The following is a 57671-nucleotide window of genomic DNA, read 5'->3' on the forward strand; positions in this document are numbered from 1 at the left end:
GCTCACGCGTCTGCCGACGCAGCGGGCAAGTGAGATTGCGGAGCTGCTGCCGCATAGGTGGCGACTGGTTTAGTTGCGCAAGACGGGATGCCCAGACGCATACCTCGAAGAAGAACGCCTCGGCGTTGTATCGGAAGATGCGCGAGATCATCAAAAGTAGTGGGGCACTGACGCAGGAAGCGTTGATCGGCCAACTGAACCCGGTATTGAAGGGGGTGGGCACAATACCACTCCCCGGTCGTGGCAAAACAAACCTTCAGCAGGCTGGATCATCTGATCTTTTGGCGAATCTGGATGTGGGCGAAACGTAGGCATCCAAGGAAGTCGGCTGATTGGATCAGGAATAAATACTTCCGATCCATAGGCGGGCAGAGCTGGGTGTTCGCGTCCCCCTACAAGAATGGTAAGGAAGAAAAGCAGTACCGCCGGCTATACCTGTTGGCGGGAACCGCAATCGTGCGTCACAAGCGTCTACCCGGGGCTTACAACCCCTATGATGTGAGGCGCTGAGAGTTCAACGGATGCAGCACAAGCTGCGTTATCGGGGACAAATACTCAGCATCTTCCGCAGACAAAAAGGGCTTTGTGCCCTTTGCGGGCAAGCGGTGAGTAAGGAAACGGGCTGGCACGATCACCACGTCATACGGCGTGTGGACGGCGGCTCGGATACTTTACGTAATCGCACCCTGCTTCATCCCAACTGCCATGCGCTGGCACATAGTCGGCAAAAAGATACACCTCTACGGTTTAGTGGTTTATAGCTGTAGAATCCGACGCAACACTTCGTACGTTGCCGGCCAAGCTACTTGGTTTTTCGTAAGCTTGAGCCGTATGCGGTGAAAGCCGCACGTACGGTTCTTAGGGGGGGATGGGCCAGCAATGGCCTATCCCTACCCGACTTATCCCCTAAGCCTCAAGGTAACCCCACGATGTCCTTCGCTGAGCAACTGTCCCGCCTGCAAGCCTTTCTCGATGCCGATGAGCTGCACGAAGAGGCGTTGGACTACGTGGCCGCCCACGGTTACCTGACCGCCCTGGCCATCTGCCCGGATCAGGTACCGGAGCGTGAGTGGATCGACGCGCTGTTCGCCGAACCGCCGCACTATCGCAGCGATGCCGAACGCGAAGAGATCGAGAGCACGCTGATTCATCTGAAAGCCCATATCGCGCGTCAACTGGCCGGTGAGGAAGAGCCGGAGCTGCCGTGCGATCTGGATCTCGGTGACGAACCGGATGACTCCGACCTGCGCGGCTGGTGCATCGGCTTCATGGAAGGCGTGTTCCTGCGTGAAGCCGTGTGGTTCGAGGATGCCGAAGACGAAGTCAGCGAGTTGCTGCTGCCGATCATGGTCGGCTCCGGTCTGTTCGACGAACAGACCGAGTTCGCCGAGATCGCTCGCGACCGCGACCTGGTGGACAGCATGATCGACCAGATTCCCGAGCTACTGACCGCTCTCTTCCTGCTGTGCCAGGCTCCGGAAGAAAAACCCGCACTGCTCAAGCCTCGCCACTGACCCCATGAGCCGGGGCTCGCCCCCGGCTGCCGCCAAGACCCGCCCATGCCGCGTGACATCCAGCCAAGCCGCCATCGCAGTGTCCGTTACATGCTGCTAGCGATTGGCTGGTTAAGCGTGGCACTCGGGGTCATCGGCATCTTCCTGCCCGTACTGCCGACCACGCCATTCCTGCTCCTGGCGGCGGCCTGTTTCGTGCGCAGCTCACGGCGCTTCTACCTCTGGCTGGTCACCCACCCGCGCCTGGGGCCATGGATTCGCGACTACCTCGAAGGCCAGGGCATCCCGCTCAAGGGCAAGGTCTATGCCCTGGTGCTGATGTGGGTCAGCATAAGCTTCTCCTGCTATCTGGTGCCCATGCCCTGGGCGCGCGCGTTCATGCTCAGCAGTGCGGTGCTGGTCAGCCTGTATATCCTCAAGCAGAAGACCCTGCCCAATCCCTGAGCGCTAAACGCATTCCGGATTGCATTCGGCTACGGCTACCAGCCACCTCTTCAACAAGCTTTTGACGCTGCCTTCTTACTCTGACGATGCGGCCGGCAAAAAGCCGATACTTCACCTAGACTCTGCCAATCGAGCCAGGAGACCACGACCCCATGCGACGGCTGCGCGTTCAGGGATGGCGGTGGCGGCTGCTGATCCTGTGGATCGGCGGCTGACCGACAGGCCGCTACTGGCGGTGGCCAGCCACTGCCACTTCGACCATATCGCCGGGCATCACGAATTCGATGAGCGCCTGGTACATCCGGCCGAGGCCGATATCCTCGCCGCACCGAACGGCGCCAATACTCTGGCCACCGACTTCGTCGGCGACGACATGTTCGAGGCGCACCCGGATTGCCCGCTGTGCTACGCCGAATACCGCGTACGGGCAGCGCCAGCCACACGCCTGGTCGAAGATGGTGACGTGCTGGATCTGGGTAATCGGGTATTGCAGGTGCTGCACACGCCCTGGCATTCACCCGGCGGCATCAGTCTATGGGAAGCGCAGACGCACACACTGTTTTGCGGCGACATTCTCTACGATGGCCCGCTGATCGAAGATGCCTACCACTCGAACCTGGAAGATTACGCGCGCAGCCTTGCGCGCCTGCGCGAGCTGCCCGTACGCACCGTGCATGGCGGACATTTCGCGAGTTTCTCGGGGCAGCGGATGCGCGAGCTGATAGACGCCTGGTTCGACGCCCATCGGCTCAACTGACGAGTTTCAGCGACGCTGACGCTCACGGCGCAGGCGTTGCTGCTCGGCTTCACTGATGCGAATCGGCTGAGGTTGCAGGGCGAGGCCAAGAGCCTGCAGCAGGGCTTGCAGTTGTTCTTGCAGCTTGGCGAGCATGGGTACGACCTCCTGCCAAGTAAAGGGAAGAGCCAGCGGCTCACCTGTAAGATTAGGCCGGGCAAGGCGGATTTCAACCAGCCTCCGTCAAATCACCGGACTCTTGCGTCGATACGGGAATACGTCGATCACCTTGCCCGCCCGAATCGCCTCCTGCAATTGTTTCCAGTAATCGGCGTCATAGAGATTGCCATGCAACTGGCTGAACAGCCGGCGCTGCTTGATATCGGCGAACAGGAACGGCGGAAACTCCTCGGGGAACACGTCCATCGGCCCCACCGAATACCAGGGCTCGGAACTCATCTCGTCCTCGGGGAAACGCGGCGGCGGGATGCGCCGGAAGTTCACTTCGGTGAGAAAGCAGATCTCGTCGTAGTCGTAGAACACCACGCGGCCATGGCGGGTGACACCGAAGTTCTTCAGCAGCATGTCACCAGGGAAGATATTGGCCGCCGCCAGTTGCTTGATGGCCAGGCCGTAGTCATCCAGCGCCTCGCGCACCTGCGCCTCGTTGGCACTTTCCAGATAGAGGTTGAGCGGCGTCATGCGCCGCTCGGTCCAGCAGTGTCGTACCAGCACGGTGTCACCCTCCACCACCACGGTCGACGGTGCCACCTCCAGCAACTCGGCGAGGCACTCGGGCTCGAACTTGGCCTTGGGGAAACGGAAATCGGCGAACTCCTGGGTATCGGCCATGCGCCCTACGCGGTCGACACTTTTCACCAGGCGGTACTTCTCGATCACCGTCTTGCGGTCCACCGTCTTGGCGTGAGCGAAGCGGTCCTTGATGATCTTGAACACGGTATTGAAGCCCGGCAGGGTGAACACGCTCATGACCATGCCACGCACGCCGGGCGCCATGATGAAGCGATCATCGGTGCTGGCCAGATGGCCGATCAGGGCGCGGTAGAACTCGGACTTGCCGTGCTTGTAGAAACCGATCGAGGTGTACAGCTCGGCGACGTGCTTGCCCGGCAGGATGCGCTTGAGAAAGCCGACGAACTCGGCCGGAATGGCCACGTCCACCATGAAATAGCTGCGGGTGAAGGAGAAGATGATCGACACCTCCGCCTCGTCGGTGATCGCCGCATCGGCCTGGATGCCCTGCCCTTCGCGGTGCAGCAGCGGGATCGCCAGCGGCCACTGTTCCTCGCGGTTATAGATGCGTCCGATCAGATAGGCGCCCTTGTTGCGGTACAGCACCGAGGAAAACAGCTCGATGCACAGCTCCGGGTCCTTGCACACCCAGTCCGGCAGGCTGGCGCGCAGTTGCTCTTCCAGGCGCAGCAGATCACGCGGCAGATCCTCGTAGGGGGCGTCGAAACGGTAATCGTCGAAGATCGCCTGCAGCGCCAGGTGCAGCTCGCCAGCCGGCCGATAGCTGCGCGTCTGGGCGGCACCGGGCTGGTTGCGTAGCGATGGCCGGGTGGTATGGATGAACATGCAGCCATCGCTGATCTGGTCATGACTGAACAGGCTGCAGAAGATCGAGTTGAACCAGGTTTCCGCCAGCTCATCGTCGAAACGCAGATCGATCAGGGCGATATAGGCGCTCTTGACCAGCGGCCACTGGCCGACTTCCAGCAGCGAAGCATCGAACCCTTGCAGCAGATGCTCACGGGTTTCTGCGACCTTCTCCTCATACAGGTTGATGCGCGCCGCCGAAGCCTGCTGCGCCTCCTGCCATTGCGCCTGCTCGAAGCGCACGCGCGCGCCATCGGTGATCTGGCGAAAATGCTCGCGGTAATCATCGAACCCCTCGAGGATCAGGCGAGCGATCTCGCCAGCCGGCCATTGCTGTCTCATACACCTGCCTCATGAGTGCACAGAATGAGCCGAGCTTAGCCGACAAAGCAGGCCAGGTGCCGTTCGGGAATGCTCGAAAGTGGGCCGAACCGCACCTGTAGCCAAGGGCCGAGTGCATACGCCTACCCAGCGATCGCCTTGTGCTGCTGGGCAATACGCTTGACCAGATACTCGGCATCGCGAGCAATCCCTGAAAAACGCCCCGACCCCCAGGTGTGCAGCCATGGCAAACCGAGGAAATACAGTCCGGAAACCGAGGTGACACCACGGCTATGCACCGGATGACCGCGGCCATTGAATACCCCGGCATCGATCCAGGAAAAATCCGGGCTGAAACCGATGCACCAGATGATGCTGGTGATGCCAGCCTGCCGCAGATTCAACTCGGTTGGCACCTGATGCGGGCGCCACACCGGCTGGTAGATCTCACCGGGCGGCGCATCGATGCCCTTCTCGGCAATGTAGGCATCAATGCTGGCGTTGATTCGGTTATACACCGCATCGGCAGCATCCAGCCTGGCTTGCAGATCCTCAGTGAAGGTCAGCGTCTCGCCGTCGAGACGCTGCAGCAGGCCGAACAACTGCATGCCTTCGAGGGCAAACTTGCGCAGGTCGATATCACGCCCGCCGTCGCGACCGGTCACATAGTGGTTGGTGTTGTCGCGCACGCCTTCGCGTAGCGGATGCTGGTCGACCCCAATGTCGTAGTAGCCCATATCCGCCAGCCAGTCGACCACGTCGCGGCCACGGTGAAAGCGCGCACAACGCGGGGCATCACCAACAGCCAGATACACCTTGCGCCCAGCCAGGTGCAAATCCTCGGCGATCTGCGCGCCGGATTGCCCCGAGCCAACCACCAGCACGTTGCCCTCGGGCAGCGCCTGTGGGCTGCGATACTGCTCGGAATGCAACTGAAGGATGTTGGCCGGCAAGCGCTCGGCCAGGCGCGGAATGATCGGCACGTGATAACCGCCAGAGGCGACGATGACTTGATCGGCGGTAAATTCGCCAGCGCTGGTCTGCACCGCATAACCACCTTGCGGGCGTGGCGTCACACGCTGCACCGCAACCCCCTCGCGAACCGGCGCATTGACGCTGCGAATGAAACCGTCGAGGTAATCGATAATTTCCTCACGCTTCATGAAACCGTGCGGGTCGTCCCCGGCATAGGGGTAGCCCGGCAGCGCACACTGCCAATTCGGCGTGACCAGGCAGAAGGCATCCCAGCGCTGGGTACGCCAGCTATGGGTGAGGCTGTGCTTTTCCAGCAGCAGATGATCGATACCCTGCTGCTGCAGGTAGTAACTGGCCGACAGACCGGCCTGCCCCCCACCGACAATGATGACCTGATGATGGGGAACCTGTACGGATTTGAGATGACTGGGCATTGCACGCTCCTCGGGTAACTGGTGCGATGGAAATGACAGCTAGAAAGAGCTCCAGCCGCTGTTGACCTGACCGGCATGGGCCGTTTGCATATCGAGAATCTGCACCTGGCCACCTTCGAAGCCACGCGCGTGGTATCGCAGGGCGCTCAGGGTGTCCATGGCCGAACTGCAGTAGAAGCCTTTGACATCCTTGACCCGCTCGGAAGCCGCATTGAGGGCGTTCTCGGCACGCAGGATGAAATCCTCGAGTGCGTAGCTGGAGCCCGCGCAGAGGTGCTCGTAGATGATGGTGGACGGTGAATAACCGGACATTTCCTGGCCATCGGGCCAGCGCAGTTTGAAGTTGACGGCAGGCATCTCAGCATTCCTCACTCATAGGGGTGGATTGGGTGAAACCGGTGAATGGGCGTTGCCCAAGATTCCAGAACTCCATGACCTCGCCGCCCACCCCGACCTGCAGACTGGCGCTGTCGTCGATCTGACCAATGCGCGCACAGGTCAGCCCCTCCAGGGCGAAGGTGGTGTGCACGTCGGCCCAGGCGCTTTCCTCCAGGGTCAGCAAAAAGCCGTAGCTGGGAAACGCCTGCAGCCAGCGCAGCAGGTCGCCGTCGTCCGGGCACGGCAATCCATCGAGTTCAAGCCTCGCGCCACAGCCGGTCGGCTCCAGCAGCATCAGCAGAGTGCCCAATAGCCCGGCGTTGCTGATGTCCTTGGCGGCGGCAAGCAAGCCGCCCTCGGCCAGACGCGGTAGCACATCGAGCTGGCTGCGCAGGCGCTCGCCGGAACGTTTCTCGAAGGCTTTCCAATAGGGCACGCCGGGGTGCCAGCGGCCATCCAGATCCACGGCCATCGCCAGTACCTGACCAGGTGCGACATGCAGGGTGGAGAGCAGCCGGTGAGCGATGCCGGTGATGGCCACCGCCAAGCCAGCACGGGCATCGGCGCCCTGGTGGGTATGCCCGCCGGCCAGTAGCAGGCCATAGGCCTGGCAGGCCTCGCGAATGCCCTGAAGCAACTGCTCGGCCTTGTCCTCGTCATGGTGCCAGTAGGCATTGACCACTGCCGTGGGACGCCCGCCCATGGCGGCGATATCGCTGACGTTGGCCATCACCGCCGACCAGCCGGCGAACCAGGGGCTGGATTCGACGAAGGCCGGCAACATGCCTTCGATGGCCAACAACTGGTAATGCTCGCCGCAACGTATGGCCGCCGTGTCATCGCCGGGCAGTGCATAACGGGCATCACCCTGCGGCAGCGAGCCGGACAACCCCTGGGCCGGTCGCTGAATGGCCTGCTTGGCGCGCATCGCCGGGGTGTCGTGCAGTGCCGCGAGCAGTTCGCTCAGGCCAGTGGCTGGGGTCTTGCGCAATGCCTCAGCCATGACGCCGCTCCTTGAGGGGCAGCAACGACACCTCGCGTGGCATGAAGGGATAGCGCGCCAGGTTCGCCTGCATCAGCACGTGCTCGCGCTCGAGCAATTGCAACGACCGCAAACTCTGCCAGTGCAGGCCGTGGAACCAGGCTTCGTTATGCGCCTGCACGGTGGCCAGAAAGGTGTGACAGCCCAGCTCGATAGCTCGTGACACCGCCTCGTTGACCAGCGCCTTGCCGATCATGCCGTGGCGGCGATAGTCGCGCTCCACGCACAGACGGCCGCCATACCACAGCCCCGGCGCCTGCTCGTAGATGCGTACCGCACCGACCACCCGGTCGGCCACGCCACAGTTGTAGGCGACGGCAACGATCGGCAGGGCCTGGAAGTCGTGCGTATCACGATCCTGGGCGAACAGCCCCTGCTCGTCGGCGAAGACCGCACGGCGCAAGCGGTAGTAGTCTTCCCGCTCCCAGCGCTCGGTGGCAGGCTTGACCAGCAGATCGCCGGTGAGGAAGTCGCGAAAGGTGTCGTCATTCAAGGCGAAGGCATGCTCGGCCATGGTCGTTTCCCTCACTCGTGGCGTTTCAAGGCCGAACAGGCGCCACACTTGGCGCAGCCAGCCTTGATCTGTTCGGAATGCAGCCCGTGCCGCTGCAGGCTGGCACCAATGCGCGGATACAGGCGCTGCATGAAGGCGCTGTCGGGCTTGGGGTGCTGAGCCAGTGGCGTGCCGTCGATGGGAACGAAAGGCACTACGAAGGGGTAGACGCCCATTGCCGCCAGGCGCTCGGCCATGGCCACGATGGCCTCTTCGCTATCGCCCAGCCCGGCCAGGATGTAGGTGCTGACCTGGCCACGCCCGAAGACCTCGACGGCCGCCGCGAAAGCCGAGAAATAACGCGCCAGCGGCACCTGCGCCTTGCCCGGCATGATCCGCTGGCGCACCTCGTCGGTGACCGCCTCCAAGTGCATGCCCAGCGAGACCACGCCGCAGTCTTGCAAGCGGCGAAACCAGGCGTCCTCGTCCGGCGGCTCGCACTGCGCCTGGATCGGCAGAGCCACTGCCGCGGTAACGGCAGCGGCCGATTCGCAAAGGATGGCAGCACCACGGTCAGAGGTTTGCGGCGTGCCAGTGGTCATCACCATGTGCTTGACGCCATCGAGCTCCACCGCCGCTTTGGCCACCTCAGCGAGGTGGGCCGGGCGCTTGCGTGCGATGGTCTTGCCACTTTCCAGGGACTGGCCGATGGCGCAGAACTGGCAGGCACTGGCAGCATCGTTCATGCGGATGCAGTGCTGCAGCAACGTAGTGGCCAGCACGTCATCGCTGTGCAGGGTGGCGATCTTCCAGTAAGGGATGTCGTCGGCGGTGCTGCGTGCGTAGAAGCTCGGCACGCCTGGCACCTGCACCTGGCCCACCTGCTGGCCGTCGCGGTAGATCAGCGCCAGCTCGCCCGCACCCTGCGGACGCACTTCGTAGGGCGATAGCAACGAGGCCTGATTGAGCATCGGCACCATCGCTGTATGCCCGCCCAACGACAGCGCCTTGTGATCGGAAGGCCCGGCGCCGCCCTTGCGCGACAGGCCGTGGCCGTCGTCCTGCCAGCGCGCGCCATGGCACTGCAGCTCGCTGAGCAGGTCCAGCGCGGCGATGCGTTCAGAGGCTGACATGCTCGACCTCCTCGGCTTCATGCCGCCCCGGCAGCGCCGTGACGCGCTCATGCAGGTGGGCGGTAGGCGTGCGGTCGATCAGCAGGCTGAGCAGTTCCGGCCGGCTGTAGTGGCCGACCGAATCCATCATGCGCTTGCGCTTGTCGATCAGCGTCAGGTCGAGATCGGCGATCACCTCACCCTCGCCACTGCGCAGCGGCTCCCCCAGCAGCTTGCCTTCGGGGCTGACGATGGCGGTGAAGCAACCGCCGGAAATCGGCCCCAGCCCACAGCCGGTATCGACCATGATGCGCTGCTGCTGTTCCGGCTCCAGCCAGGCGGTGGCGTTGACCACGAAGCAGCCGGACTCCAGCGCATGGTGGCGGATGCTGACCTCGATCTGCTCGGCGAAGATCTCCCCCACCAGCGAACCGGGAAACATCGCCGCATGAATCTGCTCGCCATCGGCCATCAGGGCATAGCGCGCCAGCGGGTTATAGTGCTCCCAGCAGGCCAGCGAGCCGATACGCCCGACCTGGCTGGCCACAGCACGCAGGCCAGAGCCATCGCCCTGCCCCCAGACCATACGCTCATGGTAGGTCGGAGTGATCTTGCGCCGATGCTGAATGAGGCTGCCATCGGCATCGAACAACAGTTGAGCGTTGTAGATCGTGCCACCGTCACGCTCGTTGATGCCCAGCGACACCACCATCCGAGCTTCGCGACAGGCCTCGGCAATCGCGGCGGTCGCCGCCGACGGCACCTGCACCGACTCCTCGAGCAGGCGCAGATGCTCCTTGCCCATCATGAACGGAGGCTGCACGAAGGAGAAATAGGGGTAGTAGGGCACCACGGTTTCCGGGAAGACGGCAAACTGCACGCCCTCGCGGCCGAGGCGCAGGATGGTCTGGACGATCTTCTCGACGGTACCCTCGCGACTGTAGAGCACGGGCGAGAGCTGCACGGCAGCGGCACGGACGATGGCCATGGCGAATTCCTTGTACGAACGTGGCCCCTCCCGCAGGAGGGGCGGGAAGGATCAGGCAGTCCAGGTGTCGATGATCAGCGCGCCTTCGCGACGCATCAGCAAACGCAGATCCATCACGTCCAGCGGGTTGATGGCGCGGATGCCTTCGATCAGCGCTTTCTCGGTCTGCCCGTACAGGGCCTGCAGGGCGAAACGGCAGGCATAGACCTCACCGCCTTCCTCGATGAACGCCTTGATCTGGTTGTTGACCGCCAGGTGGCCGGGGAAGGCTTCATTGCCCAGGGTGGGGAAGCCACGCTGCACGCCAAGCTGCACGCCCGGCCCGTAGAGCAGCACCTTGGTCTCGAAGCCTTTGCGCAGCAGGCGTTTGGCCTGCAGCATGTTGACCAGGCCAATGGAACCCTCGAAAGCGATGGTGTGGAAGGTGATGAGGGCTTTCTCGCCTGGCTCGGCCTTGACGTCCTCGAAAACCTTCTCTTCGTAGTTGACCAGGAAGTCGCCGTCCTTGTAATGGGCGATATCGACGCTCGGCATGGGTGCTCTCCTCTTCTGCTTTTCTTCACGGTGGAAGTCACCGTGCTTGCAAGAGCTAGAGCGAAGGCTGTGCCAGGTTTTCAGCTATTTATTTTTATTATTTCAAATCAAACAGTTAGTTATCTGATCCGGTTTTCCAGGCACGATCTGCACCTAGGCATCGACTACGAAGTCTCGTATAAAAACGAAAGTTCGTAGCAGCAATTACGAGGTTTCGTAGCATGAGCACAAGCGAGCCGGACTATCTCGCAGGCTGGGCCGACATGACCTACGCCTCCAGGCACATGGTGTTCGAGCATTGCAGCGAGGCCATCGTGCAGTTCGATCCGGTGGCCAACCGCTTCGTCGACATGAACATTGCCGCCAGCAAGCTGTTCGGTTATGCCCGGCACGAGTTGCTGAACATGACGGTCACCCGCCTGCTCGGCCACCAGCTACCCGAATTGATCGTGTTCACCCAGGCGGTACTGGAAGCCGGCAAGGGCTGGAGTGACGAGCTCAGCTGCACGCGTAAGGATGGCGAACGCGTGATGCTGGAAATCTCCGCCACCACGCTGCGCCTCAAGGGCGTGCTCTACCTGATCCTGGTGCTGCGCGAACGCAGCGAGCAGCGCTATCTGCTCGACCAGGCACAAACCGAGCGCACCATGCGCGGCGGTCTGCTGGAATGGCGCAACATCCTCAACCTGTTCCAGGAAACCGAACGCGACAACCACCTGCTGCTCAGCGCCGTCGGCGATGGCATCTACAGCATCGACAGCGAGGGCCTGGCCACCTACGTCAACCCGGCGGCGGCGCGCATGCTCGGCTGGGAGACGGACGAGATGATCGGCAAGAACATCCACCGCATTCACCACCACAGCCACGCCGATGGCAGCCACTATCCGGTGGAGGACTGCCCGATCTACAAGGCCGTGCATGACGGCCTGGTGCATGAAGGTCGCCAGGAGGTGTTCTGGCGCCGTGACGGCAGCATGTTCCCGGTGGAATTCACCAGCACGCCGGTGATCTCCGATGGCCGCATCGTCGGCTCGGTGGTGGTGTTTCGCGATATCACCGAACGTATGAGCACTCAGCAGCGCCTGCATGATGCCCTTGAGGAACTCAGGGAGCTCAAGCAGCGCCTGGAACAACAGAACGAATACCTGCAGGAAGAAATCCGTATCGAGCACAGCTACCGCGAGATCGTCGGGCAGAGCGACTCCATCCTGAAGATCGTGCGTCAGATCGATGTGGTCGGCCCCACCGACGCCAGCGTGCTGATCCACGGCGAATCCGGAACTGGCAAGGAGCTGATAGCCCGCGCTATCCACCAATCCAGCCGGCGTGCCGCGCACCCGCTGATCCGGGTCAACTGCGCGGCCATCCCCGCCGACCTGTTCGAGAGCGAATTCTTCGGCCACGTACGCGGGGCTTTCACCGGTGCGCTGCGCGACAGAATTGGGCGTTTCGAGCTCGCCGACGGCGGCACGCTGTTTCTCGACGAGGTCGGCGAAATCCCCCTGGAGCTGCAGAGCAAGCTGCTGCGCGTACTCCAGGAAGGGCAGTTCGAGCGCGTCGGCGAGGAACGCACGCGACGCGTCGATGTACGCATCATCGCAGCCACCAACCGCGACCTGCGTAGCGAGGTGGAGTCCAAGCGCTTTCGTGAGGATCTCTACTTCCGCCTCAATGTCTTCCCGCTACAGTCACCAGCACTGCGCGCACGTCGCGAAGACATCCCCATGCTGGCCAGCCACTTCATCAAACAAATCGGCAAACGTCTGAATCTACCCGACCGCCGACTGAGCAACGGCGACATTGCACGCCTGCAAAGCTACAACTGGCCAGGCAACATCCGTGAACTGCAGAACGTCATCGAGCGCGCGCTGATTACCTCCAACGGCCCCCTGCTACGCATCGATCTGCCGTCACCGGACAGCATGACAGAGGACGAGCCCCACCAAGAGAGCAGGCCTCACGACACCAAAGGCGTCATGACCGAACAACAGATCCGTCAACTGGAAATCGATAACCTGCACGCGGCGCTTGCGACTGCCAATGGCCGATTGTTCGGCCCGGGAGGCGCAGCGGAGCTACTAGGCATCAAACCCACCACCCTAGCCTCCAGACTGAAGAAACTCGGCATAACTCAAGGTAAGTAAAGGTGAGCGGACCTACCCGGTGGGTGAACAGCTCGGAGCACTCTGCCTCAAGTTCATCACGAGTGCCACGGCGGTCTCGGCGGCTCTGTTGCACATTGGATTAACATTGCTTGCGGCAGCATTCCCCCATACGGCATGAAGGCAAGAGCACAATGCGGATTGCCAGCGCCTCACCCAGCAGCAACACTCTCGGCCCCACCCTGCCGGATACTTCGCCTTGCGTACCGCCGACCTGCTCCGCCTGCTGCTGCTCGCCGCCATCTGGGGCGCCAGCTTCCTGTTCATGCGCGTTGCCGCACCGGTGCTGGGCAGCATGCCGACCGCGTTCTTTCGCGCCAGCTTCGGCGCGCTGGGGCTGCTCGCACTGCTTTTGCTGCTGCGCACGGACTGGGACTTTCGCGGCAAACTGCGCATCTGCCTGGTTTTGGGCGTGATCAATGCAGGCCTGCCGTCGGCCATGTATTGCCTGGCAGCACTGATTTTGCCGGCTGGTTATTCGGCGATTTTCAACGCCAGCACCCCGCTGATGGGTGTATTGATCGGCGCACTGTTTTTCCATGAGGGCATCACCCGCAGCAAGGCGGCGGGCGTATTCCTCGGCCTGCTTGGCGTGGCGGTGCTGACCCGCACCGGCCCGGTGGCCTTCGACCTGCAACTGCTGCTCGGTGCCGGCGCCTGCCTGGTGGCCACCACCTGCTACGGCTTCGCTGGTTTCCTTACTCGACGCTGGATCGGCCAACAGGGCGGTCTGGACAATCGCCTGACCGCCTTTGCCAGCCTGGTGGGGGCCAGCCTGTTCCTGCTGCCGCTGTTCGTCGGCAGCCTCGCGCTGCAACCACCGCCAAGCTGGGGTGGCATCGAGGTGTGGCTGTCGCTGGCCGCCCTCGGCCTGGTCTGCACAGCCTTCGCCTATGTGCTGTATTTCCGTTTGCTGGCCGATATCGGGCCGATCAGGGCCAGCACCACCACCTTCCTGATCCCGCCGTTCGGCGTGTTGTGGGGCGCGCTGCTGCTGGGTGAGCCGCTGAGCTGGGACTACCTGCCCGGCTGCCTGCTGATCGCGTTGGCGCTTTGGCTGGTGGTGCGCCCAAGCGTGACCAAAAGGTAGCCCGGATGAAATCCGGGAGACAGGCGGTGAATGCTCCCGGATTGCATCCGGCTACGGACTGGTAGTCAGGCCAGGCGTGGCGAAAGCCTATACTGTAGGAGTGGCGCCCCGCCGCGAATCTGGGCGCGCGAAATTGAAAAGCTTCGCCCCGGGGCGGGGCTCCTACGAAAGTAGCCATTTAGAAAGTAGCCCAATGAAATCCGGGGCGCAGGCGGCGTGACTCCCCGGATTGCATCCGAGCTACGGACTGGCGGTCAGGCCAAGCGTAGGTGGATCGCGCTTCATTGATCCACCCGCCTGCAGCTGCTTTACTGCTGCAGCTCCTGCTCGGTGAACATATCGCTGAACAGCATGCTCGACAGATAGCGCTCGCCGGAGTCCGGCAGGATCACCACCATGGTCTTGCCCAGCATCTCCGGCTTCTCCGCCAGACGCACCGCCACCGCCATTGCCGCGCCGCAGGAGATACCGCAGAGAATGCCCTCTTCGCGCATCAGGCGCAGGGCCATGGCCTTGGCTTCGTCGTCAGTGACCTGCTCGACCTGATCGACCATCGCCAGGTCGAGGTTCTTCGGTACGAAACCGGCGCCGATGCCCTGAATCTTGTGCGGTGCCGGCTTGACCTCGTCACCGGCCAGGGTCTGACTGATCACCGGCGAACTCACCGGCTCCACCGCCACCGACAGAATCGGCTTGCCCTGGGTCTGCTTGATGTAACGCGAAATGCCGGTGATGGTGCCGCCGGTGCCGACGCCGGAGACCAGCACGTCGATGGCGCCTTCGGTGTCACGCCAGATTTCCGGGCCGGTGGTCTTTTCGTGAATGGCCGGGTTGGCCGGGTTCTCGAACTGCTGCGGCAGGTAATAGTGAGGATTGGCTGCCACCAGCTCGTTGGCCTTCTCGATCGCGCCCTTCATACCCTTGGCCGGCTCGGTCAGCACCAGTTCGGCGCCAAGGGCCTTGAGCACCTTGCGCCGCTCCAGACTCATCGAGGCCGGCATGGTCAGCACCAGCTTGTACCCGCGCGCAGCGGCGACGAAGGCCAGGCCGATGCCAGTGTTGCCCGAGGTCGGCTCGACGATGGTCATGCCCGGTTTGAGCACACCGCGCTCCTCGGCGTCCCAGATCATGCTGGCGCCGATGCGGCACTTGACCGAATAGGCCGGGTTGCGGCCCTCGATCTTGGCGAGGATGGTCACGCCTTTCGGCCCCAGGCGATTGATCATCACCAGCGGCGTGTTACCGATGGACTGGGAGTTGTCAGCGAAAATGCAGCTCATGATTCCTTCCTAAACAGATGAACGATGAATAAGAGCACCAGCCTATGCCCAGGTGCAGCGTCAGTCCAGCCGAACAGAATGCCGCGCGTGCAGTCCATCGAAGATAGATCACTCGATGGACTGTCCGATGAAACGACGCTACAGCTGGCCCCTTAGGGCTCTGTTTGTTGCACTGTTACTGGTGCTGGCGGCGCAGCTAACGCTGCCCTGGTTGATCCGCGACTACCTCAACGACAAGCTCGCCGAGATGGGCGACTACCGCGGGCATATCGCTGATATCGACCTGGCCTGGTGGCGCGGCGCCTATCGCATCAACGACCTGCGCATCGTCAAGAGCAGCGGCGACGTACCAGTACCGCTGCTCGACGCGCCGCTTATCGATCTGGCGGTAAGCTGGCGGGCATTGTGGTCAGAACACGCCGTGGTCGCGGAAGTGTTCTTCGAGCGTCCACAACTGAATTTCGTCGATGGCGGCGAAAACGACCAGGCCACCCAGACCGGTGCCGGCACCGACTGGCGCGATCAGTTGAACAAGCTGCTGCCCATCACCCTCAACGAACTGCGGGTGATCGACGGCCGCATCAGCTTTCACAACTTCAGCACCGACCCCCAGGTGGAACTGAGCGCTGACCAAATCAACGCCAGCCTCTACAACCTCACCAACGTCGGTGACGAGCCGGGCGACCGCGTCGCGCACTTCGGAGGTCGCGCGCTGTTGCTGGAGCACGCGCCACTGGAGGCCGAGGCAACCTTCGATCCATTCGAGCAGTTCGAAGATTTCGAGCTACGCCTGCGCGCGAAGGACATCGACCTGACACGCTTCAACGACTTCGCCCACGCCTACGGCCGCTTCGACTTCAAGCGTGGCAACGGCGACCTGGTGATCGAAGCGCAAGCCGAGAACGCCCAGCTCAACGGCTACATCAAACCCCTGCTGCGCGATGTCGAGGTGTTCGACTGGGAGCAGGACGTCGAAGACGAAGATAAAGGTGTACTGCGCTCGCTTTGGGAGGCCATCGTCGGCGGCAGCGAGACGCTGTTGAAGAATCAGCGCCGTGACCAGTTCGCCACCCGTGTCGAACTCAGCGGCAGCGTGCACGACCAGCAGACCAGTGCATTCCAGGCCTTCATCGCCATCCTGCGCAACGCGTTCGTCGAAGCCTTCACACCCCGCTACGAACGCCCACCACCTCAACAGGACGGCAGCTGAGCTGTAGTCATAAGCAGCGGTGACCGCCCATTCAGTGACTGAATACTGCGTCTGCGTTCACAGCCACCTGAGCTGCGCGTTATAGTCGCGCTCTGAATTTCTGCTGCGGGCCGGCCCCGCGCGTTACCGTTGCGAGGATTTTCCGATGAAGTTCGAAGGCACCCAGTCCTACGTCGCCACCGACGACCTCAAGCTCGCGGTCAACGCCGCCATCACCCTGCAGCGCCCACTGCTGGTCAAGGGTGAGCCGGGTACCGGCAAGACCATGCTTGCCGAACAACTGGCCGAGGCCTTCGGCGCCAAGCTGATCACTTGGCACATCAAGTCCACCACCAAGGCGCACCAAGGCCTGTACGAATACGATGCGGTCAGCCGCCTGCGTGATTCGCAGCTCGACTCGGACAAGGTCCACGACGTTCGCAACTACATCAAGAAGGGCAAGCTGTGGGAGGCCTTCGAGGCCGACGAACGCGTGATCCTGCTGATCGACGAGATCGACAAGGCCGACATCGAGTTCCCCAACGACCTGTTGCAGGAACTCGACAAGATGGAGTTCTACGTTTACGAGACCAACGAGACGATCAAGGCCAAGCAGCGCCCGATCATCATCATCACCTCGAACAACGAGAAGGAACTGCCGGACGCCTTCCTGCGCCGCTGCTTCTTCCACTACATCGCCTTCCCGGATCGCGACACGCTGAAGAAAATCGTCGATGTGCACTACCCCAACATCAGCGGCGAGCTGGTGGCCGAGGCGCTGGACGTGTTTTTCGACGTGCGCAAGGTACCGGGCCTGAAGAAGAAGCCTTCGACCAGCGAGCTGGTGGACTGGCTCAAGCTGCTGATGGCCGACAACATCGGTGAAGCCGTGCTGCGCGAACGCGATCCGACCAAGGCCATCCCGCCGCTGGCAGGCGCCCTGGTGAAGAACGAGCAGGATGTACAACTGCTCGAGCGCCTGGCCTTCATGACCCGCCGCGCTTCTCGGTAACGGACACTGATCTGAAACTGTAGGAGCCAGCTTGCTGGCGATCCGACGCACTGCCGATGTCACTGATCGCCAGCAAGCTGGCTCCTACACAGAGCGCCCCAAACGGGGAATGATTCTGCAAGTGAGGGTGCAGCCATGCTGCTCAACCTGTTCAACGAAATGCGCGCGGCCAAGGTGCCGGTGTCGGTGCGCGAGCTGCTCGACCTGATCAACGCGCTCAAGCACAACGTCGTGTTCGCCGACATGGACGAGTTCTATTACCTGGCGCGGGCGATCCTGGTGAAGGACGAACGTCACTTCGACAAGTTCGACCGTGCCTTCGGCGCCTACTTCAAGGGTCTGGAAAACCTCAACCAGCACATCGAGGCGATGATCCCCGAGGAATGGCTGCGCAAGGAATTCGAGCGCCTGCTCACCGACGAGGAAAAGGCGCAGATCCAGAGCCTCGGCGGCCTGGACAAGCTGATCGAAGAGTTCAAGAAGCGCCTCGAGGAACAGAAGGAAAAGCACGCCGGCGGCAACAAGTGGATCGGCACCGGCGGCACCAGCCCGTTCGGCTCCGGCGGCTACAACCCCGAAGGCATTCGCGTCGGCGATGCCGGCAAGCGCCAGGGCAAGGCCGCCAAGGTGTGGGACCAGCGCGAGTACAAGAACCTCGACGACCAGGTCGAGCTGGGCACGCGCAACATCAAGGTGGCGCTGCGCCGCCTGCGCAAGTTCGCCCGCCAGGGCGCCGCCGAAGAGCTGGATCTGGACGGCACCATCGACCACACCGCCAAGGACGGTGGCCTGCTCAATATCCAGATGCGCCCGGAGCGACGCAACACGGTCAAGCTTCTGTTGCTGCTGGACATCGGCGGCTCGATGGACGCCCACGTCAAGGTCTGCGAGGAGCTGTTCAGCGCCTGCAAGACCGAGTTCAAGCACCTGGAATACTTCTACTTCCACAACTTCATCTACGAGAGCGTGTGGAAGAACAACATGCGCCGCACCAGCGAGCGCACCTCGACGATGGACCTGCTGCACAAGTACGGCGCCGACTACAAGGTGGTGTTCGTCGGCGACGCGGCCATGGCGCCCTACGAAATCACCCAGGCCGGCGGCAGCGTCGAGCACTGGAACGAGGAAGCCGGCTACGTCTGGATGAAGCGCTTCACCGAGAAATTCAAGAAGATCATCTGGATCAACCCCTACCCCAAGGACACCTGGAGCTACACCGCCTCCACGGGCCTGGTGCGCGAGCTGATCGAAGATCGCATGTACCCGCTGACCCTGCAGGGTCTGGAAGACGGCATGAAGTACCTGTCCAAGTAAGGCATCGAGCCACAACGGGAAACTAAACTCAGCGTTTGTCCGCATCGTCCGGTTTGTTCAGTACCATCACCGTTTGCGCTGGCTCTTGCGGTTTGGCCTCGGCAAACGGTGCGACCGGAGCGCTCACTGCGTTGACCGGCGCTTGCTTCTTGCGCATGCCAATGCGCTTGAACAGCCAGCCGCCCAGCACCACCGGGATGAACCAGAACTTCTTCAGCAATACCAGCAGCAGCGCCAGCAAACCAGTCTTGGCCGCCACCTTGCCGGCGACCAGCGCGCCCAGGCCGTATGCGGCTACGGTATCCAGATCTGGATCGAACTCGGCATAGCGCTAGCCCGGGTTGAACTCGGTTACAGCCAGCACGGTCGGTACGCTGGCCTCGATTTCTGCCAGTTGATCCATATTGGCGACGAAATTCAGCACCAGCACGCCCTTACGGCCCAAGACGCGAATGTTGTAGTTCAGGGTATTGGCCTCGCTGTCGCCAAACTTCAGCTCCTTGGCCCAATACAGCTTCTTGCCTTCGGTATCTTAGTGCGGCTCGGCGGCCCAGCCGACCAGTTGCACGGCCTCGCAGCCGTTCTCTTCACGCCAGGTGTTGGCCTCGCGCACGTCGGCCTGCATGTCCTTGAGCATGTCGCCGTAGTCGATATCGCCGGCGTCCTCATCGGACACGTAGCCGCTGTCTTCGTATTCGACGGTCACACCCCAGGATTCATCGGCCAGCGGCGACACGCCAGCCGGCAGGATCATGCCCAGCGGCGGAACGTCATCTGGCGGATTGCCCCAGCCATCGACCAACAGACGCTGAGCGTTCTCACCGTCGAGAAACACCAGGGTATCGGGCAGGTTGAGGGTGGCCAGATCGTTGCCCAGGACGACGCGGCCACTCTTGAACTCCAGGCTGGCGACGAATTCTTCAGGACTGATGGATTGCGCCGCATCCTCGGTCTCGATGACCTCGGCGTCGACCGCAGCGTTTTCTGGCTCGGTCTCGGGATTGGCGTATGCAACACAGGTGAACGGCAGGACAGCAGCCAGCGCGGCTGCCAGGATCGAATCCTTGATCGACATGGGAACGGGTAAGTGAATGTAACTGCGTATTTCGTTACCACGCTCGCGGAACTCGACATGCGTCATGCCGCAACTTTTTGCGATATTCCACCCCCTGCAAAGAAGACCACGGAGCACCGCCCCCGCAGGCGATGCTCCGCAGCCAACCTGGCGCCGACCTTGGCTACCGTGCGTGATCCGAACGCCAGGGATCACGCCACCTCATACCAACTGGAAGTCGGCGATGGTCACGCTGGTGTGGTCGGTCACACCGACCAGGCGGATATTGCCGCCATCTGCACCGCCCACCGTCACCAACACATCGTTGCCAGCATCGGCGATTGATACCCGACTGGCGAAAGTCGCCGCCGTCAGATTGAACGCCGCGATGTTGAGCAGGTCCTGCCCTCCAGCCGGGTTGGCGTCGAAACCGATGATGGTGTCGCTACCGAAGTTGGGGCCGAACACGAGGATGTCGTTGCCCTGATCGGCATACAGAGTGTCGTTGCCGGCACCGCCGATCATGATGTCGTTACCCGCACCACCATCGAGGATGTCGTCACCGTCGCCGCCGTCGAGGATGTCGTTGCCACCCTCACCGAACAGGGTATCGCCCCCCTCGCCTCCCAACAGACTGTCGGCACCGGCTCCGCCGTAGAGCGTGTCGTTGCCGCCCATGCCGCTGAGCACATCGTCGCCGCCCTGGCCGCGCAGGATGTCGGCGGCCGCGCCGCCAGTCATCTGGTTGGCCAGGCCGTTGCCGGTGGCATCGGCAGCGCCTGTGCCGAGATGCACATAGTTCTCCACATTGGCCCGCAGGGTATAGCTGGAGGCAGTGGAGTAGACGGTATCGATACCGCCACCAGCGGTCTCGACCGTCACGTCGCCGGCATCGTCGACATAGTAGCTGTCGTTGCCCAGCCCGCCGACCAAGCGGTCGGCGCCGGCGCCGCCATCGAGCACATCGTTGCCATCTCCTCCCGTTATGGTATTGGCCAGGGCGTTGCCGTAGCCGGTGAAGTTGCCGCTGCCGATAAAGGTCAGGTGCTCGACGTTCTCGCCCAGGCCATAACTGAGCAGCGTGGTGCGCACGGTATCGGTGCCGGCGCCGGCGGCCTCGATCACCTGATCGCCGAGGTTGTCGACGATATAGATGTCGTTGCCCAGGCCGCCGAGCATGACATCGGCGCCGAGGCCGCCATCCAGGGTGTCGTTGCCGGCGCCGCCATCGAGGATGTCGTTACCGGCCAGACCGTTGAGCACGTCGTTGCCGCCCAGGCCGAGGATATGGTCGTCCAGCGCGGTGCCGTTGAGCGTATTGGCCGCGTTGGTGCCCATGATCACCGCACTGGCTACCACCGCCGTGGCCGCCGAGGTCAGCGACTCGAAGGTGCCGCGGTTGTCGGTGTAGCTGACCTGCACCCGCACCTGTTGGCCGGCCTGAGCCGCCGTCAGGGTGAAGGACTGTGCGGTGGCGCCGGCGATATTGCTGAAGCTACTGCCACTACCGACCTGCCACTGGTAGGCGAAGGTCACCCCGACCAAGCCGTCGGCATCGGCGATCATCGCCGTGGAGGCGATCAGCACCTGACCGACACTGGGCGAAGCATTGTTGAGTTGCGGCAAGCCGGTCGGCGCATCGTTGACGTTGAGCACCGGCGCGGTGACCGCGGACACCAGGCTCTCCGGGTTGCCCATGTCATCGTTGAAGCTGACCACCACGCGCAGCGCCAGCCCGACCTCGGCATCGCCGGGGGTGAAACTCTGCCCCGTACCGACCTGCACCCACTCGCCGGCCACCAGCGCCTGCCAGGCGTAGCTGAGCACAGCGAATTCGGTGCCATTGGGATCGCTGACGGTGGCGGCAGCCAGCAGCATGTCGTCCTCGGCCGGCGCCATGTTGCTGATGGCCACGCTGCCCTCGGCCGGGCGGTCGATCAACCAGACCACCTGGTCGGCGAACTGCACGCGGTCGATATTGCGCAGGGTATCGGTGCCGTCGGAGACGATCTTGCGGGTGGTGCTGAGGCCGTCCGGATCGAGCGGGTCGAAGGTGGTCACGGTACCGCCGCCACCGGCGAAGCGGGTATGGCTGACGGTCCAGGTACCATCGAAGTTCTCAATGATGTCGTACTCGTCGGCCAGACCGAAGTACACCGCGGTGTCGATGTCGTTTTCGTCCTTGCTGTAGAGAATCTCACGCACGATATGTAACTGGCCGGGATTGAGCAGGCGGCTGAACATGGCCTGATCCAGGGTCAGGCTCTCCGCAGTGCCGGCCAGCACCCCGCTCTTGCCGGTGATCACCTTGGTCATACCATCGGCCGTGCCGATCTCGTTGCCGGCGTCGTCGCGAATGCTGATGCGCACGTTGAGCCAGGCCGCACCGTCGATGTAGTCGTCACCACCGCGGCCCTCGATCACGTCGCTGCCGCCGCCGCCGAGCAGGATATTGCCGGCATTGAAGGCGATGGCGGCCTCGAGGTCGCCCTCTTCTGGCGGCAGTTCCACCAGATAGTCGAGCATCTCGCGCAGACCATTGATACGGTCGACCCCGGCCTGGCTGAGGGCGTTGTTGGCGTTGAGCTGTTCCTCCGCGCCGGCATCCGGGTCGTTGCCGCGGTCGTCGCCGCGCAGCACATCGTCCCGATCCCAGCCCGACAGCGCCTCGACGTCGCTGAAGCGGTCGCGCAGCACCTTCAGCGGCTCGGTGTCGAACACCAACTGGTTAAGATCCGAGTAGGCGGACACCGTGCTGTCCTTGTGGATCACCCAGTCGAAGCCCCACATGCCGATATTCTTTTGGATACCCGCGCCGGCGAACATGATGTCGTCGCCGGAGTCGGCGTCGTAGTCGGTGTCGCCCTGGCCGCCGTTGAGCACATCGTGGCCGAGGATCGGGCTCTCGAAGAAGATGTCACCGTTGTCGCCGGCGATGTAGTCGAAACGACCGCCGCCCTCCACCCAGTCGTCGCCGGAACCGCCGAACAGCGCGTCGATGCCGTCGCCACCGTGGATGAAATCGTTGCCGGTGCCGCCCAGGATCTCCTTGCCGTCGGTGCCGCCGATAACGAAGTCATGGCCGTCGCCGGCGAAGATCAGGTCGAGGCCGTTGCCGCCATGGATCACGTCGTTGCCGGCGCCGGCCTTGATGATGTCGTCGCCGCCGATGTCGGTGATGATGTCGTCGCCGTCACCGCCCTGGATGATGTCATTGCCGTAGCCACCCTCCAGACGGTCGTTGCCGCCATCGCCCCACAGGGTGTCGTCGCCGATGCCGCCGATCAGGGTGTCGTTGTCTTCGGTGCCACCCAGCACCACATGGGCTTCGCCGTTGTAGCGCAAATAACCTTCGCCACGTTCCACCATGGGCGTCAGCGCCTGCATGATGGGATTGCCCCAGACCGGATCGGCGCCGATCTGCAGCGCCTGGTTCAGCTCGAGGATATGGTCTACCGAGGCGAACAGATCCCCCGGCAGGTGCGAGGAGCCCGGTTGACCAAGGTCGGTATTGGCCATCACCAGCGAGGCGAAGGAGTTGGCCTCCAGCGCCCCCAACAGGTCGAGCCCCTGGGTACGCGACAGGTAGTAGAAGCGGTCGCCGTCCTGCAGTTTTTCCATCTGTATTTCAAAGACGAAGTTGAAGGTCGAGCCGAGCATGCCGCCGAACAGCATCTTGCGCTCGGCCAGCCCGCCGATCCAGAAGTCCACCAGGTTCAAGCCGGACTCCCGGTCGGCCCAGGTGCCGCTGCTGTTGAGGAAGTCGGTGCGATCGCTCGGGCTGCCGCTACCGCCCATCACCAGCAAGGTGGCGGCGGCGCGCTTGGCCTCGGCGGTATCGGCCGCGAGGATACTCTCGTGTTGGCCGTAGGCGGCGATGAAGTTGATGATCGATGCCGGGTTCTTGATGTTCAGCGCGAAATCGACCCAGCTGACATAGGGCTTGAGGTTGCTGTCGCCGGTGGCGGCGAAGAACTGCTCGCGCGCACTGTTGAGCGACGGCACGCCGGTGTCGCGGCCGCGGGCGATATTGATCGCCGGCAGATCCAGGGGCAGCCCCACCAGGTTGTTGCGCAAGGCGCCGGTGACGAACTCGTCGATCTCGTTACCGGTTTGCCGGGTCATGCCGCGGATGATCGAGCCGGCCATGACATCGGCATCGGCGCTGCCGAACTCGACCGGATTGAGAAAGGCCTCGATCAGGCCGATGTCGCTGGACTGCATGTCGAAGCTCAACCGATCCACCGTTTCGTTGAGCATGGAGTGGCCGAAGCGGTACACCACGTGGGCGAACTCGGCGACGATGGCTGCATCGATCTCAATATCCGGCTGCACCATGAAGATATCGGTGAACGGCTGGATCTTGCGCACGAACTCCTCGAACACCAGGTGCTGGTACTGCATCTCGTTGACGAAGCGCGCGGCCTGAAACAAGCGCTCGCCATCCCAGATCAGCCCGTCGGCACTCTCCGGCACCTGGTCGACCTGCACCAGCAGCCACTCGTTGATAAAGGCCAGATCGCCGCTGGCGAGGATGGTCTGCTTGTTGGCCTCCACCAGGCGATTGTGCTCGGAGTGGAACACATGGTGCACCGCGGTCAGGCCGATGTTCTCGTTGCCGCGACCGTCGCCGGTGATGTAGTGGGCGTCGAGCAGTTCGTTGTCGTACTGCTGGTTGCGTCCGGTCATGGAATTGACCGGTACGGCATTGCCCACGTCGCTGTCGCTATCGGCCATCAGTTGCCCGCCGACAATCACCGGCACCGCGTTGTGGGCGATATCGTCGAGGAAGGCATGACCGGTGCGTACGGCCCCCTGGGTGCTGATGGGACTGTCCGGATCGCCCTCCACCTGAACCGGCGGATTGCCGGGCATGATCAACATGGCGAAACCGTTCTCGCCACGGATGAACTGACCGTATTGGTCGGTGGCCAGCAGCGGCACGTTGGTCACATCGGCATCGGTGAGGTCGATGCCGAGCATCTCGCGCGCCTGCGCCTTGATATCGGCCCAGGTGGCCAGGCCGCCGTTGGGCCCGTCGAGCAAATGCCCGGTGGCCACCGGCTTGCCGTCGACCATCACGTACTCGCGCAGGAAAACCTGGTGCGAGGCGTGCGAGGTGTAGGTCTGGTTCTGGTCGACGAAGGGGGTGGTCTGGTTGACATGCTCGCGCACGTCGTCGGACGTGCCGAGGATGCCATCCGGCCCCGGCTGGTTGGTGGCGCGGGTGAGAATCATGAAGTTGCTGTGCGAGCCCTCAACGTACAGCGGGTCGTCCGGCTGCAGCGGGATATACACGGTGCCGCTGCCGCCCTTGTTGACCAGATCCAGGCCATGGTCGAAGAACTGGCCGAACAGGCTCATCCAGGCGTTGAAAGGCGCGCTCAGGCCTTCGTCCGGCGAGACGTTGGGCACCTGCACGCTGCCGTTGTCCATGACGATACCCATATCGTCCAGCAGCCCATCCAGCGCGGCCTGGGCAGCAGCAACCTCGGCGCTGCTTTCAGCAACCTCGGCCAGCAGCAGTTCGTGGGCGGCCGTATCGCTGGCCAACTGTGTAGCCGCTGCCAGAGCAACGGTCTGAGCCTCCATAGCAAGCGCAGCCGATGCGGCAGCACTTTCGCCAGCTGTGCCAGCCTGCTCCTGAGCTGCAGCAGTCGCAGCCGCTGCCGCGTTGTATGTGGCCAAAGTGCCGACAACATCACCACCGTTGTTCAGGGCGAAAATCAACGCCGCCAAGGCAGCCCCTTCCGCGGCCTGCGCAGCAGTTACCAGCGCCAGCGACTCGCTGTGCGCCAGGGCGTCGGCATCGGCCTGCGCCTGCACCTGCGCCGCCTCTACTGCTGCAGCCTGGGCCGCAGCGGCAGAGGCGGCCAGCAGCGCGGCGCTGGCCTCGACCAGCGCGCTATTGCCCTGCGCCGCCGCCTCGGCGGTTTTCAGCGTGGCCAGGGCGTTGGCCACCAACTGTGCATCGCCGAAGACGTCGCTGGAGCCGGCGTACTCCAGCGCGGCCATCACCGCCGCCGGGTTGTTCAGGCTCTGGTCGACGATCAGGTTGCTGATCACCCGCGGCTGCGAATCCACCACATAGCCGCTGGTCTGTTCATAGCTGGTCTGGGTGCCCGAACCGGGGAAGCCGGGGGGCGCGCCGTTGCCGTCGATGCCGTTTTCCGCGTCGCGGAACTCCGGCTCCAGCAGGCGCGGCATGGTCTGGTCGGCCGAGCCGTAGTGCTGCTGGCCAGGCACCAGGTTGTTGTAGGTGCCGTCGACCGTGCGCAGACCATAGGGCAGCAGCGGGTTGCCGACCAGGTCGTAGAGCGAGGCGCCACCGGCGTGGGCTTCGGCGATCTTGATTTGCTGGAGGATGAATTCCAGATCGGATTGGGTTGTCTTGACAGCCATTTTGTTGTGCTCCCTTTGATGTGAGCGCGACTGACGGAGACGTCAGTGAAACCACATGCATACGGCAACATTGCAACGGCGTGGCGCAGCGCAGGAATATGTGTGTCTGGGCAGATGGGAAAGGGCTCGGACCGCACCTGGCGATCGTTTGCCCCCGCGGCGGCTAGGCCGTGGGATGGGACTAAGGCGGCCCGTGACCATGCCACAAGCCGGTACCACACAAGCTCGCCGCTACGGGACGACGTGGACTGCTGTCCATCATTTGCGCTCCATCACAGGTGGCCTGATCGACGGCCGTGGCGCCCTCTCTTGCACCGCATGCCATCGCCAGCACCACGCTTGAGAATGCTCAAGACCCACTCCATGCGTCCTATCAAGCTACAGCTGTAACTGCCACCTCACCTGTCGCCTGAAGCACACGCCAACCTCTGCGGAGTTGGTGATCTGCACTCGGCGACCCGACAAGGCCAATCCTGAACTAGCTTGTTGATAGACCTCAGCACGTTGCAGCCAGCAAAAGGTCTTTCAGCACTTGGCTCCAAGCATCCGGGAGTAACAGCAATGACCACAGATGCAAAGGTCGAATCCATTTCAACGACCTTGGTCGAGAATGGTGATGGGACTTTGGTCGAACCCACTTCATCCGGCTGGCGTCGCCTGGGGTCGGCGAACCGTTCGGTGCAGTTCGTTCTCGCTGCTGCACTGATTCTCGGCGTAAGCATGACCTTCGTCGGCAGCCTGGTCAGCCAGCAAATCAGGCTGGCCGCAGCGCAGAGTGCAGGAGAAGGCGCGGCCATCTATATGGAGGCCTATCTCGACGAGTACGTGCAGGAACTGGCCAACGCGCGCAGCCTGAAACCCGAGAGCGTGCAGACCATCGACGCGTTGGTGAGCCAGACCTCGCTCAATAGCCATATCGTCTCGGTCAAAATCTGGCTACCCGACGGCAGCAACGTCTACAGCAGCAAGCGGCCGGTCTTCTACTATCACCCGGCCGGCCCCATCGCCGCCGCCATGCAGGGCGAGGTGGTCACCCGCCTGAGCCCGCTGGATCACGACGAACACGCCTACGAGCGCAGCTTCAATCAGCCGCTGTACGAAACCTATGTGCCGCTGCGCGAGTTCGGTAGCGGACGGATCATCGCCATCGGTGAGTTCTACGAGATGGAGCACGAGATCGCCAGCATCCATCTGCAGGTCTGGGCAATCATCGCCGCCGCTACCCTGGCCATGCTCCTGCTGCTGTTTCTCATCGTCCGCCGCGGCGACCGCATCATCGATCGCCAGCAGGCGATCCTGCGCCAGCAGATGTGCGAGCGGGAGGCCTTGCACCAGCAGAACACCGCGCTGCAGCAGCGCGTCAATACCGCCAGCCACGAGTTCGCCACCATCAACGAGCTGACACACAGGCGTCTGGGCGCCGACCTGCACGATGGTCCGGCGCAGCTCCTGACCCTGATCCTGCTGCGCCTGGATGAACTGGCGGCATTGTCTACAAGCACGACCAGAGAGCCATTGGAGACCATCCGCAACGCCGCGCAGGAAAGCCTGCGCGAGATTCGCGGTATTTCCCGTGGCCTGGCCCTGCCGGAAATCAACGAACTGAATCTGGATGAGCTGCTCAAACTTGTGGTGCAACGCCATGAGCAACGCAGCGAAACCAAGGTGCAGCTAGATCTCGGCGAGTTACCCGAGGCGCTGAGTCTGTCCTACAAGATCTGCGTCTACCGGCTGGTACAGGAGGCGTTGAACAACGCCTTCCACCATGCCGGCGGCCAGGGACAGCGGGTCAGTGCCGAGTGCCGGCAGGGCGTACTGGAAGTACAGGTGGCGGACACCGGCGCCGGCATCGATAAGGGTCTTCAGGCCGCGACAGGGTCACATCGCTCGCGCCTGGGACTGGTGGGCATGCGCTATCGAGTGGAGTCTCTGGGCGGGACGTTCGAGCTCGAATCGGCCCCCGGGCAAGGTACCCGGGTCACGGCCAGATTCGATTTACACGATGACGAAAACTGCCAGTAGCACCTGTGCCGTCACGGCGCACCGATGCCTACAGTCCAGGTCTTGTGGCTTTCCCAATAGCGGCGCACTGCCGCCACCGCCTCGACACGATTACGCGCATGCAGCTTCTGCATCACGTTGGTCATGTAGTATTTCACCGTCTTCTCGCTCAAACCCAGCTTGGCCGCCACCTCACGATTGGTCAGACCGTTGGAGACTTCACGGATGATCTGTTCTTCACGGTGGGTGAGATCTACCCCACGCTGCTCGGTCTGGTGCTTGCGGAAGTTGCTCAGCAGGCGCGTCGCCAGCGCCGGGGTGATAAAGGTTTCACCCTTGGCCACGGTGCGAATCGCCTGAATCAGCTCAGGACCACTGACCCCCTTTAGCACGTAGCCCTGGGCGCCGCCCTCCAGGGCCGAATAGGCGTCGTCCTCGGACTCTGACACCGTCAGCATCAACACCTTGACCTTTGGCTGTGCCTTGCTGATGGCGCGTACCGCAGCGAAGGTATCACCCGGCATGTTGACATCCATCAGCAGCACATCGGGCTGACAGCGCGCGGAAATTTCCCGCGCCTCGTCGGCGCAACCGCCCTGCTCCACCACCTCGAAGTCCTCGACCCGGCTAAGGGTCGCGGCGACCCCCTGCCGTAGCAGCGGATGGTCGTCGACTATGCCTACCTTGATCTTGTCACTCATCGAATATGCTCCCCTCAAGGTTTATACCCTTGTCGCCATGGTGCCGGGCAAAGCCAGGCACCAGGCTTCCCGACTCAACTCAACTGGAAGTCCGCTACCGTCACCGTGGTGTGATTGGTGACTCCAACCAGGGTGATGGTGCCGCCATCCGCACCGTTGACCGTCACCAGGGTGTCGGCACCGGCATCGGCGATGCTCACCCGCGCAGCGAAGGTCGCTGCCGTAATCCCCAGCGCGGCGATATTGAGTAGATCTTGGCCCTCCGGCAGAGTTGGCATCGAAGTCCGTGATCCGGTCATTGCCGAAGTTCGGCCCGAACACAAAGATGTCGTTGCCAGTACCACCGGTCATGGTGTCGTTGCTGGCACCGCCAGTCACCCTGTCGTTGCTGACGCCGCCATCGAGGATGTCATTGCCACCATCGCCAAACAGTTGGTCGTTGCCGTTGCCGCCGAGCAACTGATCGGTACCGGCGCCCCCGTTAAGGTTGTCGCTGCCATCCACTGTACGCAGCCCCCAGGGCACCTGGGAGTTGGGCAGCAACTCGCTCAGGCTCTGTCCGGCGGCATGCGCCTCAGCAATGAAAATCTGCTGCAGGATGAACTCGAGATCGGATTTGATGAAATCGGCCATTTCCTTCCACCTCTGAAACCCAGCAGCTGAATGCGCGAAATCGGAGGAATCGCTGGCCCAGAAGCAGCCCACCCCATCCGTTGCGCATCACACAATCGTCAGAGCGTCCCCGGGATAGAGGCCAAACGCTGCCACTCCGACCTGCTGGGCTAATCGGCGTGCAATCAGTATTTGGTATGTCCCTATGCTGAAGCTGGCACGAAGCCTGGCGTCAAAAATCAGGCAGCAGGAGACCCGTGCAGTTTCAGGTCGGCGAAATGCCCTAGCAAAGACGCCTCAGGCGTCCGGTAAAACGTGATTCCGATGGTGATCACCCCATGCAGGAGCTTGCCAACGAAAGCTGTGTCGACTTATTGGCTTGGATCACACGCCTAGACTTAAGTCCAAGCCAATAGGATTGTCAAGATACCGTCAATCGCCTCATTAATTATCCTTATTTCCTATAAGCTTTTATTGAATAAAGATTTTTTTTATGAAACAAAACGAAACATCGAAAAAATAAGGCGATTAAATCCCTTGCACATCGACGAAAACCCCATCTATACCTAGAGGGCGACACCCAAAGAGACAAGAAAATGTCTCCAATAGACAGTCCTGCACGCCAATCGTCGAAATGCCGTCACCCCACGCAGGACACCCAGCGAACATGCAGTGCCGGAGGGTCCCATGGACGTCCCGCAGTCCCCGCGTTCCGAGCTGGCCGAGGTGCTCTTTCGCCTGCGCCGCACCTTCTACGCCCTGGCCGCCTTCAGCGGGGTGATCAACCTGCTGATGCTGACCCCGGCTGTTTATATGCTGCAGGTCTACGACCGTGCCTTGGTCAGCAGCAATGTCACCACCCTGCTGATGCTCACCGTGCTGGTGATCGGCCTGTATGTACTGATGGCGCTGTTGGAAGTGGTGCGCTCGAGCGTGCTGATCCGCGTCGGCAACCGCCTCGACATGATGCTCAACAAGCGCATCTTCGGCGCCGCCTTCGAGCGCAACCTGCGCCGCGCCGGCGGCAACCCGGCACAGGCGCTGCAGGATCTCTCGCAGGTCCGCCAGTTTCTCACCGGTAACGGCCTGTTCGCCTTCTTCGACGCTCCCTGGACCCCCATCTTCCTGCTGGTGATCTACCTGGTACACCCACTGCTCGGCCTGATTACTCTGATCGGTTCGTTACTGCTGATGGGCCTGGCCTGGCTCACCGAAGTCAGCACGCGTAAGCCGCTGGCCGAGGCCAATCAGGCCTCGCTGGTATCCGGCAGTTTCGCCAACAACAACCTGCGCAATGCCGAAGTGATCGAGGCCATGGGCATGCTGCCGGCAATTCGCCAGCGCTGGTTCGGCAACCACCTGAAAATTCTCGAGCTGCAGACCCTGGCCTCCGACCGCGCGGCCTACATCGCCGGAGGCAGTCGTTTCGTGCGTGTCACCCTGCAGTCACTGATCCTTGGTGCCGGCGCCTGGCTGGCGATCCAGGGCACGATCACCCCGGGCATGATGATCGCCTGCTCGATCCTCTCCGGCCGTGCCATGGCGCCGGTGGAGCAGGTGATCTCGGCCTGGAAGCAGTTGCTCTCCAGCCGTGCAGCCTGGGCTCGGCTATCCGGGCTGCTGGCTGACTTTCCTGCGCACAAGCCATCCATGCCGCTACCCAAGCCGCTGGGCATGCTCCACGTGGAGAACGCCTTCGCCAGCGCACCGGGCTCGCCCACGCCGATCCTGCGCGGCGTCAGCTTCAACCTGGCACCCGGCAAGGCCCTGGGCATCATCGGCCCCTCGGCCTCAGGCAAATCCACCCTGGCACGTCTGCTGGTTGGCGTCTGGCCGGCGCAAGGCGGTAAGGTGCGCCTGGACGGCGCCGATATCTATCAATGGAACAAGGCCGAACTGGGCCCCTGGCTCGGCTACCTGCCACAGGACGTCGAGTTGTTCGAGGGCAGCGTCGCCGAAAACATCGCGCGCTTCGGCGCTATCGACGGCGAGGCGGTGATCCTCGCCGCCAGGCAGGCCGGCGTGCACGAGATGATCCTGCACCTGCCGCAAGGCTACGACACCCACCTGAGTGCCGACGGCGGCTCCTTGTCCGGCGGGCAGAAGCAACGCATCGGCCTGGCCCGTGCACTCTACGGCGAGCCATCACTGATTGTCCTCGACGAGCCCAACGCCAGCCTCGACGACGTCGGCGAAGCAGCGTTGCTGCAAGCGCTGCTCGACCTCAAGCAACGCGGCAAGACCCTGGTGCTGATCTCCCACCGCCCCACCGTGCTGAACATGGTGGACAAGGTGCTGGTACTGCGCGAAGGCGCTGTGCAGATGTTCGGCAGCCGCGATGAGGTATTCGCTGCGTTGCGCCAGGCCAACGTGATCCCCACCGGCAAGGGGTCGCCGACCCTGGCCTCGGTACGGGCCAAGGAGTGACATGTCATGTCCGATCTGCAGTTCGAAAGCAAGGGGCTGATACTGACGGATAGCCCCTGCACGGTTGACATGGACGACGGCAAACCGAGTCGCTGGGGCTTGTCGCTGGTGCTCGCAGGCTTCGGTGGATTCATTCTCTGGGCCATTCTCGCGCCTCTGGATGCCGGGGTGGTGGCCAATGCCACGGTCAACGTCACCGACAACCGCAAGACCATCCAGCATCTGACCGGCGGCTCGGTCGGCGCCATCCTGGTGCGCGAGGGGGATCTGGTGCAACGCAACCAGCCGCTGATCGAGCTGGATGCCACTCGCGCCATCGCCGAGCAGGGCATGGTCAGCGCCCAGTACATAGTGGTCAGCACGGTGAAAAGCCGCCTGCAGGCCGAGCGCGACGGCGCCACACAGGTGGAGTTCGATCCCGAGCTGCTCAGCCGTTTCGCCGGCGACCCACGTTTGGATGCCTCGGTCGCCCTGCAGCAGCGCCTGTTCGCCACCCGCCGCGCGGCACTGAGCGGCGAAGCCGAGATTCTCCGCGAGAACATCCACGGCGCCGAGGAACAGCTCAAGGGCCTGCGCCAGGTACAGCACTCGCGCAGCGCGCAGATCAGGCTGCTCAACCAGGAACTCGACGGGGTGCGCAGCCTGGCGGCGGAAGGCTATGTGACGCGCAACCGCATGCTCGAACTGGAACGCAACGCCGCCGAACTGAGCGCCTCGCTGGCGCAGAACATCGCCGACACAGGGCGTACGCGCAACCAGATCGCCGAGCTCAAACTGCGCATCCTCCAGCTTGAACAGAATTACCAGCAGGAAGTGCAATCGCAGCTCAGCGATATGCAGAAAGAGGCCGCCGCTCTCGCCGACCGCCTGCGGGCGCTGGACTACGAAGTCAGCAACACGGTGATCCGCTCGCCCATCGATGGCGTGGTGCTGGGACTGTCGGCCTCCACCATAGGCGGGGTGATCCAGGCCGGCTCGCGAATCATGGACGTGGTGCCGGCCAATGAGCCGCTGCAGGTCGATGCCATGGTGCCGGTGCAGGCCATCGACAAGATGCAACCGGGATTGCCGGTGGACATCGCCTTCCCCGCGTTCAATCACGCGCAGACGCCGAACATCCCCGGTCGCGTACTGACGATTTCCGCCGATCGCCTCATCGACGAGACCAACAAGCAGCCCTACTACCTGGCCGAGATCGAGGTCACCACCGACGGCATGGACAAGCTGGGCAGCAATCGCATTCGCCCCGGCATGCCGGCTACCGTGACGATCAAGACCGGTGAACGCAACCTGATGAGCTATCTGATGAAGCCCATGCTTGACCGTATCGACGGAGCCTTCAAGGAGCAATGACATGCTCGTACGCCAGATATTGTCAGGCCTCTGCTGCCTGGCCTGCCTGCCCGCCCACTCCATGGATCTGTTACAGGCCTGGGAATTGCTGCAACTGCAGGGCCCAACCTATCGTGCCGCCGTCCACGAGCGTGCCGCTGGTCTGGAAAACCCCGCTATCGGCAGAGCCGGGTTACTGCCGCAGATCACTGCCAGGGCCAGCAAAAGCCAGGTCGACGGCACCCAGGAGCAACAGAATGCACTTGGCCGGCGCATCGAGAACGATCTGGACTACGACTCGGAAAACCTCAGCCTGCAATTGCGTCAACCGCTGTATAACCGCCAGAAAATGGTCGAGTACCGCCAGGGCAAGCAGCGCGCCAGCTATAGCGAAGCGGTGTTCGATGCCAAGACGCAGAGCGTTGCCGTACGCCTGGCCAGCCGCTACTTCGATGTGTTGCTGACGCGCGAGACCATCGACCTTTCACGCGCCAAGCTCAAGGCTTTCGAGCAACAGGTAGCGGCTGCCAAACGCCGCTTCGATCTGGGCGACGGCACCATCACCGACGTCGACCAGGCCACCGCCCGACGTGATCTGGCGCAGGCCGGCGTGATCGAAGCCGAAGACAATCTGGTAGTCGCCCTGCGCCTGCTGCAGGAGTTGCTCGGCAACAACCCGGATCAACTCGCCACCCTGCACGCGGAATTTCCTACTCCGCCCCTGCAACCGGACAACCTCCAGGACTGGCTGCAGAAGGCGCAATTGAACAACCCTTCGCTGCGCGCACGCCAGCTCAATCATGGCCTCGCCGAAGAAGAGGTCAAACGCGCCAGCAGCGCCCACTGGCCGACTCTCGATCTGGTCCTGGGCTATACCGACAGCGAGAGCGATTCGCTCTCCACCATCAACCAGACCAACCGCTACAGCTCCATCGGCCTGGAATTCACCATGCCGCTTTACTCCGGCGGCGGCGTCAGCGCGCGGGTGCGCCAGGCCACCGCGAGTCGTGAACAGGCCGGGGAAGAAGTCAATGCCAGCCGCGAGGAAGTGTTCTCCGCCACAACCCGTGAGTTCCACGGCGTGCAGAGCGGCCAGGCACGCATTCGCGCCCTGCAGCAGGCCGTCATTTCCAGCGAGCGGGCACAGGATTCAGCGCGCAAGGGGTTTCTCGCGGGCTCCAGTACCAATGTCGATATCCTCAACGCCGAGGAACAGGTGTTCATCGCCCGCCGTGATCTGCTCGAAGCCAAACTTCGCTATCTGCTCGCACGCCTGCAACTGGCCGCTGCGGTCGGCCTGCTCGGCGAGGACGATATTCTCCAGGTCAATGACTACCTGGGTCCGAAGTTGGCACTCGGCTACTGAACCGGCGTTTTGCCCGATGCCCCTGGGCAGGTATTCAGCGCCAGTGGCGCTGCTGAGCGCGCCTGGTCTGCCCTGCACCGAACATCCAGCCGCACAGAACCACCAGCACCTCCGCCAGCCAGGCCAGCAGCAGTGCGCTGATCACACCCCAGAGAATCGCATCCGGGGTAAACAGCACCTGATAACGGTAAGCCTGCAGGGTTTCCTCGAACAGCTCGTGATCCGCGCCAGTCGCCAGGTGCCAGGCCTGGGCGTACCAGGGCCCCTGCATGGCCTGCCATTCGCGTTCGAGCAAGGCGGAGCGCTGCACCAGGTGCCCGACGCTCTTGGCATCGCTGCGCATCACCGGGTCATCGCTGACGCGGTAGTGCGCAACCAGCGCGTCCATATCGCCCTTGAAGAAATTGCGCGCCGTTTCCTGAAAGCCTTTGAGACTCTGCTGCGACTCCAGGCGATGAGCCTCGACCCGCTTGGCGTAGTCATCGACGAAGCCCGGCACCTGCACGCCGAGCAACAGGCCGAAAGCGAACAGCGTCAGGCGCAGGTAGCTTCTAAGCATGAGATCAGGCCTTGCCGTGAGTGATGCATTCGCCGCGGCGCCACAGGCGCCATTCGCCCGGCTGGTACAGCGACCACTGTTCGTTGTCGGTCAAAGGTTCAGTGGCGATGACGGTCACCACGTCGTTGGGCGTGGTCTCTGACTGGAAATCCACCTTCAGGTCAGCGTCCTTGAGCTGCGCAGGGCCAAATGGCGCGCGGCGGGTGATATGCGCGAGCTTGGTCGAGCAGAAGCTGAACAGCCAGTCGCCATCGCTGAGCAGGCAGTTGAACACGCCGAGCTTGCGGTAACTGGCACAGGACGCCACCAGCACCGGCAGGAGCATTTCCACCGATACCGGCTCGGGAAAGGCGCGACGCACGCGATTGAGCAGGTCGCAGAACGCCGCCTCGCTGTCGGTCTCGCCGACCGGTCGGTAGAAGGTAGTGGAGCCTTCCAGGCCCGCCAGCTGGCCGTTATGGGCGAAACACCAGTTACGCCCCCACAACTCACGACTGAAGGGATGAGTGTTGACCAGGCAGACCTTGCCGACGTTGGCCTGGCGGATATGGCCGATCACCACTTCGCTCTTGATCGGGTAGCGCTGCACCAACTGCGCCACCTCGGATTCGCTGCTCGCCCGCGGGTCCTGGAACAGACGCAAGCCGCGCCCTTCGTAGAAGCCGATACCCCAACCATCACGGTGCGGCCCGGTGCGGCCGCCACGCTGCATCAGCCCGGTAAAGCTGAAGACGATATCGGTGGGTACATTGGCGCTCATGCCGAGCAATTCGCACATCGAATCAATTCTCCTTGCCGAGGATCAGGCGCAGGCGCTCGGCTTCATCTTGCAGACGCGCTTCGATTCGCTTGCGGCCCATTGGCAGAAAGCGCACCAGCAATCGCCAGAGCAGCGCCGGCAGGTCACCCGGCCGACGCGGAATCAGGTGTAAATGGAGATGGGGCACGTGCTGATTGGAATCCGGACCGTCATTGATCAGCAGATTGATGCCGTTCTTACCGAAGCCGGCCTCGCGCAGCGCGGCGGCGATACGCTCGGCCAGCGTCAACAGACGTTCACGCACCGGTGGCGGCAGATCTCGTAGAAATGGCGCATGCACACGACTGACGATCAGCACATGGGCCGGACGCATCGGAAAGATATCCAGCAGCACGATGAAATCTTCGTCTTCATACAGACGATGAGCGGGTAGACGTTGCTCGGCAATGGCACAAAACACGCAATCCATCAGGCCTCCCTTGCACAAGGCCATCATGCTGAACGCCTGGGCCGGCAGGCGCAAGGGGTCAGATCAAATACGCGGTTCCATACGCCCCGAGCGATCGCGCCCGTAGTCACGAGTTGGCAGGTCGTCGCCCTCTTCCATGCGCTCGCGCAGGGTGCGCGGGTCCTCGTCGGGCTCGGTTACATGCTCGCCCTGACGCCCCTTCCACCAACGCTCGATGGGCCAGCGAACAGCGACGAACAATAGATACATGGCAAGCGCGATCAGGCTATAGAGCGCCAGATCAGCGACCGCGCGCCAGGCGTTGTTGCCAACCTTGAGCAATATATCCATGGCGGTCACCGCGAGGGCGGGCGCGAACAGTTCGCGCGCCGGGTCGACGATGGTCGGGCTGAACAGCAGCACGGCCATCAGCACCCGCAGCGGCTCGCGCAGGTAGCGCCACATCCAGCTGGTCAGGCGCATCCACACCAACAGGCAACCCAGAGCGGCAATCCCGTAGGCCGCCCAGGCCAGGAGGTAGTCGTTTTCATTCATCATAAGCAGGCGCCGGCGTGGCAGGTCTGGCAAAGGGGCGCTTATGATAGCGGCTTTTGCCCAGTGCGGCGCCCCTGCCGTCGCCCTCTCGTTCTCTGGAGCCACGCCATGTCCTCTGCCCCCATCGCCCGCCAGGAAGCCGGCAACGACCCTTATCACTGGCTGGAAAACCGCGACAGCGAGGAGGTGCTGGCATACCTGCAGGCCGAGAACGCTTACCTGGAGACGGTGCTGGAACCGCAGCAGGCGCTGCGCGAGCAACTGTTCGAGGAGATCAAGGGGCGCATTCGCGAAAACGACCTGTCGCTGCCCACGCCCTGGGGCGACTACCTCTACTACCAGCGCACCACCGCCGGAGACGAATATCCGCGGCACTATCGCTGCCGCCGTCCTGCCGATGGTTCGCTGGATATCGACGCGGCCAGTGAAGCCTTGCTACTCGACGCCAACGAACTGGCCGGCGGCGGCTTTCTTTCCGTAGGCGCCTTCAGCATCAGTCCTGACCAGCAACGCCTGGCCTACAGCCTCGACAGCAACGGCGACGAAATCTACCGCCTGTTCGTCAAGGAACTGGACAGCGGCCAGATCATCGAACTGCCCTTCGACGACTGCGACGGCAGCATGATCTGGGCGAACGACAGCCAGACGCTGTTCTTCACCGAACTGGACGACACCCACCGCCCCTACAAGCTCTACCGTCACCGCCTCGGCGACGCCGCTGCGCAAGCCGTATTCGAGGAAGCAGATGGCCGCTTCTTCCTGCACTGCTACCGCTCCAGCTCCGAGCGCCAGTTGATCCTGCAACTGGGCAGCAAGACCACCAGCGAGGTCTGGGTGCTCGACGCGCAGCAGCCGCAGGGCGATTTCAGCTGCCTGGCACCGCGCGAGGAAGGCCACGAATACGATGTCGATCACGGCATGCTGGACGGCCAGTGGTGCTGGCTGATCCGCAGCAATCAGAGCGGCATCAACTTCGCGCTCTACCGCGCCAGTGAGGCGCAGCCGCAGCGCCCGCACTGGCAACAGATTCGCGCCCACGACCCGCAGGTAATGCTCGAAGGCGCCACGCTGAACCAGCGTGCCATCGTCCTGGCGCTGCGCGAAGGCGGTCTGCCGATCCTCGAAGTGCAGCCACAGGGCGCTGAAGCCTATCGCGTGCAGTTGCCGGATGCCGCCTATAGCCTCTACGTGCAAGACAGCCTGGAGTTTCACAGCCCGGTGATCCGCCTGCGCTATGAAGCGCTCAATCGCCCCGCGCAGATACGCCAACTGGAGCTGACCAGCGGCGCGCAGCAGGTACTGAAGCAAACGCCCGTGGAAGGTCCGTTCGATGCCGACGCCTATGAAAGCCGACGCCTTTGGGCCACTGCGGCCGACGGCACGCAGATACCGATCAGCCTGGTGGCGCGCCGCGAGGTATTCGCCGCAGGGAAGCCTGCACCGCTCTATCTCTATGGTTACGGCGCCTACGGCGCGAGCCTCGACCCCTGGTTCTCCCACGCCCGCCTAAGCCTGCTGGAGCGCGGTTTCATCTTCGCCATCGCGCATATCCGCGGTGGCGGCGAGATGGGTGAAGCCTGGTACCGGGCCGGCAAGCTCGAACACAAACAGAACAGCTTCGACGATTTCATCGCCAGCGCCGAACACCTGATCGCCGAGGGTCTGACCACCACCGCACAACTGGCGATCAGCGGTGGCAGCGCCGGTGGCCTGCTGATCGGCGCCGTGCTCAACCAGCGCCCCGAGCTGTTCGCTGCTGCCATTGCCGAAGTGCCTTTTGTCGATGTGCTCAACACCATGCTCAACCCGGACCTGCCACTGACCGTGACCGAGTACGACGAATGGGGCGACCCGAATCAGCCCGAGGTATATGCACGCATCAAGGCCTACGCGCCCTACGAGAACGTACGCGCCCAGGCCTACCCGCCCATCCTCGCCGTCGCCGGTTACAACGACAGCCGCGTGCAGTACTGGGAAGCGGCCAAGTGGGTGGCCAAGCTGCGCCGCGACAAGACCGACACCAATCTGCTACTGCTCAAAACCGACTTCGGCGCCGGCCATGGCGGCATGAGTGGGCGTTATCAGGGCATCAAGGATGTGGCGCTGGAGTATGCCTTCCTGTTCCGTGTGCTCGGGATAGCACAGCCGTAGCAGCGACTTCAGCCGCGATTCCCCAAGCATCGCGGCTGAAGCCGCTCCTACGCCGATCACTCCGCCTTGCGCTGCCCGTCCAGCCCCTGGCTATTGCGGCGCAGTTGCTCATCAAGCTGCGGAATCGATTGATCGCCAGTGGATTTCAGCGCAGTCCCTGGAGGCGTTTGTCCCTGCGGCGGCGGTAAGAGGGGCGCCGCTCCCTGGCGCTTGATCGGTACTACTGTCGAAGGCTGGCCATAGGGCTGCGGGGTTGCCGTACCCGGTGAGCCGGCCTCCGGCGCCGACGGCATGCGCACGGGTTGCTGCGCCCAGGCTAGAGTGGCAAGGCTGGACGCCAGGATCATAGCGGCGAGAATGAGGATACGCATGATAGCTCTCCTGCTCGACTGGCTTTCGTTCTATTCTGGCAACACCTGCCCACGAACGTTCCAGTGAATTGCCTCATGACACCCACCAGCAAGCTCGACAAGATCCTCGCCGAAGCCCAGCAACGCCGCGAAACCAGCTACAGGGAAAAGGCGCTGCGCATGTATCCGCACATCTGCGGCCGTTGCGGCCGCGAATTCAGCGGCAAGCGCCTGAGCGAGCTGACCGTGCACCACCGCGACCACAACCACGACAACAACCCGGAGGACGGCTCCAACTGGGAATTGCTGTGCCTGTACTGCCACGACAACGAGCACCAGCGTCAGGTCGATTTGCACTACCAGAAGGAAGAAGCGGCCAGCGCCGGTTCCGGCAGCAAGGTCACGCACAAGGGGCTGGCTGGCTTGGCTGCCCTGCTGAACCGCCCGGAAGGCAAGCAGGACTGAACAGCCGGCCCAACCACCACCCCAGACGCCACGCCCCCCGTAGGAGCCCCGCCCCGGGGCGAAGCTTTTGCCTTTGCGGTGCTCTTTACACTCACCCTCTTTAGGGCATTTGCCTGGATATTGCGAGACGGCAGCTATTCACTGTGGCGCGCAGTTCCTGCATGAGACCGCGGTGTTCTGTAGCCTGGCGTAGGATCGAATTCATTGGCGATTCGCGGCTGAGGCCGCTCCTAGGGTCTGTTGCCGTTTCGCGCACGGCCGCGACGAAACGACAACAGACCCTAGGGGATTGCGCCAGGGCTCAGCGCAATAGGCGCGTATCCAGCGTCTTCGACGGCCCACCGATGACGTTCTCAGTGATGTCGATGAAGTCCTTGGTGCTGACCTTGTCCAGACGCATCAGCCCACGGGTCACGTCATCCAGCGACAGGTTGCCCTTGTCCTTGGTCTTCTGACGGATTTCCCGGTCCAGCTCCTGCAACAGCAGCACCGCACGCGCGGTGACAGCGCCGCTGGCATTGTCGGTACGCAGGCTGTTGACCGGCTTGCTCCAGCGAATCAGCTGCTCGCGGATCTTCTGATAACGGTCTTCGCTGATGCCCCCGGCGCGGCGCATCAATTCGATGGCGTAGTACTCGGCCAGGCCTTCGGAGATCCAGTCACTGCGCTCGCGGCCATAGATGCGGCTGAATACGTGCACCAGTTCGTGCACCAGAGAGCTGGTGCCGTTCTCGCTGACCAGGGGCCGGTCAGCGTGCATGAAGTAGGAGTTGGCCGCCGACAGGCCGCCACGCCACATCGGATCGCCAGCGCCGACGATCAGCAGCTTGTCCGGGTCGCGCGGAAACACCTGCTGCATCTGCGGCCAGACGAAGGTGAGGAAGGTCATGATATCCATGCGCCGCATGCCCTCGCCGACCGGCGCGGAGATGGCGATTTCGGTATCACCCAGGCGGGTGCGCCGGGTACCCAGCTTGCCGGCCAGCATCCAGCCGGTCGGACGATCGAACTTGCGCTGCGGGTTGTCGATGCGAAAGCGGTTCTTGCCGATGCGCGGCCAGCCGGTTTCCACGCTCGTCCAGCCCTTGGGCAGCTCGAACTGCAGGCGCGCCACCAGCTCGATCTTGTTCTGCTGGTCGAGCTTGGCCGCCGGAATCAGGTCGTCGCCCCTGAACAATGCCCAGTCGTCAGTCATCCTGGCGTCGTAGCGCCCCGGCTTGCGTTCGCTGTCGATCAACACGCGGTAGCTCAGTACGCTCTTGCCCTCGCCTGGCTGCCACTTGCCGCGTCCGGCAACCTCCTGCGACCACTGGCCATCGGCCTTGAAATCGCTGAAACGCCCGTCTTCGCCAAGATTGAAGTCGAGGCTGCGCACGTACTCTCCCTTCTCCAGCGTGATGCTGACTTCAGCCTGATTGCTCTCGGGCAGAAAGCGCACCCGGTAATCCAGATCGACCTTCTGCGTGGCAGCGAAGGCCGGCAGACTCAGAAGCAGCAGAGACGCGTACAACGGCAAGCGAAGGGACATCGAACAAAACTCCTGATGCGGGACGTGGCAGCTTATGACAGCTGCGCCACAGGGCAAATTCCATTAACGGGGACAGATTTCCCACGAAGCCGCGCGGCAATCAACCCGCGCGGAAAATCAGATGATCTTCCCAGTCGTCTTCGGCCACGCTGTTCTCACTGAGCATGCGCCCTGATCGGGAAATGCGCTCGGCGTGCACGGCGTCCGGGTCGCCGCTGACCAAGTAGTGCCAATGTGGCAGATCCTTGCCTTCGCTGACCAGGCGATAAGCACAGGTCGGCGGCAGCCAGCGGAACTGATCGGCCTGCGCCGGAGTGAGCTGAATGCAGTCAGGCACATGTTTGACCCGGTTGGGATAATCGCTGCAGCGGCACGTCTGCAAGTCCAGCAATTTGCAGGCGATGCGCGTGTAGTAGACGGCGCCATCGTCCTCGTCCTCGAGCTTCTGCAGGCAGCACAGGCCACAGCCGTCGCACAGCGACTCCCACTCCCCCTGATCGAGCTGGGCGAGGGTCTTGCGTTTCCAAAAGGGTTCGAGGTCGGCGGCCATGGCAGCAGTATGGACTCAGGCGAAAAAAGCGCGGCAGTCTAGCTTGAGCCCCAGCCCTGGCCAAGCGGCGCATGCCGAGTGGCGCCATCAGGGATTGATTGTACGAGCCGGTCATCGCCGCTGGCGGGTTGCACCCGCCCTACAGATCTGCACCCGTAGGGCGGGTGTAACCCGCCAAGTGCCTCAATAACCGCGGGCGAAATCCACTTCACCCCGTAACGGCTCTCCCGTTTGCCAGCGCACCAGGTTGTCGATGAAAAGCTCACTCATCAGCGCCGGATCGGTAGGCGCCGAGCTGTGGCCGGTGAGCAGTAGGCGCGGGGCATTCCAGAACGCATGACCGGGCGGCAGCGGCTCTTCGCGACAGACGTCGATCACCGCGCCGGCCAACTGGTGGCGCTCAAGCGCGGCGACCAGATCGGCATCGACCACGGCGACACCGCGACCGGCATTGATCAGCACCGCTTCTGGGCGGAAATGGGCGAGCAGCCGGGCATCGTACAGATCGCGCGTGGCCGGCGTGTCCGGCAGCAGGTTGACCACGTAATCGGCCCAGGTGACCAGATGAGGCAGTTGATCCATCGCCGCCACGTCGAGAAACGGCGCCTGCTCACGCGCCTGACTGGCGACGCCGCGCAATTCCACCCCGAAAGGCTGGAGAAACTCGGCGACGGCCTGACCGATATCACCGCAACCGACCACCAACACGCGGCGTCCGCGCAGGCTGCGTGGCAGACGGTGATCCCAACGCTGCTCGACCTGCGCCGCCAGGCGGGCGAACAGACGCCGTTCATGGGCCAGCAGATGACCGAGCACGTATTCGGCCATCACCTGACCGAAGATGCCGACAGCGCGGGTCAGACGGTAATCGCGCGGTAATCCTTGCGCCAGCAGCGGCGTGATGCCGGCCCAGGTCGACTGCAGCCACTGCGGGCGCACACCTTCGCGCAGCAAGGGCGCGAGCAGGTCGGGCTGTCCCAGCCAGAGGTCGCAGTCGCGGGCGACCACACGCAGTTGTTCGAGCTGTGCGCCGGCGACCAGTTGCAGTTCAGGGCAGGCGCTACGAATACGCTCGGCGTAGAACGCATGATCCTCTTCGGCGATCAGCAGGCGCATGACTTACCAGGCCGTTGAAAAACTACCTGCGTTGGCAATACTGCGTTAAAAAAAGCCTCAAAATGCTCATTTACAGCATGTAAACTGCGCTTTTTCGGCTTTTTTTGCCTTGTCTTGCCTGCCTCGCCTACGTTTTTCAAGGGCCTGTTACACCGGATCGTTGCGGCGCAGCAGTTCGTCGGGCAGATGCTGAATGTATTCCTCCTCGGGCGGCGGCATCTGCAGGTGATAGCCCTGTTTCTCGAGATTCTCCAGCACCAGGCTGATGTCCTCGCGAGCCAACTGGCGCTCCGGGCTGAGCACCAGATCGAAGGCATGCGCGGGCGGGCCGAACACAGCGAGCAGCCCTTCGGGCACACGCTTCAGGGCATCGGCCTTGAGCACGTAGAGATACATCTCGTTCTTGCGCGGACTCTTGTAGATGGAACAGATGCGTTTCACGCGGATTCTCCTTCAGCGGCCAGCAGGCTTTTGAAAAATGTTGGCGAGGCAGGCTGGCCTGGGCAAAAGCAGTCGAGAGAGCGCAGTTTACAAGCGGCTAAATGAGCATCTCGACCGGGCTGGCGACCCAGACTGCTTTTAACAACGGCCAGACAACGTAGATAATTTTTCAATCGCCTGCGAGGCAATCGAGCAGCGCTTGCCCCATCAACTCCCGACGCCAGCCGCGCAGGGAGTCGGGCAATTGATAAGGACCATTGGGATAGCCGCTTTTCAGCAGGGCTTCCAGGGTTTTCTTGCGCAGCATCAGCTCGGGCACGATATCCAGGCGCTCGCCCTCGCGCTGGCCGACGGCGCGCAGCTTCTTCAGCAAAGCCGAGGCTTCGATGGGCAACGGCTCGGGCAAGGCTTCGGGCCACTGTTCGGGCGGCAGCGCCGCGGCATCATGGATCAGCTGCAGCAGCGTCTCTCCGTCCTGACGCACGGTTTTCGGGTGCATGTCCTCGATGCGCGCCAGCGCCACCAGGTTATCTGGCTGGGTACGGGCCAGTGGCCACAACGAATGCTCGCGCAGGATGCGATTGCGTGGCTGGTTGCGCGCGCGCGCCTCGCGCTCGCGCCAGGCGCAGAGCGCGCGCAGCACGGCCTGCTGCTGGCGCGAGAGTTTCCAGGCCAGCTTGGCATCGCGCCAGGCATCTTCCGGAGCGACTTCACGACCAAGATTGGCAACCAGCTCGGCACCGTCCTCCAGAATCCACTCGACCTTCTGCGGCGCCAGGCGGGCCATCAGGGCGCGATACACCTCAACGAGATGCAGCACGTCCTCGGCAGCGTAACGCACCTGCAGTTCGGACAGTGGCCGCTGCAGCCAATCGGAGCGGGTTTCGCCCTTGGGCAGTTCGATATCGAGCAGCGCCTGCACCAGGCGCGAGTAGCCCATGGAGAAACCGAGATTGAGGTAACCAGCCGCCAGTTGCGTGTCGAACAGCGGCGCCGGCAGGCTGCCGGTCAGGCGTAGAAAGACCTCCAGGTCCTCACTGCATGAATGCAGCACCTTGACCACTGTTGGCGCTTCGAGCAGCGCGGCGAACGGCCGCCAGTCGCTGATGCGCAGCGGGTCGATCAGGTAGGCGCCGTCGCCAGCGCTGACCTGCAGCAACCCGGCGATGGGATAGAAGGTGTCGACGCGCATGAACTCGGTGTCCAACGCGACGAAGGGCAGCGCCTGCCAGGCAGCGCAATGCTCGGCTAGGCTGGCGTCGTCGAGAATCCAGTGAATGTCGTTAGCCACGCGGCTCTCCCGTTAACGGGCATGCCGCACAGGCACCCCGCATTATCAAATGCCTACGCGGCATACCCGCCCCCTCATCCGGCGCTTCGCGCCACCTTCTCCCGGAGGGAGAAAGGCCCTAAGGAAGGCGTCGCTACGCGACTCTCACGCTAAGAATGCCGCGCAGTATATATGTCCGGGGCAATGCACGGGGCGCGGCCTGCCGCCGATCAACGGAACTGTGTAATCTGTGCCGCGCACCACCTCCGAAACGGACGCACGATAATGCTGAAGAAACTGCTTGCCCTGCTCGTCGTACTGCTGGCCGCAGCAGCCGGCTACCTGGCCCTGACCCCGAGCCCGATCGACCCGTTGCCCTGGGATGCCGCGCCTGCTCCGGCGATGACCGGCGTGCTGGAGCCCAACGACACCCTGATGAAGGCCGAGCTGTTGGCCCGCGGTCAGGTGCATGGCCCGGAAGACACCGCTGTCGACAGCCAGGGCCGGGTCTACACCGGCTTGCACGATGGCCGCATCGTGCGTGTGCTGGACGATGACAGCCTGGAAACCTTCGCCGATACCGGTGGCCGCCCACTGGGCATGAACTTCGACGCCAGTGGTCACCTGATCGTCGCCGACGCCTACAAGGGGCTGCTGAGCATCGACCCGCAAGGTGCGATCAAGGTGCTGAGCACAGAAGCTGAAGGCTTGCGTTTCGCCTTCACCGATGATCTGGATATTGCCAGCGATGGCACCATCTACTTCAGCGACGCCTCCTCACGCTTCCAGCAGCCGGACTACCTGCTCGACCTGCTCGAAGCGCGTCCGCATGGGCGCCTGCTCAGCTACGACCCGACCAGCGGCGAAACCCGCGTGCTGCTCGATGGCCTGTACTTCGCCAACGGCGTCGCCCTGTCGGCGAACGAGGACTTCGTGCTGGTCAACGAGACCTATCGCTATCGCATTACCCGCTACTGGCTCAAGGGCGACAAGGCCGGCCAGCATGACATCTTCATCGACAACCTGCCGGGCCTGCCGGACAACCTGCAGGGCGACCGCAATGGCACCTTCTGGGTAGCACTGCCGACCCCACGCAAGGCCGACGCCGACTTCCTCCATCGCCACCCCTGGCTCAAGGCACAACTGGCCAAACTGCCGCGCGCGCTGTGGCCGAAGGCGGTCCCGTACGGCTTCGCCATCGCCCTCAACGAGAACGGCGAGATCGTGCGCAGCCTGCATGACACCAGCGGTACGCACCTGCGCATGGTCACCTCGGTGAAGCCGGTGGGCGACTACCTGTACTTCGGCAGCCTGGACAACGATCGCATCGGCAAACTGCAGATTCATTGAGACAAGACTCCACCGGCGAATGACAGCGAAAAGGCGGAGCAGTCATTCGCGGTGGTGCGGTGGCGCGTCATGTTGGTGGGCTGAAGCGGATCGCCGCCCGGCCCATCCTACGGTAGGGTGGGCTTCAGCCCACCAAATCGAAAGGCTGCAGGCTCAGACCTTCTGGGCAATCCAGATGGTATGTCGCGTGCCCCTGTTGCCATGGGCATACACCTGCACCGCCTCGCCCTTGAAGCCCGCCTTGCGCACCTTCTCCGAAAATGCCCGGTCGGCGCTGGACGACCACACTGCCAGCATGCCCTTGGGCCTCAGCGCCTTGGCACACTGACGCAGGCCGTCCATGCTGTACAGCCAGTCATTGCCCTTCTGAGTCAACCCTTCGGGGCCGTTGTCGACGTCCAGCATGATCGCGTCGTAGCACTGCTCGGCAGCCTGCAGCACCTTGGCGACGTCCTCCTGAATGATCACTGCACGCGGGTCATGCAACGGATAACCGGACTTCGCCCCCAGTGGGCCACGGTTCCACTCGACCACCCCGGGCACCAGCTCGGCCACTGCCACCTCGGCGTCAGGCCCAAGGTGCTGTAGCGCCGAGGCCAGGGTAAAGCCCATGCCCAACCCGCCGATCAACACCCGTACCCGTGGGCGACTGGCGATCTGCTTGCAGGGAATTGCGGCCAGGGCATCTTCCGAGCCGTGCATGCGCGTATTCATCAGTTGCCCGCCATCACCACCGGCGATCTTGATGACGAAGTCTTCCCCATGCTCAAACAGGTTCAGCGCACCATTCGCACCCGGGATCGGAGCGGTGTCGAGCAAGACAAAACGTTTCATGCAGAACCAAGACCTGTGTAGCGAGCGTGAGGGCAGGCAGCATGCCTGAATCGGCCGGGCAGCACAGCCCCACCAGAAACGACGAGGCCCCGCGTTCTCACGCGGGGCCTCGAGTCTACTGTGATGAGCTCAGACCACGCCTTGCGCCAGCATCGCATCGGCCACTTTGACGAAGCCGGCGATATTGGCGCCCTTGACGTAGTTGATGCGACCGTTCTCTTCCCCGTGATGGACGCAGGCATGGTGGATGTTCTGCATGATGCCGTGCAGACGCTCGTCCACCTCGCCGGCGCTCCAGTGCAGGCGCATGGCGTTCTGGCTCATTTCCAGGCCGCTGGTGGCCACGCCACCGGCATTCGACGCCTTACCTGGGGCGTAGCAGATGCCGGCCTCGAGGAACAGGTCCACCGCTTCCAGGGTCGAAGGCATATTGGCGCCTTCGGCCACGCAGATGCAGCCGTTCTTCAGCAGCGCGCGAGCATCCTCAGCGTCCAGTTCGTTCTGCGTCGCGCAGGGCAGCGCGATATCGCACGGCAGATCCCAGGGACGCTGGCCCGCCAGGAACTGCAGGCCATAGTGCTCGGCCATCTCACGCAGGCGGCCACGACGCACGTTCTTCAGGTCCATCAGGTACAACCACTGCTCATCGCTCAGGCCGCTCTCGGCATAGAGAGTGCCCTCGGAGTCGGACAGCGAAATCACCCGGCCACCCAGCTCCATCACCTTCTGCGCCGCGTACTGGGCGACGTTGCCGGAACCGGAGATGGCCACGCGCTTGTCTTCGAAGCCCTGGTCGATACGCTTGAGCATCTCCTGGGCGAAGTACACGCAGCCATAGCCAGTGGCTTCCGGGCGGATCAGGCTGCCACCGTAGCTCAGGCCCTTGCCGGTCAGCACCGAGGTGAACTGATTGGACAGACGCTTGTACTGGCCGAACAGATAACCGATCTCGCGCCCACCGACACCGATATCACCGGCCGGCACGTCCAGGTCCGCGCCGATATGGCGATACAGCTCGGTCATGAACGACTGGCAGAAGCGCATCACTTCGCCCTCGCTCTTGCCCTTGGGGTCGAAGTCCGAGCCGCCCTTGCCGCCGCCCATGGGCAGCGAGGTCAGCGAGTTTTTGAACACCTGCTCGAAGGCGAGGAACTTGAGCACGCCCAGGTTGACCGAGGGGTGGAAACGCAGACCGCCCTTGTACGGACCGATGACGCTGCTCATCTGGATACGGTAGCCGCGGTTAACCTGCACCTGGCCACGGTCGTCGACCCACGGCACGCGAAACAGGATGGCCCGTTCCGGCTCGACCATACGCTCGAGAATGCCGGCCTCGCGATAGCGCGGACTGGCTTCGAGGAAGGGCCATAGGCTGCGCACCACCTCCTCCACCGCCTGGTGGAACTCGGGCTGGTCAGGATCGCGCTGTTTCAGGCGCGCCAGGAAAGAATCAACGGACAACGACATGCGGCACCTCGACACCACAAAAACAAAGTGGCCGGCACTCTATCAGGCGGCAAAGCACCAAAACAGATCAAAATGTCGCCTTGATGAAACTTCTTAGTGCATTTACTCGCACAGCAAGACTGGATACGGCTCTATAACGCGACTCTAATGGCCTTATGGCGCACCAAAACAACACCAGCGCTGCACGTATTTTGCCCCCATCTGACCTGCTGCGCACGACGGGGCCACGGTGCGATCTCAATGGAGGATCGAACAGCAGGCTAGGCGGTATGATCGGGCAAACGTTGCTACGACACAGGAGGCACCATGCCACTCGCTCAACTGATCAGCACGGAACAACTTCAACAACGTCTAGGGCAGGAAAACCTGCTGATCCTGGACTGCCACTTTGCCCTCGAAGACCCGGCCTACGGCCGCCGCAGCTACCTTGATGGGCATATTCCAGGCGCCCACTTCCTCGACCTCGAACAGGACTTGTCCGCGCCAGTGGTCAAGGGCGTCACCGGCCGTCACCCGCTTCCCGACCCGAGCGCACTGGTAGAACGCCTGCGCAGCTGCGGCCTGAAGGCGGACAGCCAGGTGGTGCTGTATGACGATGGCCCCGGCGCCTTCGCCGCGCGCGCCTGGTGGTTGCTGTTGTGGCTGGGCAAACGTGATGGCCTGTACCTGCTCGATGGCGGCCTGAAAGCCTGGCGTGAAGCCGGCCAGGAGTTGACCACAGCGGCACCGAGCAATGCCCCCGGTGATTTTTCCGCGCAGCCCGATAACAGCCTGCTGCTGACGGCCGATCAACTGGCCCAGCGTTTGGGCAACCCGGACCTGACCCTGCTCGATGCGCGGGCACTACCGCGCTTTCGAGGCGAGGTCGAGCCGCTCGACCCGGTCGCCGGGCACATTCCCGGCGCGCAATGCGCCGTGTTCACCGACAACCTGGGTAACGATGGCCGCTTCCTTGCGCCGACCGCCTTGCGCGAGCGCTTCGACAAACTGCGCGGAGAACGTCCCCTGGAAAATCTGGTGGCTTATTGCGGCTCCGGCGTCACCGCCTGCCACAACCTGTTCGCCATGAACCTCGCCGGCTACCCCTTGGCACCACTCTATGCGGGGTCCTGGAGCGAATGGATCACCGTTCCGGCACGTCCGGTTGCTACCGGCCAATGAACAGCGGTTTAAGCACGAATCGAAATATGCCTAATAGCTCAAGTCAGTAATCAATTTAAAAACAGACCGTTACCGCTTAAATATCGCACTAGGCTTGAGAATGAGCGGCTAACTCCGCTCCCGGTGGAGTCTTTATCGAACAACGATCAGAAGCACGGCCCCCACCGGCACCTTCCGCGAGGATGCAATGGGAATAGCCGCCTGCGATCTCAGCCAGCACGTGATCCGCCCGACCCTTGTCTACCTGCAGCGCCACAGCAACAGCGCCGAAGCCCTGCTACTCGGAACTGCCGCTTGCCAGTCGGCGCTGGGCAGCGCGCTGGATACGCCGCAAGGTCATGGCTTGTATCGCATCAGCGAACCGACCCACCAGATGCTCTGGGATCAATACCTGGCCTTCGATCCGGAGCTTGCCAGCCGTGTTCGCGGCCTTGCCAGCCAACACGCGTTTCTCGAGGCGCCGCACCTCGAACTGACGGTCAACCTGCGCTATGCAACGGCCATTGCCTGGCTGCTGATCGAGCAGGAAAAGCTGACGCTGCCGGCCGCCGATGACGTACTGGCCATGGGCCGAATTTGGTGCAAGGTTTTTCAGCCGCAGGCAAGTCAACAGGATTTCCTCGAGACCTGGCAGCGCTGCATCACCCCAGTGAGCCGGGTAGCCTGACCATTCAATCAGGAAATAAACTTCGTATTTTTCATACCTATTTGCAGAAATTGTCTGACAATCCACTCAATATCATTGAATTTGTTTGCCTTGGCAGGGAGCGGGAAAAACGGTAGCGTGCGCCGCTCGCCTCACCACAGGAGCCTCCCCCGTGAGCAAACGCCTTCTCAAGACCGGCCTGGCAGTTGCCATCACCGCCACCTCGGGCCATGGTTTCGCCAGCGGCTTCGCCCTCAACGAACAAAGCATTTCCGGCATGGGTACCTCCTTCGCCGGCCGCTCATCGTTCGCCGATGACGCCAGCACCGTGTTTGGCAACCCGGCCGGCATGTCCCGCCTCAAGCGCGACGAAGTGTATGTAGGGGCGGCGGCGATTCATGCCAAGAGCGATATCAGCCACGCCAGCGCCAACGCCGGCCCTGCGACACTGGCAGGCAGCAACGACGGCAATATGGTGCCGACCACCGGCGTACCCATGGGTTATTACGTCAAACCGCTGGACGACAAGGTCGCCTTCGGTCTCGGTGTCTACGTGCCCTTCGGCCTGATGACCGACTACGAGCGCACGTTCCAGGGCCGCTACTACGCCGACAAGAGCTATTTACGGGTGATCACCGTGCAGCCGACCTTGAGCTATCGCTTCAACGACAAGCTGTCGGTCGGTTTCGGCCCGACCTTCAACCACATCGAAGGGGAACTGAGCTCCTCGCTGCTCAACCCGGGCAACAGCGATGGCAAAGTGAGGGTCAAAGGCGACGACACCGCCGTCGGCTTCAACGCCGGTGTGCTCTACGAGTTCACCCCGAACACCCGCGCAGGCGTGACCTACCATTCGCGCGTGAAGTACGAACTGGAGGGCGATACCCGTGTTTCCGGTAACGGTGCACTGGCTGCTATCGCCGGCAAGTACGACGCCAATCTGGGGCTGACTACGCCCGAGTCGGTGGACATGTCCATCACCCACAAGCTGACCGATGCGCTGACGCTGTATGTCGGCAGCACCTGGACGCGCTGGAGCCGCTTCAAGGAAATCCGCGTGGAGAACAATTCCGCAACGCTGCCGGCCAACCTCTCCACCATCGTCGAAGAGCAGAACTGGCACGACGCCTGGGCCCATGCAGTCGGTCTGTCGTACAAGGTCAGCCCGCAGTGGACGCTACGCACCGGTATCGCCATCGACCAGTCGCCGACCAACAACGTCGACCGCTCGCCGCGCGTGCCCTCCGGTGACCGCACCATCTTCAGCGTCGGCGCCGGCTGGAGCCCCAACCCGGACATGACCATCGACGTGGCCTACTCCTACCTGCAGGAAGAGTCAGTGGACGTGAACCACGTCAGCGCTACCCGTGGCACCTACAGTGCGCGCTACAAGAACAGCGCTCATGGCCTGGGGGCTTCACTCAGCTATCGTTTCTAATCGCAGCGCAGCATTGGCTAACAGCCCATTGAAAACTACTTCGGCTTTGGCTTCCTGCGTCGCTCTACCTCCTGCATCCATGCAGTCGTGCGTTGCCATTGCTGCGTTAAAAACAGCCTCGCGTGCGAGCCCAGTCAAAATGCTCATTTACAACGCGTAAACTGCGCTTTTTCGGCTGTTTTTGCGGGGCCGCCATCGGTATTGCACTGACTGCCTCGCCTACGTTTTCAACAGCCTGTTACACTCACGCGGCAGAACAACAATAAAAGCCGCGTGAGAACATCATGACTGCCCTCTGCACCACCCTGCCCGACAATCTTCGCCTGCTGCTGGTCGACGACCACCGCATCTTTCTCGACGGCCTCTCCCTGGCCTTGTCGCCACTGAGCCAGAACCTGCAGATCCACACCGCGCACAGCGCTGCAGAAGCGGAGCAGTGCCTGCGCCAGCATGACTACGACCTGGTCCTGCTCGACCTGCGCCTGCCTGACGAACCCGGCATCGAACTGTTGCAGCGCTGGCTGGCGCGCGGCGAGAGCACACCGGTGGCGATTCTCAGCGCCAGTGACTCCGCGCTAGAGGCGCAGGCGGCGCTGGCCGCCGGTGCGCTCGGCTTCATCCCCAAGAGCTCCGATGGCAACGCACTGCGCCAGGCAGTGACCCGCGTCTTGCTGGGCGAAACCCTGCCGGCGCCAAGCAGCTCATCACCGCTGACACCCAGGCAGTTGGAAATTCTCCAGTTATTGGCAGAAGGCTTGCCGAACAAGGCCATCAGCCGCGAGCTGGGTCTGGCCGAAGACACGGTGAAAACGCACCTCAAGGCGCTGTTCGAAACCTTCGCCGTGCATACCCGCACCGCCTGCGTCAGCGCTGCCCGTCAGCGCGGCTGGCTGTGATCAGGTGAGTGCCTGGCGTGCCTGCAACTGAGTGGCCAGCACCTGGCGCAAACGCGCCGGCAACAGGGGCTTGCCCAAGGGAATGACGTGCGCCGGCAGGCAGCGTTCATGCAGTTCCGGGCTCAGATCAGCAGTGATCAACAACGCCGGCAACATCTGCCCTGCCGCCTCGCGCAGTCGCTCGATGGCCTGCAGCCCGTCGCCCCGCTCGGCTAACCGATAGTCGCTGATCAGCAACTGCGGCGCCTCCTGGCGCAGAGCCCGCAGCGCACCGGCCAGATCGGCGCAGGCCTGCACCTCGCAACCCCAGCGACGCAGCAAGCCGGCCAGGGCTTCGCGCCCAGTGGCGTCGTCTTCGAGCAACAGGATGCGCCCGCGCAACGCCAGCGCAGCATCAACGCGTGGTGCCGGCGCCGGTACCTCGGCCAACGGCAGGCGCAGGACGAAACGCGCACCGTCGTCAGGTCGGGAATGCAGCCGCAGGGGATGCTCCAGCACCTCAGCCAGCTGCCGCACGATGGCCAGACCGAGACCGAGTCCGCGCTCGGCATTACGCCCAGGATTGTCCAACTGACGGAACTCCTCGAACACCAACGCCTGTTCCGCTTCGCTGAGACCGCGGCCATCGTCCGCCACCTCCAACACGATTGCGTCGCCGTCACGCCGCACACTCAGCTTCAGGTGCTGCGCCTGTGCGTGCAGCAGGACATTGTTGAGCAGATTGCGCAGCAGTCGCTCCAGCAACAGCGGATCGCTGTACACCCCGTAGTCGTCACAGTGCAGCTCAAGTTGCAGCCCTTGTTGCTGCGCCTCTGGAGCCACTTCGGCAATCAGCCGCTCAAGCAATGGGCGCAGGGCGAACACATGTGGCCTGGCCTGCACGCCACCGGGCAAGGTCAGGCGGGTGTAGTCGAGCAACGATTGCAGCAGACGCCCCAGCTGCTCTACCGAAGCGGCCAGACTCGCGCTGATGCGCCGGGTTTGCTGATCACCGCCCTGTTCCGGCAGGTGTTCGGCGTATAACCCCATGGCGTTGAGCGGCTGGCGTAGGTCGTGACTGGCAGCCGCCAGCAGACGCAACTTGCGCGCGTCATCGGCTTCGGCGCGCTGGCGCGCCAGGTCGAGCAGGCGCAGGTTCAGCCAGGCACCGCGCTGACCGTGCTCCTGCATATAAGCACCGACGCTGCCGATCAGGTTGGCACAGAACAGAAACAGGCCCTGGTAGGCCAGCTCACCGCCGGTTTCGCCGAACAGCACACCCACACCGATGAACAACAGGCAGAAGCTCCAGCTGCACAGACTGATCTCGCGGAACGACAGCCCAAGCAGGGCGTAGCCGAACAACAGGACGAGGAACAGGCCGTCGTAGGGCATCGCCACGCCCTGCTGCCAGCACAGGTGCACGATCAGCGCGACGCTGACACCGTTAACCCAGTAGGCCGCGGCATAGACCAATGGCACCCTGGCAGGCGGTGCCTCGATCCGGCGACAGTAGAAAAAGGACAGCGCCAACACCGCCAGTGCGAGCAGGCGCAGCGGTAGCACCGTGAGACTGACCGTCAGCGGCATCAGCAGAAAATCCAGCAGCGCATAGATCAGCTGGAACAAGGCTGCCGTGGGGGCGATCAGGGGCAGACGCCGACGAATGCGCTGCACCCGATGCTCGGCAAAACCCGCCTCCAGCTCGGCGACGAAACGCAGCGAGCGATAGCCTCGGCGCTGCTGGGCCAGCAGCAGGCGCTCGCTCATGGGGAGCATCCGTCAGGGGTCGAGCGGCTCCGGCTGCTTCGCGGCAATGGCGTCATAGGTTTCCACACGGTGTCGGTCTTCACTGCTGAACAGCCGCTCGCGCAACTGGCGCTGCAGTTGCTCGCCATCCGCCTCGCTCAGCCCCCGACCTTGCAGGCTGGCCAACTCATTGCGATAGGCCTGGTAATGCTGCTGCCAGTCGCGCTCGCGACGCTGCTCATCGAGCAGGCGCTGCACGGTGTCATTGAAGGCAGCGACACTGGCGACGTGCACCCGGGCGCCATCGCGCTCGAGGTTCCAGGGAATGGTAGGAAGTAATTGACCAGCCCGCCGATGGTATTGAACCCGGTCACCCCGTGTACCAGCACGATCGGATACTTGGTCTTGGTGTAGTTGGCCTGGGCCTCGACGGCGCCAAGCAGAGCGAGTGTTGCCAGGGCAGCGGTATAGACGCGACGCATGGGTGCCTCCTTATTGTTCTTGTAGGGCACGCCGGGTGAACTGCCTCCGGCTCCTGGCCAGTCTAGGCAGGCAGACGGACACGGCCCATCGCCCAGATGGGTGAAGGGCCTTGAAGCGGGACGGCTCAGAGCCTGTTCAGAGACTCTCAGGGTTGCGAGGCGATCGCCTTTTCTACGGCGGCAATCAGCTCGGGATCGTCAGGCTTGGTCAGACTGGAGAAACTCGCCACCACCTTGCCCTGACGGTCGACCACGTACTTGAAGAAGTTCCAGCGCGGCTGCCGGCTCTGCTCGGCCAGACCCTTGAACAACGGGATGGCATTGGCACCGGAAACCGGCTGCGGCTCGGTCATGGCGAAGGTCACGCCGTAGTTGACGTAGCAGACGGTGGCCGTTTCCTTGCTATCGGCGGATTCCTGGCGGAAGTCGTCGGACGGCACGCCCAGTACTTCCAGGCCCTGATCCTTGTACCGCTGGTAAAGCGCTTCAAGCCCTTTGAATTGCGGGGTGAAGCCGCAAAAGCTGGCGGTATTGACCACCACCAGCGGCTTGCCCGAGAACTGACAGAGCTCGATGTTTTCACCTTTGGCGCGCAGCTTGGGCAGTTCGCCCTGGAGCATGGCCGGACACTCTGCGGCCAGCGCCGGCAACGCCAGGCTGGACAGCAACAGGGAACAGGCAAGAGGGCGAAGAGACATGGCGGTGACCTCAGGCGATGACGCGATTCCACCACGCTACTCGCAGGCCCAGACGCAAGCAACTAGCAGATACCGACGCCCAACTGCAGCAAAGCCAACCCACCCTGGCGCCAGCCCCACCAGGCCAGCGCCAACAGTAGACCAAAGCCCAGCGTCAGGCCGGCGAACAGCAGTACCCTGCGGCTCACGCCGGCGCACCTTGCAGCCGCGCCACCGGCACCTCACGCACCGGCCAGTTCAGCGCGGCAGCCATCACACTCAGGCCAATGGAGATCTGCCAGACCAGGTCGTAGCTGCCAGTGGTGTCGTAGAGGTAGCCGCCCAGCCAGCCACCGAGGAAGGAACCGATCTGGTGGAACAGGAAGACGATACCGCCGAGCATCGACAGGTTGCGCACGCCGAACAGGGTCGCCACGGTACCGTTGGTAAGCGGCACAGTCGACAGCCACAGCAGGCCCATGGCGATACCGAACAGGTAGGCACTCCACTGCGTCAGCGGTGCCACCAAAAACAGCGTGATCACCACCCCACGCAGCAGATACAGCGCACTGAGCAGGCGCGGCTTGGACATGCGTCCACCGAGCCAGCCGGCGATGTAGGTGCCGAAGATATTGAACAGGCCGACCAGCGCCAGCACCGTGGTACCGGTCAACGCCGGCAGATGGTGATCGACCAGATAGGCCGGCAGGTGCACGGCGACGAATACCACCTGAAAGCCGCAGACGAAAAAGCCCAGCGCCAGCAGCCAGAAACCGGAGTGACTGGTGGCCTCACGCAGCGCTTCGACCAGCGTCTGCTGCGGACCATTGGTCACAGGGGGCGGCGTCTCCTTGATCATTGCCGCCAGCGGAATCATCAACGCCACCAGCAGCCCCAAGGCCAGCAGTGCTGCCGACCAGCCGAGCCAGCTGATCAGGCCGAGCGTGCCCGGCAGCATGGCGAATTGACCGAAGGAGCCGGCCGCCGCAGCAATGCCCATGGCCATGCTGCGTTTTTCCACCGGCACGGCGCGACCGACCACGCCGAGAATCACCGAGAACGACGTGCCGGACAGACCGATGCCGATCAACAGACCTGCGCTCAGCGACAACGACAGCGGCGAGTCGGCCATGCCCATGCACACCAGGCCCAGCACGTAGAGCACGCCGCCGATGACGATGGCCTTGCGCGCGCCAAAACGGTCGGCCAGCGCACCGGTGATCGGCTGTGCCAGACCCCAGATCAGGTTCTGCAGGGCGATGGCGAAGGCGAACACCTCACGGCCCCAGCCGAATTCCGCACTCATCGGCGGCAGGAACAGGCCGAAACCATGGCGCGTGCCGAGCGACAGCGCCAGGATCAGCGACGCGCCGAGCAGCAGCCAGGTGGTTGAACGCCATGCAGTTGTCATCGATATCTCCAGCGGACGGTCGCCTGCGACCGTGTAGGCAGTGATGCGGCCTTCAGGCCAGTTCTTCGAGCAGCCTCATCAGCTCGGCACGGCGATCTGCGCCTAACCGGGCATTGAGCTCACGCTGCACCTGTTCCCATAGTGGCAGCGCCTGTTCGATGCGTTGCAGGCCGGCTTCTGTGAGCCGTACCTCGCGAGCGCGCAAATCGCGCCCTTCTCCCAGTTGCACCAGCCCCTGTTCCTCCAGCACCCGCAGATTGCGCCCGAGCGTGCTGCGATCGAGCCCCATGGCGTCGGCGAGCAGGGAAATGCTCGGTTGACCGAGCCGCTGCACATGACGCAACAGGGAAAACTGCGCGGCACCGAGCCCGACGGCCGCGAGGGCATCGTCGTAACGGCGGGTGACACCACGGCTGGCGCGGCGCAGTTGGGTACAGAGACAGGAGGTCGGCAACATGGATACAGGTATATACCCGCATCAGCGATGGGCACTCATACAGTTGCCCACCGCCTCGCCATAACAGTTGAGGTCAGAGACTCAGGGCCAGCGTCAGGAGCACGGCGCACTCGGCCAGCTCGACCAGTGCACCGGCGGTATCTCCGGTGGTGCCGCCCAGGCGTAGCAGCAACGCGCGACGCAGCCAGACGAACAGCAGCAATGCCGTGGTCAACGCCAGCAGCCCCGCCCAGCCGAACAGCAGCATGCCCAGTAGATGCACGCCCAGCACCCAGGGCAGTTGCCCGCGCGGCAGATGATCGACCAGGGCCTGACCCAGCCCACCGGCCCGCACGTAGGGCGTGGTTGCCAGCAGCAACGGCAACAGGCTGCGCCCCAGCCAGGGCAGCAGCAACAGG

At 62.9% G+C, this 57671-nt stretch carries 52 protein-coding genes and 3 pseudogenes (1 of these 55 running past the window's edge); 22 read left to right on the forward strand and 33 right to left on the reverse strand.

Features of this window, described 5'->3' with window-relative positions:
* The 6 genes and pseudogenes from N5J71_RS22620 to N5J71_RS08380 form a co-directional block, all read left to right on the forward strand.
* Positions 1 to 311 (forward strand): group II intron maturase-specific domain-containing protein (locus tag N5J71_RS22620; protein ID WP_279916658.1); only part of this gene is annotated, 311 nt, incomplete at its 5' end.
* Positions 241 to 510 (forward strand): group II intron maturase-specific domain-containing protein, encoded by a 270-nt coding sequence (locus N5J71_RS22625; protein WP_279916659.1) that lies wholly within the window; start codon positions 241 to 243, stop codon positions 508 to 510. The genes N5J71_RS22620 and N5J71_RS22625, both read left to right, overlap by 71 nt.
* A gap of 11 nt (positions 511 to 521) precedes the next feature.
* The gene (locus tag N5J71_RS22630) at positions 522 to 761 is read left to right on the forward strand and encodes an HNH endonuclease (RefSeq protein WP_279916660.1); all 240 of its coding nucleotides are present in this window, start codon (positions 522 to 524) and stop codon (positions 759 to 761) included.
* A gap of 168 nt (positions 762 to 929) precedes the next feature.
* Entirely contained in the window at positions 930 to 1514 is a 585-nt protein-coding gene (locus tag N5J71_RS08370) for a UPF0149 family protein (protein ID WP_003461609.1), read from the forward strand.
* Positions 1515 to 1559: 45 nt separating this feature from the next.
* Positions 1560 to 1958, forward strand: a complete 399-nt coding sequence (locus N5J71_RS08375) for a YbaN family protein (protein WP_003461611.1) — start codon at positions 1560 to 1562, stop codon at positions 1956 to 1958.
* 211 nt (positions 1959 to 2169) lie between these two features.
* A pseudogene (locus N5J71_RS08380) lies at positions 2170 to 2715 on the forward strand (MBL fold metallo-hydrolase); the annotation flags it as partial.
* 6 nt (positions 2716 to 2721) lie between these two features.
* Here N5J71_RS08380 and N5J71_RS08385 read toward each other — a convergent pair.
* The 9 genes from N5J71_RS08385 to N5J71_RS08425 form a co-directional block, all read right to left on the reverse strand.
* The gene (locus N5J71_RS08385; RefSeq protein WP_269076705.1) at positions 2722 to 2850 is read right to left on the reverse strand and encodes a PA1414 family protein; all 129 of its coding nucleotides are present in this window, start codon (positions 2848 to 2850) and stop codon (positions 2722 to 2724) included.
* A gap of 87 nt (positions 2851 to 2937) precedes the next feature.
* Positions 2938 to 4656, reverse strand: a complete 1719-nt coding sequence (gene aceK, locus N5J71_RS08390; protein ID WP_003461614.1) for a bifunctional isocitrate dehydrogenase kinase/phosphatase — start codon at positions 4654 to 4656, stop codon at positions 2938 to 2940.
* A gap of 122 nt (positions 4657 to 4778) precedes the next feature.
* Positions 4779 to 6044 (reverse strand): MSMEG_0569 family flavin-dependent oxidoreductase, encoded by a 1266-nt coding sequence (locus N5J71_RS08395; protein WP_003461616.1) that lies wholly within the window; start codon positions 6042 to 6044, stop codon positions 4779 to 4781.
* A 39-nt stretch (positions 6045 to 6083) separates the two neighbouring features.
* Entirely contained in the window at positions 6084 to 6401 is a 318-nt protein-coding gene (locus N5J71_RS08400; RefSeq protein ID WP_003461619.1) for an MSMEG_0570 family nitrogen starvation response protein, read from the reverse strand.
* Position 6402: 1 nt separating this feature from the next.
* Positions 6403 to 7425 carry a sll0787 family AIR synthase-like protein gene (locus tag N5J71_RS08405; RefSeq protein ID WP_003461621.1) on the reverse strand — a complete coding sequence of 341 codons (1023 nt, stop codon included), beginning with the start codon at positions 7423 to 7425 and terminating at the stop codon, positions 6403 to 6405.
* On the reverse strand, positions 7418 to 7978 hold the full coding sequence (locus N5J71_RS08410) for an MSMEG_0567/Sll0786 family nitrogen starvation N-acetyltransferase (RefSeq protein ID WP_003461623.1): 561 nt from the start codon (positions 7976 to 7978) through the stop codon (positions 7418 to 7420). The genes N5J71_RS08405 and N5J71_RS08410 overlap by 8 nt, the downstream gene beginning before the upstream one ends.
* A gap of 11 nt (positions 7979 to 7989) precedes the next feature.
* Entirely contained in the window at positions 7990 to 9090 is a 1101-nt protein-coding gene (locus N5J71_RS08415; protein ID WP_279916662.1) for an MSMEG_0568 family radical SAM protein, read from the reverse strand.
* Positions 9077 to 10057 carry a Nit6803 family nitrilase gene (locus tag N5J71_RS08420; RefSeq protein WP_003461627.1) on the reverse strand — a complete coding sequence of 327 codons (981 nt, stop codon included), beginning with the start codon at positions 10055 to 10057 and terminating at the stop codon, positions 9077 to 9079. The genes N5J71_RS08415 and N5J71_RS08420 overlap by 14 nt, the downstream gene beginning before the upstream one ends.
* A gap of 51 nt (positions 10058 to 10108) precedes the next feature.
* Entirely contained in the window at positions 10109 to 10591 is a 483-nt protein-coding gene (locus N5J71_RS08425) for an MSMEG_0572/Sll0783 family nitrogen starvation response protein (RefSeq protein ID WP_003461629.1), read from the reverse strand.
* 221 nt (positions 10592 to 10812) lie between these two features.
* Between N5J71_RS08425 and N5J71_RS08430 the strand changes: the two genes are divergently transcribed.
* Positions 10813 to 12735, forward strand: coding sequence for a sigma 54-interacting transcriptional regulator (locus N5J71_RS08430; protein ID WP_003461631.1), 1923 nt, complete (start codon positions 10813 to 10815; stop codon positions 12733 to 12735).
* 217 nt (positions 12736 to 12952) lie between these two features.
* Positions 12953 to 13843, forward strand: coding sequence for a DMT family transporter (locus tag N5J71_RS08435; protein WP_279916663.1), 891 nt, complete (start codon positions 12953 to 12955; stop codon positions 13841 to 13843).
* Between the two features lie 308 nt (positions 13844 to 14151).
* On the opposite strand, the gene cysK is transcribed toward N5J71_RS08435, so the two are convergent.
* On the reverse strand, positions 14152 to 15123 hold the full coding sequence (cysK, locus tag N5J71_RS08440; protein WP_128578281.1) for a cysteine synthase A: 972 nt from the start codon (positions 15121 to 15123) through the stop codon (positions 14152 to 14154).
* Between the two features lie 127 nt (positions 15124 to 15250).
* Here cysK and N5J71_RS08445 point away from each other — a divergent pair, with 127 nt between their 5' ends.
* The 3 genes from N5J71_RS08445 (at position 15251) to N5J71_RS08455 (ending at position 18638) form a co-directional block, all read left to right on the forward strand.
* Positions 15251 to 16333 carry a DUF748 domain-containing protein gene (locus N5J71_RS08445; RefSeq protein ID WP_279916665.1) on the forward strand — a complete coding sequence of 361 codons (1083 nt, stop codon included), beginning with the start codon at positions 15251 to 15253 and terminating at the stop codon, positions 16331 to 16333.
* A gap of 145 nt (positions 16334 to 16478) precedes the next feature.
* Positions 16479 to 17324 carry an AAA family ATPase gene (locus tag N5J71_RS08450; RefSeq protein ID WP_064494556.1) on the forward strand — a complete coding sequence of 282 codons (846 nt, stop codon included), beginning with the start codon at positions 16479 to 16481 and terminating at the stop codon, positions 17322 to 17324.
* 135 nt (positions 17325 to 17459) lie between these two features.
* Positions 17460 to 18638, forward strand: a complete 1179-nt coding sequence (locus N5J71_RS08455) for a vWA domain-containing protein (protein WP_279871316.1) — start codon at positions 17460 to 17462, stop codon at positions 18636 to 18638.
* A gap of 28 nt (positions 18639 to 18666) precedes the next feature.
* Here N5J71_RS08455 and N5J71_RS08460 read toward each other — a convergent pair.
* Positions 18667 to 19713 (reverse strand): annotated as a pseudogene (locus N5J71_RS08460) (DUF2167 domain-containing protein).
* Between the two features lie 201 nt (positions 19714 to 19914).
* On the reverse strand, positions 19915 to 26094 hold the full coding sequence (locus tag N5J71_RS08465; RefSeq protein WP_279916666.1) for a peroxidase family protein: 6180 nt from the start codon (positions 26092 to 26094) through the stop codon (positions 19915 to 19917).
* A 561-nt stretch (positions 26095 to 26655) separates the two neighbouring features.
* Between N5J71_RS08465 and N5J71_RS08470 the strand changes: the two genes are divergently transcribed.
* Complete coding sequence (locus N5J71_RS08470; RefSeq protein ID WP_279916670.1) at positions 26656 to 28116, forward strand: sensor histidine kinase; 1461 nt, start codon at positions 26656 to 26658, stop codon at positions 28114 to 28116.
* Positions 28117 to 28127: 11 nt separating this feature from the next.
* On the opposite strand, the gene N5J71_RS08475 is transcribed toward N5J71_RS08470, so the two are convergent.
* A complete protein-coding gene (locus N5J71_RS08475; protein ID WP_279916672.1) occupies positions 28128 to 28796 on the reverse strand; it encodes a response regulator in 669 nt (222 codons plus the stop codon).
* A 74-nt stretch (positions 28797 to 28870) separates the two neighbouring features.
* Positions 28871 to 29429 (reverse strand): annotated as a pseudogene (locus N5J71_RS22505) (calcium-binding protein).
* 666 nt (positions 29430 to 30095) lie between these two features.
* Between N5J71_RS22505 and N5J71_RS08490 the strand changes: the two are divergent.
* From N5J71_RS08490 to N5J71_RS08500, 3 genes are read left to right on the forward strand one after another with little or no spacing between them, the layout of a single operon-like run.
* Complete coding sequence (locus N5J71_RS08490) at positions 30096 to 31835, forward strand: type I secretion system permease/ATPase (protein ID WP_279916675.1); 1740 nt, start codon at positions 30096 to 30098, stop codon at positions 31833 to 31835.
* 6 nt (positions 31836 to 31841) lie between these two features.
* Complete coding sequence (locus N5J71_RS08495; protein ID WP_279916676.1) at positions 31842 to 33188, forward strand: HlyD family type I secretion periplasmic adaptor subunit; 1347 nt, start codon at positions 31842 to 31844, stop codon at positions 33186 to 33188.
* Between the two features lies 1 nt (position 33189).
* A complete protein-coding gene (locus tag N5J71_RS08500; RefSeq protein WP_125873703.1) occupies positions 33190 to 34533 on the forward strand; it encodes a TolC family outer membrane protein in 1344 nt (447 codons plus the stop codon).
* 34 nt (positions 34534 to 34567) lie between these two features.
* Here N5J71_RS08500 and N5J71_RS08505 read toward each other — a convergent pair whose 3' ends face one another.
* From N5J71_RS08505 to N5J71_RS08520, 4 genes are all read right to left on the reverse strand, one after another.
* Positions 34568 to 35092 (reverse strand): DUF2937 family protein, encoded by a 525-nt coding sequence (locus N5J71_RS08505; protein WP_003461655.1) that lies wholly within the window; start codon positions 35090 to 35092, stop codon positions 34568 to 34570.
* A 4-nt stretch (positions 35093 to 35096) separates the two neighbouring features.
* Positions 35097 to 35870, reverse strand: coding sequence for a class II glutamine amidotransferase (locus N5J71_RS08510; protein WP_003461657.1), 774 nt, complete (start codon positions 35868 to 35870; stop codon positions 35097 to 35099).
* A 4-nt stretch (positions 35871 to 35874) separates the two neighbouring features.
* Entirely contained in the window at positions 35875 to 36321 is a 447-nt protein-coding gene (locus tag N5J71_RS08515) for an HIT family protein (RefSeq protein ID WP_074858985.1), read from the reverse strand.
* Positions 36322 to 36384: 63 nt separating this feature from the next.
* Positions 36385 to 36858 (reverse strand): hypothetical protein, encoded by a 474-nt coding sequence (locus N5J71_RS08520; RefSeq protein ID WP_039964782.1) that lies wholly within the window; start codon positions 36856 to 36858, stop codon positions 36385 to 36387.
* Positions 36859 to 36963: 105 nt separating this feature from the next.
* On the opposite strand from N5J71_RS08520, the gene N5J71_RS08525 reads away from it, so the two are divergent.
* Complete coding sequence (locus tag N5J71_RS08525; protein ID WP_128578286.1) at positions 36964 to 39006, forward strand: S9 family peptidase; 2043 nt, start codon at positions 36964 to 36966, stop codon at positions 39004 to 39006.
* Between the two features lie 56 nt (positions 39007 to 39062).
* On the opposite strand, the gene N5J71_RS08530 is transcribed toward N5J71_RS08525, so the two are convergent.
* Positions 39063 to 39377, reverse strand: a complete 315-nt coding sequence (locus N5J71_RS08530; protein ID WP_279916678.1) for a hypothetical protein — start codon at positions 39375 to 39377, stop codon at positions 39063 to 39065.
* Positions 39378 to 39452: 75 nt separating this feature from the next.
* On the opposite strand from N5J71_RS08530, the gene N5J71_RS08535 reads away from it, so the two are divergent.
* On the forward strand, positions 39453 to 39821 hold the full coding sequence (locus N5J71_RS08535) for a YajD family HNH nuclease (protein WP_108234063.1): 369 nt from the start codon (positions 39453 to 39455) through the stop codon (positions 39819 to 39821).
* Positions 39822 to 40122: 301 nt separating this feature from the next.
* Here the strand turns inward: N5J71_RS08535 and N5J71_RS08540 are convergent, their stop codons facing one another.
* The 5 genes from N5J71_RS08540 to rnd all read right to left on the reverse strand — a co-directional run bounded on the left by N5J71_RS08540 (position 40123) and on the right by rnd (position 44747).
* Positions 40123 to 41349, reverse strand: coding sequence for a hypothetical protein (locus tag N5J71_RS08540; RefSeq protein ID WP_279916679.1), 1227 nt, complete (start codon positions 41347 to 41349; stop codon positions 40123 to 40125).
* Positions 41350 to 41449: 100 nt separating this feature from the next.
* A complete protein-coding gene (locus N5J71_RS08545; RefSeq protein ID WP_125873707.1) occupies positions 41450 to 41899 on the reverse strand; it encodes a YcgN family cysteine cluster protein in 450 nt (149 codons plus the stop codon).
* A 183-nt stretch (positions 41900 to 42082) separates the two neighbouring features.
* Positions 42083 to 43015, reverse strand: a complete 933-nt coding sequence (locus N5J71_RS08550) for a D-2-hydroxyacid dehydrogenase (protein WP_074858952.1) — start codon at positions 43013 to 43015, stop codon at positions 42083 to 42085.
* A gap of 147 nt (positions 43016 to 43162) precedes the next feature.
* The gene (locus N5J71_RS08555; RefSeq protein WP_206408329.1) at positions 43163 to 43456 is read right to left on the reverse strand and encodes a YcgL domain-containing protein; all 294 of its coding nucleotides are present in this window, start codon (positions 43454 to 43456) and stop codon (positions 43163 to 43165) included.
* Between the two features lie 169 nt (positions 43457 to 43625).
* Positions 43626 to 44747: a ribonuclease D gene (gene rnd, locus N5J71_RS08560; protein ID WP_279916681.1), complete on the reverse strand. Its 1122-nt coding sequence runs from the start codon at positions 44745 to 44747 to the stop codon at positions 43626 to 43628.
* Between the two features lie 267 nt (positions 44748 to 45014).
* Between rnd and N5J71_RS08565 the strand changes: the two genes are divergently transcribed.
* Entirely contained in the window at positions 45015 to 46076 is a 1062-nt protein-coding gene (locus tag N5J71_RS08565) for an SMP-30/gluconolactonase/LRE family protein (protein ID WP_108234070.1), read from the forward strand.
* Positions 46077 to 46229: 153 nt separating this feature from the next.
* On the opposite strand, the gene N5J71_RS08570 is transcribed toward N5J71_RS08565, so the two are convergent.
* Complete coding sequence (locus N5J71_RS08570) at positions 46230 to 46910, reverse strand: spermidine synthase (RefSeq protein WP_108234058.1); 681 nt, start codon at positions 46908 to 46910, stop codon at positions 46230 to 46232.
* Between the two features lie 129 nt (positions 46911 to 47039).
* Positions 47040 to 48377, reverse strand: coding sequence for an NADP-specific glutamate dehydrogenase (gdhA, locus tag N5J71_RS08575; protein ID WP_279916682.1), 1338 nt, complete (start codon positions 48375 to 48377; stop codon positions 47040 to 47042).
* Between the two features lie 306 nt (positions 48378 to 48683).
* Here gdhA and N5J71_RS08580 point away from each other — a divergent pair, with 306 nt between their 5' ends.
* The 4 genes from N5J71_RS08580 (at position 48684) to N5J71_RS08595 (ending at position 52518) form a co-directional block, all read left to right on the forward strand.
* On the forward strand, positions 48684 to 49538 hold the full coding sequence (locus N5J71_RS08580; protein ID WP_116618325.1) for a sulfurtransferase: 855 nt from the start codon (positions 48684 to 48686) through the stop codon (positions 49536 to 49538).
* Between the two features lie 187 nt (positions 49539 to 49725).
* Positions 49726 to 50205, forward strand: coding sequence for a hypothetical protein (locus tag N5J71_RS08585; protein WP_074858937.1), 480 nt, complete (start codon positions 49726 to 49728; stop codon positions 50203 to 50205).
* A 151-nt stretch (positions 50206 to 50356) separates the two neighbouring features.
* Positions 50357 to 51622, forward strand: coding sequence for an OmpP1/FadL family transporter (locus N5J71_RS08590; RefSeq protein ID WP_257598689.1), 1266 nt, complete (start codon positions 50357 to 50359; stop codon positions 51620 to 51622).
* Positions 51623 to 51906: 284 nt separating this feature from the next.
* Complete coding sequence (locus N5J71_RS08595) at positions 51907 to 52518, forward strand: response regulator transcription factor (RefSeq protein WP_003461692.1); 612 nt, start codon at positions 51907 to 51909, stop codon at positions 52516 to 52518.
* Here N5J71_RS08595 and N5J71_RS08600 read toward each other — a convergent pair whose 3' ends face one another.
* The 7 genes from N5J71_RS08600 to N5J71_RS08630 form a co-directional block, all read right to left on the reverse strand.
* Positions 52519 to 54267, reverse strand: coding sequence for a hybrid sensor histidine kinase/response regulator (locus tag N5J71_RS08600; RefSeq protein ID WP_279916684.1), 1749 nt, complete (start codon positions 54265 to 54267; stop codon positions 52519 to 52521).
* A gap of 12 nt (positions 54268 to 54279) precedes the next feature.
* Entirely contained in the window at positions 54280 to 54540 is a 261-nt protein-coding gene (locus N5J71_RS08605; RefSeq protein ID WP_244185560.1) for a lipase secretion chaperone, read from the reverse strand.
* A 334-nt stretch (positions 54541 to 54874) separates the two neighbouring features.
* On the reverse strand, positions 54875 to 55426 hold the full coding sequence (locus tag N5J71_RS08610; RefSeq protein ID WP_003461700.1) for a glutathione peroxidase: 552 nt from the start codon (positions 55424 to 55426) through the stop codon (positions 54875 to 54877).
* A 62-nt stretch (positions 55427 to 55488) separates the two neighbouring features.
* Positions 55489 to 55614: a hypothetical protein gene (locus N5J71_RS08615; RefSeq protein ID WP_269076709.1), complete on the reverse strand. Its 126-nt coding sequence runs from the start codon at positions 55612 to 55614 to the stop codon at positions 55489 to 55491.
* Positions 55611 to 56816 (reverse strand): MFS transporter, encoded by a 1206-nt coding sequence (locus N5J71_RS08620; RefSeq protein ID WP_021490054.1) that lies wholly within the window; start codon positions 56814 to 56816, stop codon positions 55611 to 55613. Before N5J71_RS08620 ends, N5J71_RS08615 begins: the two co-directional genes overlap by 4 nt.
* A 52-nt stretch (positions 56817 to 56868) precedes the next feature.
* Positions 56869 to 57273: a MarR family winged helix-turn-helix transcriptional regulator gene (locus N5J71_RS08625; protein WP_074858922.1), complete on the reverse strand. Its 405-nt coding sequence runs from the start codon at positions 57271 to 57273 to the stop codon at positions 56869 to 56871.
* A 73-nt stretch (positions 57274 to 57346) separates the two neighbouring features.
* Positions 57347 to 57671, reverse strand: partial view of an adenosylcobinamide-GDP ribazoletransferase gene (locus N5J71_RS08630; protein WP_279916685.1) — the final stretch only. The gene runs 407 nt beyond the window's last position; the window shows 325 of its 732 coding nt (coding positions 408–732); the start codon falls outside the window, past its right edge — the gene reads right to left on this strand; its stop codon occupies positions 57347 to 57349.

This window comes from Ectopseudomonas oleovorans, from assembly GCF_029845265.1.
GTDB lineage: Bacteria > Pseudomonadota > Gammaproteobacteria > Pseudomonadales > Pseudomonadaceae > Aquipseudomonas > Aquipseudomonas oleovorans.

Coding starts and splice junctions, on each gene's coding strand:
- N5J71_RS22630 (WP_279916660.1), top strand. CDS start 522: ATGCAGCACAAGCTGCGTTATCGGGGACAAATACTCAGCATCTTCCGC.
- N5J71_RS08370 (WP_003461609.1), top strand. CDS start 930: ATGTCCTTCGCTGAGCAACTGTCCCGCCTGCAAGCCTTTCTCGATGCC.
- N5J71_RS08375 (WP_003461611.1), top strand. CDS start 1,560: ATGCCGCGTGACATCCAGCCAAGCCGCCATCGCAGTGTCCGTTACATG.
- N5J71_RS08385 (WP_269076705.1), bottom strand. CDS start 2,850: ATGCTCGCCAAGCTGCAAGAACAACTGCAAGCCCTGCTGCAGGCTCTT.
- aceK (WP_003461614.1), bottom strand. CDS start 4,656: ATGAGACAGCAATGGCCGGCTGGCGAGATCGCTCGCCTGATCCTCGAG.
- N5J71_RS08395 (WP_003461616.1), bottom strand. CDS start 6,044: ATGCCCAGTCATCTCAAATCCGTACAGGTTCCCCATCATCAGGTCATC.
- N5J71_RS08400 (WP_003461619.1), bottom strand. CDS start 6,401: ATGCCTGCCGTCAACTTCAAACTGCGCTGGCCCGATGGCCAGGAAATG.
- N5J71_RS08405 (WP_003461621.1), bottom strand. CDS start 7,425: ATGGCTGAGGCATTGCGCAAGACCCCAGCCACTGGCCTGAGCGAACTG.
- N5J71_RS08410 (WP_003461623.1), bottom strand. CDS start 7,978: ATGGCCGAGCATGCCTTCGCCTTGAATGACGACACCTTTCGCGACTTC.
- N5J71_RS08415 (WP_279916662.1), bottom strand. CDS start 9,090: ATGTCAGCCTCTGAACGCATCGCCGCGCTGGACCTGCTCAGCGAGCTG.
- N5J71_RS08420 (WP_003461627.1), bottom strand. CDS start 10,057: ATGGCCATCGTCCGTGCCGCTGCCGTGCAGCTCTCGCCCGTGCTCTAC.
- N5J71_RS08425 (WP_003461629.1), bottom strand. CDS start 10,591: ATGCCGAGCGTCGATATCGCCCATTACAAGGACGGCGACTTCCTGGTC.
- N5J71_RS08430 (WP_003461631.1), top strand. CDS start 10,813: ATGAGCACAAGCGAGCCGGACTATCTCGCAGGCTGGGCCGACATGACC.
- cysK (WP_128578281.1), bottom strand. CDS start 15,123: ATGAGCTGCATTTTCGCTGACAACTCCCAGTCCATCGGTAACACGCCG.
- N5J71_RS08445 (WP_279916665.1), top strand. CDS start 15,251: ATGAAACGACGCTACAGCTGGCCCCTTAGGGCTCTGTTTGTTGCACTG.
- N5J71_RS08450 (WP_064494556.1), top strand. CDS start 16,479: ATGAAGTTCGAAGGCACCCAGTCCTACGTCGCCACCGACGACCTCAAG.
- N5J71_RS08455 (WP_279871316.1), top strand. CDS start 17,460: ATGCTGCTCAACCTGTTCAACGAAATGCGCGCGGCCAAGGTGCCGGTG.
- N5J71_RS08465 (WP_279916666.1), bottom strand. CDS start 26,094: ATGGCTGTCAAGACAACCCAATCCGATCTGGAATTCATCCTCCAGCAA.
- N5J71_RS08470 (WP_279916670.1), top strand. CDS start 26,656: ATGACCACAGATGCAAAGGTCGAATCCATTTCAACGACCTTGGTCGAG.
- N5J71_RS08475 (WP_279916672.1), bottom strand. CDS start 28,796: ATGAGTGACAAGATCAAGGTAGGCATAGTCGACGACCATCCGCTGCTA.
- N5J71_RS08490 (WP_279916675.1), top strand. CDS start 30,096: ATGGACGTCCCGCAGTCCCCGCGTTCCGAGCTGGCCGAGGTGCTCTTT.
- N5J71_RS08495 (WP_279916676.1), top strand. CDS start 31,842: ATGTCCGATCTGCAGTTCGAAAGCAAGGGGCTGATACTGACGGATAGC.
- N5J71_RS08500 (WP_125873703.1), top strand. CDS start 33,190: ATGCTCGTACGCCAGATATTGTCAGGCCTCTGCTGCCTGGCCTGCCTG.
- N5J71_RS08505 (WP_003461655.1), bottom strand. CDS start 35,092: ATGCTTAGAAGCTACCTGCGCCTGACGCTGTTCGCTTTCGGCCTGTTG.
- N5J71_RS08510 (WP_003461657.1), bottom strand. CDS start 35,870: ATGTGCGAATTGCTCGGCATGAGCGCCAATGTACCCACCGATATCGTC.
- N5J71_RS08515 (WP_074858985.1), bottom strand. CDS start 36,321: ATGGATTGCGTGTTTTGTGCCATTGCCGAGCAACGTCTACCCGCTCAT.
- N5J71_RS08520 (WP_039964782.1), bottom strand. CDS start 36,858: ATGATGAATGAAAACGACTACCTCCTGGCCTGGGCGGCCTACGGGATT.
- N5J71_RS08525 (WP_128578286.1), top strand. CDS start 36,964: ATGTCCTCTGCCCCCATCGCCCGCCAGGAAGCCGGCAACGACCCTTAT.
- N5J71_RS08530 (WP_279916678.1), bottom strand. CDS start 39,377: ATGCGTATCCTCATTCTCGCCGCTATGATCCTGGCGTCCAGCCTTGCC.
- N5J71_RS08535 (WP_108234063.1), top strand. CDS start 39,453: ATGACACCCACCAGCAAGCTCGACAAGATCCTCGCCGAAGCCCAGCAA.
- N5J71_RS08540 (WP_279916679.1), bottom strand. CDS start 41,349: ATGTCCCTTCGCTTGCCGTTGTACGCGTCTCTGCTGCTTCTGAGTCTG.
- N5J71_RS08545 (WP_125873707.1), bottom strand. CDS start 41,899: ATGGCCGCCGACCTCGAACCCTTTTGGAAACGCAAGACCCTCGCCCAG.
- N5J71_RS08550 (WP_074858952.1), bottom strand. CDS start 43,015: ATGCGCCTGCTGATCGCCGAAGAGGATCATGCGTTCTACGCCGAGCGT.
- N5J71_RS08570 (WP_108234058.1), bottom strand. CDS start 46,910: ATGAAACGTTTTGTCTTGCTCGACACCGCTCCGATCCCGGGTGCGAAT.
- gdhA (WP_279916682.1), bottom strand. CDS start 48,377: ATGTCGTTGTCCGTTGATTCTTTCCTGGCGCGCCTGAAACAGCGCGAT.
- N5J71_RS08580 (WP_116618325.1), top strand. CDS start 48,684: ATGCCACTCGCTCAACTGATCAGCACGGAACAACTTCAACAACGTCTA.
- N5J71_RS08585 (WP_074858937.1), top strand. CDS start 49,726: ATGGGAATAGCCGCCTGCGATCTCAGCCAGCACGTGATCCGCCCGACC.
- N5J71_RS08595 (WP_003461692.1), top strand. CDS start 51,907: ATGACTGCCCTCTGCACCACCCTGCCCGACAATCTTCGCCTGCTGCTG.
- N5J71_RS08600 (WP_279916684.1), bottom strand. CDS start 54,267: ATGAGCGAGCGCCTGCTGCTGGCCCAGCAGCGCCGAGGCTATCGCTCG.
- N5J71_RS08610 (WP_003461700.1), bottom strand. CDS start 55,426: ATGTCTCTTCGCCCTCTTGCCTGTTCCCTGTTGCTGTCCAGCCTGGCG.
- N5J71_RS08620 (WP_021490054.1), bottom strand. CDS start 56,816: ATGACAACTGCATGGCGTTCAACCACCTGGCTGCTGCTCGGCGCGTCG.
- N5J71_RS08625 (WP_074858922.1), bottom strand. CDS start 57,273: ATGTTGCCGACCTCCTGTCTCTGTACCCAACTGCGCCGCGCCAGCCGT.